This window comes from Tistrella mobilis KA081020-065, assembly GCF_000264455.2.
GTDB classification, from domain to species: Bacteria; Pseudomonadota; Alphaproteobacteria; order Tistrellales; family Tistrellaceae; genus Tistrella; species Tistrella mobilis.
This window is the reverse complement of sequence record NC_017956.1, coordinates 820,059-874,923: the sequence shown is the minus strand read 5'-3', so window position 1 is coordinate 874,923 and position 54,865 is coordinate 820,059. Positions and strand designations below refer to the sequence as shown.

General features: G+C 69.3%; 59 protein-coding genes and 2 tRNA genes (2 of these 61 only partly in view). 22 read left to right on the top strand and 39 right to left on the bottom strand.

All coding sequences use genetic code 11. The features are described 5' to 3' along the window. The 8 genes from TMO_RS03985 to thrS form a co-directional block, all read right to left on the bottom strand. A protein-coding gene (locus TMO_RS03985) for a protein adenylyltransferase SelO (protein WP_014744306.1) crosses the window boundary here: on the bottom strand, nucleotides 1–373 show its beginning. It extends 1,094 nt beyond the left edge of the window; the window shows 373 of its 1,467 coding nt (coding positions 1–373); its start codon is at nucleotides 371–373; its stop codon lies beyond the left edge, outside the window. Nucleotides 374–461: 88 nt separating this feature from the next. Continuing rightward, complete coding sequence (locus TMO_RS03980) at nucleotides 462–1,688, bottom strand: SLC13 family permease (protein WP_014744305.1); 1,227 nt, start codon at nucleotides 1,686–1,688, stop codon at nucleotides 462–464. Nucleotides 1,689–1,806: 118 nt separating this feature from the next. Further along, entirely contained in the window at nucleotides 1,807–2,217 is a 411-nt protein-coding gene (locus TMO_RS03975; protein WP_014744304.1) for a hypothetical protein, read from the bottom strand. 136 nt (nucleotides 2,218–2,353) lie between these two features. Continuing rightward, a complete protein-coding gene (locus TMO_RS03970) occupies nucleotides 2,354–3,715 on the bottom strand; it encodes a hypothetical protein (protein ID WP_014744303.1) in 1,362 nt (453 codons plus the stop codon). A 130-nt stretch (nucleotides 3,716–3,845) separates the two neighbouring features. Beyond that, a complete protein-coding gene (locus TMO_RS03965) occupies nucleotides 3,846–4,112 on the bottom strand; it encodes a hypothetical protein (RefSeq protein ID WP_014744302.1) in 267 nt (88 codons plus the stop codon). A gap of 169 nt (nucleotides 4,113–4,281) precedes the next feature. After that, a complete protein-coding gene (locus TMO_RS03960) occupies nucleotides 4,282–4,869 on the bottom strand; it encodes a YajG family lipoprotein (protein WP_014744301.1) in 588 nt (195 codons plus the stop codon). A 44-nt stretch (nucleotides 4,870–4,913) separates the two neighbouring features. After that, nucleotides 4,914–5,402 carry a hypothetical protein gene (locus TMO_RS03955; RefSeq protein ID WP_051045300.1) on the bottom strand — a complete coding sequence of 163 codons (489 nt, stop codon included), beginning with the start codon at nucleotides 5,400–5,402 and terminating at the stop codon, nucleotides 4,914–4,916. A gap of 219 nt (nucleotides 5,403–5,621) precedes the next feature. Next, a complete protein-coding gene (gene thrS, locus TMO_RS03950) occupies nucleotides 5,622–7,505 on the bottom strand; it encodes a threonine--tRNA ligase (RefSeq protein WP_014744299.1) in 1,884 nt (627 codons plus the stop codon). 318 nt (nucleotides 7,506–7,823) lie between these two features. Between thrS and TMO_RS03945 the strand changes: the two genes are divergently transcribed. From TMO_RS03945 to TMO_RS03935, 3 genes are all read left to right on the top strand, one after another. Continuing rightward, nucleotides 7,824–8,567, top strand: coding sequence for a thermonuclease family protein (locus tag TMO_RS03945; RefSeq protein WP_014744298.1), 744 nt, complete (start codon nucleotides 7,824–7,826; stop codon nucleotides 8,565–8,567). Nucleotides 8,568–8,776: 209 nt separating this feature from the next. After that, complete coding sequence (locus tag TMO_RS03940; RefSeq protein WP_014744297.1) at nucleotides 8,777–9,067, top strand: hypothetical protein; 291 nt, start codon at nucleotides 8,777–8,779, stop codon at nucleotides 9,065–9,067. Then, nucleotides 8,985–9,596, top strand: a complete 612-nt coding sequence (locus TMO_RS03935; RefSeq protein WP_322111257.1) for an anti-virulence regulator CigR family protein — start codon at nucleotides 8,985–8,987, stop codon at nucleotides 9,594–9,596. The genes TMO_RS03940 and TMO_RS03935 overlap by 83 nt, the downstream gene beginning before the upstream one ends. Nucleotides 9,597–9,619: 23 nt before the next feature. On the opposite strand, the gene TMO_RS31530 is transcribed toward TMO_RS03935, so the two are convergent. Further along, nucleotides 9,620–10,048 (bottom strand): DUF6362 family protein, encoded by a 429-nt coding sequence (locus tag TMO_RS31530; protein ID WP_014744295.1) that lies wholly within the window; start codon nucleotides 10,046–10,048, stop codon nucleotides 9,620–9,622. Between the two features lie 93 nt (nucleotides 10,049–10,141). Here TMO_RS31530 and TMO_RS31525 point away from each other — a divergent pair, with 93 nt between their 5' ends. Next, complete coding sequence (locus TMO_RS31525) at nucleotides 10,142–10,960, top strand: XRE family transcriptional regulator (RefSeq protein WP_081598762.1); 819 nt, start codon at nucleotides 10,142–10,144, stop codon at nucleotides 10,958–10,960. On the opposite strand, the gene TMO_RS03915 is transcribed toward TMO_RS31525, so the two are convergent. The 3 genes from TMO_RS03915 to TMO_RS03905 are packed head-to-tail and all read right to left on the bottom strand — an operon-like array spanning nucleotide 10,951 to nucleotide 12,226. Continuing rightward, nucleotides 10,951–11,316: a hypothetical protein gene (locus TMO_RS03915; RefSeq protein ID WP_014744293.1), complete on the bottom strand. Its 366-nt coding sequence runs from the start codon at nucleotides 11,314–11,316 to the stop codon at nucleotides 10,951–10,953. The genes TMO_RS31525 and TMO_RS03915 overlap by 10 nt on opposite strands. Next, nucleotides 11,313–11,891, bottom strand: coding sequence for a glycoside hydrolase family 108 protein (locus tag TMO_RS03910; RefSeq protein WP_014744292.1), 579 nt, complete (start codon nucleotides 11,889–11,891; stop codon nucleotides 11,313–11,315). The genes TMO_RS03915 and TMO_RS03910 overlap by 4 nt, the downstream gene beginning before the upstream one ends. Before the next feature lie 14 nt (nucleotides 11,892–11,905). Beyond that, nucleotides 11,906–12,226, bottom strand: coding sequence for a phage holin family protein (locus TMO_RS03905; protein WP_014744291.1), 321 nt, complete (start codon nucleotides 12,224–12,226; stop codon nucleotides 11,906–11,908). Nucleotides 12,227–12,475: 249 nt separating this feature from the next. On the opposite strand from TMO_RS03905, the gene TMO_RS03900 reads away from it, so the two are divergent. Next, a complete protein-coding gene (locus TMO_RS03900) occupies nucleotides 12,476–13,648 on the top strand; it encodes an iron-containing alcohol dehydrogenase (RefSeq protein ID WP_014744290.1) in 1,173 nt (390 codons plus the stop codon). Between the two features lie 21 nt (nucleotides 13,649–13,669). On the opposite strand, the gene TMO_RS03895 is transcribed toward TMO_RS03900, so the two are convergent. Beyond that, nucleotides 13,670–14,329 carry a TetR/AcrR family transcriptional regulator gene (locus tag TMO_RS03895; RefSeq protein WP_014744289.1) on the bottom strand — a complete coding sequence of 220 codons (660 nt, stop codon included), beginning with the start codon at nucleotides 14,327–14,329 and terminating at the stop codon, nucleotides 13,670–13,672. Nucleotides 14,330–14,512: 183 nt separating this feature from the next. On the opposite strand from TMO_RS03895, the gene TMO_RS03890 reads away from it, so the two are divergent. Then, on the top strand, nucleotides 14,513–15,064 hold the full coding sequence (locus TMO_RS03890; protein ID WP_014744288.1) for a flavin reductase family protein: 552 nt from the start codon (nucleotides 14,513–14,515) through the stop codon (nucleotides 15,062–15,064). A gap of 14 nt (nucleotides 15,065–15,078) precedes the next feature. On the opposite strand, the gene TMO_RS03885 is transcribed toward TMO_RS03890, so the two are convergent. Continuing rightward, entirely contained in the window at nucleotides 15,079–15,534 is a 456-nt protein-coding gene (locus TMO_RS03885; protein ID WP_014744287.1) for an acetyltransferase, read from the bottom strand. 195 nt (nucleotides 15,535–15,729) lie between these two features. Between TMO_RS03885 and TMO_RS03880 the strand changes: the two genes are divergently transcribed. Then, on the top strand, nucleotides 15,730–17,256 hold the full coding sequence (locus TMO_RS03880) for a phospholipase D-like domain-containing protein (RefSeq protein WP_014744286.1): 1,527 nt from the start codon (nucleotides 15,730–15,732) through the stop codon (nucleotides 17,254–17,256). 17 nt (nucleotides 17,257–17,273) lie between these two features. On the opposite strand, the gene TMO_RS03875 is transcribed toward TMO_RS03880, so the two are convergent. The 13 genes from TMO_RS03875 to TMO_RS03825 form a co-directional block, all read right to left on the bottom strand. After that, nucleotides 17,274–17,531, bottom strand: coding sequence for a hypothetical protein (locus tag TMO_RS03875; RefSeq protein ID WP_145978058.1), 258 nt, complete (start codon nucleotides 17,529–17,531; stop codon nucleotides 17,274–17,276). Between the two features lie 104 nt (nucleotides 17,532–17,635). After that, nucleotides 17,636–17,711: transfer RNA gene (locus TMO_RS03870), tRNA-Lys, on the bottom strand. Between the two features lie 105 nt (nucleotides 17,712–17,816). After that, nucleotides 17,817–18,968: a rod shape-determining protein RodA gene (gene rodA / locus TMO_RS03865; protein ID WP_014744284.1), complete on the bottom strand. Its 1,152-nt coding sequence runs from the start codon at nucleotides 18,966–18,968 to the stop codon at nucleotides 17,817–17,819. Further along, a complete protein-coding gene (gene mrdA, locus TMO_RS03860) occupies nucleotides 18,965–20,971 on the bottom strand; it encodes a penicillin-binding protein 2 (protein WP_014744283.1) in 2,007 nt (668 codons plus the stop codon). Before mrdA ends, rodA begins: the two co-directional genes overlap by 4 nt. Before the next feature lie 85 nt (nucleotides 20,972–21,056). Beyond that, nucleotides 21,057–21,572, bottom strand: a complete 516-nt coding sequence (gene mreD, locus TMO_RS03855) for a rod shape-determining protein MreD (RefSeq protein WP_014744282.1) — start codon at nucleotides 21,570–21,572, stop codon at nucleotides 21,057–21,059. 16 nt (nucleotides 21,573–21,588) lie between these two features. Next, nucleotides 21,589–22,494: a rod shape-determining protein MreC gene (gene mreC / locus TMO_RS03850; RefSeq protein WP_014744281.1), complete on the bottom strand. Its 906-nt coding sequence runs from the start codon at nucleotides 22,492–22,494 to the stop codon at nucleotides 21,589–21,591. 199 nt (nucleotides 22,495–22,693) lie between these two features. Beyond that, nucleotides 22,694–23,734, bottom strand: a complete 1,041-nt coding sequence (locus TMO_RS03845; RefSeq protein WP_014744280.1) for a rod shape-determining protein — start codon at nucleotides 23,732–23,734, stop codon at nucleotides 22,694–22,696. Between the two features lie 292 nt (nucleotides 23,735–24,026). Next, entirely contained in the window at nucleotides 24,027–25,649 is a 1,623-nt protein-coding gene (locus TMO_RS03840; protein WP_081598986.1) for a 2-isopropylmalate synthase, read from the bottom strand. 169 nt (nucleotides 25,650–25,818) lie between these two features. Next, a complete protein-coding gene (locus TMO_RS31520; RefSeq protein ID WP_014744278.1) occupies nucleotides 25,819–25,992 on the bottom strand; it encodes a hypothetical protein in 174 nt (57 codons plus the stop codon). Nucleotides 25,993–26,293: 301 nt separating this feature from the next. After that, the gene (locus TMO_RS32535; protein ID WP_014744277.1) at nucleotides 26,294–26,644 is read right to left on the bottom strand and encodes a GGDEF domain-containing protein; all 351 of its coding nucleotides are present in this window, start codon (nucleotides 26,642–26,644) and stop codon (nucleotides 26,294–26,296) included. Between the two features lie 5 nt (nucleotides 26,645–26,649). After that, on the bottom strand, nucleotides 26,650–27,528 hold the full coding sequence (locus TMO_RS32530; RefSeq protein WP_014744276.1) for an adenylate/guanylate cyclase domain-containing protein: 879 nt from the start codon (nucleotides 27,526–27,528) through the stop codon (nucleotides 26,650–26,652). Nucleotides 27,529–27,601: 73 nt separating this feature from the next. Then, the gene (locus tag TMO_RS03830) at nucleotides 27,602–28,363 is read right to left on the bottom strand and encodes a DUF6065 family protein (protein ID WP_014744275.1); all 762 of its coding nucleotides are present in this window, start codon (nucleotides 28,361–28,363) and stop codon (nucleotides 27,602–27,604) included. Between the two features lie 20 nt (nucleotides 28,364–28,383). Continuing rightward, the gene (locus TMO_RS03825) at nucleotides 28,384–29,286 is read right to left on the bottom strand and encodes an EamA family transporter (protein ID WP_014744274.1); all 903 of its coding nucleotides are present in this window, start codon (nucleotides 29,284–29,286) and stop codon (nucleotides 28,384–28,386) included. A gap of 294 nt (nucleotides 29,287–29,580) precedes the next feature. Between TMO_RS03825 and TMO_RS03820 the strand changes: the two genes are divergently transcribed. The 6 genes from TMO_RS03820 (at nucleotide 29,581) to TMO_RS31515 (ending at nucleotide 37,187) form a co-directional block, all read left to right on the top strand. Beyond that, complete coding sequence (locus tag TMO_RS03820; protein ID WP_014744273.1) at nucleotides 29,581–31,080, top strand: MATE family efflux transporter; 1,500 nt, start codon at nucleotides 29,581–29,583, stop codon at nucleotides 31,078–31,080. A gap of 58 nt (nucleotides 31,081–31,138) precedes the next feature. Continuing rightward, nucleotides 31,139–32,113, top strand: coding sequence for an ATP-grasp domain-containing protein (locus TMO_RS03815; RefSeq protein ID WP_041604817.1), 975 nt, complete (start codon nucleotides 31,139–31,141; stop codon nucleotides 32,111–32,113). Further along, the gene (locus TMO_RS29015; protein WP_014744271.1) at nucleotides 32,110–33,291 is read left to right on the top strand and encodes a C45 family autoproteolytic acyltransferase/hydolase; all 1,182 of its coding nucleotides are present in this window, start codon (nucleotides 32,110–32,112) and stop codon (nucleotides 33,289–33,291) included. The genes TMO_RS03815 and TMO_RS29015 overlap by 4 nt, the downstream gene beginning before the upstream one ends. After that, nucleotides 33,279–34,538 (top strand): MFS transporter, encoded by a 1,260-nt coding sequence (locus tag TMO_RS03805; protein ID WP_014744270.1) that lies wholly within the window; start codon nucleotides 33,279–33,281, stop codon nucleotides 34,536–34,538. The genes TMO_RS29015 and TMO_RS03805 overlap by 13 nt, the downstream gene beginning before the upstream one ends. Next, nucleotides 34,535–35,410, top strand: a complete 876-nt coding sequence (locus TMO_RS03800; RefSeq protein WP_081598760.1) for a PhzF family phenazine biosynthesis protein — start codon at nucleotides 34,535–34,537, stop codon at nucleotides 35,408–35,410. The genes TMO_RS03805 and TMO_RS03800 overlap by 4 nt, the downstream gene beginning before the upstream one ends. A gap of 94 nt (nucleotides 35,411–35,504) precedes the next feature. Next, on the top strand, nucleotides 35,505–37,187 hold the full coding sequence (locus tag TMO_RS31515; protein ID WP_014744268.1) for a methyl-accepting chemotaxis protein: 1,683 nt from the start codon (nucleotides 35,505–35,507) through the stop codon (nucleotides 37,185–37,187). Nucleotides 37,188–37,303: 116 nt separating this feature from the next. Here the strand turns inward: TMO_RS31515 and TMO_RS03790 are convergent, their stop codons facing one another. The 3 genes from TMO_RS03790 to TMO_RS03780 form a co-directional block, all read right to left on the bottom strand. Then, nucleotides 37,304–38,890, bottom strand: a complete 1,587-nt coding sequence (locus TMO_RS03790) for a DEAD/DEAH box helicase (protein WP_014744267.1) — start codon at nucleotides 38,888–38,890, stop codon at nucleotides 37,304–37,306. Nucleotides 38,891–39,304: 414 nt separating this feature from the next. Next, nucleotides 39,305–39,397, bottom strand: a tRNA-Ser gene (locus tag TMO_RS03785). A gap of 61 nt (nucleotides 39,398–39,458) precedes the next feature. After that, nucleotides 39,459–40,643 (bottom strand): trans-sulfuration enzyme family protein, encoded by a 1,185-nt coding sequence (locus TMO_RS03780; protein ID WP_014744266.1) that lies wholly within the window; start codon nucleotides 40,641–40,643, stop codon nucleotides 39,459–39,461. A gap of 128 nt (nucleotides 40,644–40,771) precedes the next feature. Between TMO_RS03780 and TMO_RS03775 the strand changes: the two genes are divergently transcribed. Both TMO_RS03775 and TMO_RS03770 read left to right on the top strand, forming a co-directional pair. Then, nucleotides 40,772–41,971: a M14-type cytosolic carboxypeptidase gene (locus tag TMO_RS03775; protein WP_014744265.1), complete on the top strand. Its 1,200-nt coding sequence runs from the start codon at nucleotides 40,772–40,774 to the stop codon at nucleotides 41,969–41,971. Then, a complete protein-coding gene (locus tag TMO_RS03770; protein ID WP_014744264.1) occupies nucleotides 41,971–42,348 on the top strand; it encodes an ArsC/Spx/MgsR family protein in 378 nt (125 codons plus the stop codon). Before TMO_RS03775 ends, TMO_RS03770 begins: the two co-directional genes overlap by 1 nt. 128 nt (nucleotides 42,349–42,476) lie before the next feature. On the opposite strand, the gene TMO_RS03765 is transcribed toward TMO_RS03770, so the two are convergent. Both TMO_RS03765 and TMO_RS03760 read right to left on the bottom strand, forming a co-directional pair. Further along, on the bottom strand, nucleotides 42,477–43,859 hold the full coding sequence (locus tag TMO_RS03765; protein WP_014744263.1) for a hypothetical protein: 1,383 nt from the start codon (nucleotides 43,857–43,859) through the stop codon (nucleotides 42,477–42,479). 122 nt (nucleotides 43,860–43,981) lie between these two features. Beyond that, on the bottom strand, nucleotides 43,982–44,455 hold the full coding sequence (locus TMO_RS03760; RefSeq protein ID WP_014744262.1) for a MarR family winged helix-turn-helix transcriptional regulator: 474 nt from the start codon (nucleotides 44,453–44,455) through the stop codon (nucleotides 43,982–43,984). Nucleotides 44,456–44,558: 103 nt separating this feature from the next. Between TMO_RS03760 and TMO_RS03755 the strand changes: the two genes are divergently transcribed. From TMO_RS03755 to TMO_RS03745, 3 genes are all read left to right on the top strand, one after another. Further along, complete coding sequence (locus tag TMO_RS03755) at nucleotides 44,559–45,041, top strand: DUF1579 domain-containing protein (protein ID WP_014744261.1); 483 nt, start codon at nucleotides 44,559–44,561, stop codon at nucleotides 45,039–45,041. 85 nt (nucleotides 45,042–45,126) lie between these two features. Next, complete coding sequence (locus TMO_RS03750) at nucleotides 45,127–46,080, top strand: ornithine cyclodeaminase family protein (protein WP_014744260.1); 954 nt, start codon at nucleotides 45,127–45,129, stop codon at nucleotides 46,078–46,080. Nucleotides 46,081–46,182: 102 nt separating this feature from the next. After that, entirely contained in the window at nucleotides 46,183–47,136 is a 954-nt protein-coding gene (locus tag TMO_RS03745; protein WP_014744259.1) for a DMT family transporter, read from the top strand. Here the strand turns inward: TMO_RS03745 and TMO_RS03740 are convergent. Further along, complete coding sequence (locus TMO_RS03740) at nucleotides 47,123–48,157, bottom strand: NADP-dependent oxidoreductase (RefSeq protein ID WP_014744258.1); 1,035 nt, start codon at nucleotides 48,155–48,157, stop codon at nucleotides 47,123–47,125. The genes TMO_RS03745 and TMO_RS03740 overlap by 14 nt on opposite strands. Nucleotides 48,158–48,175: 18 nt before the next feature. Next, on the bottom strand, nucleotides 48,176–49,066 hold the full coding sequence (locus tag TMO_RS03735) for an EamA family transporter (protein ID WP_014744257.1): 891 nt from the start codon (nucleotides 49,064–49,066) through the stop codon (nucleotides 48,176–48,178). A gap of 118 nt (nucleotides 49,067–49,184) precedes the next feature. On the opposite strand from TMO_RS03735, the gene TMO_RS03730 reads away from it, so the two are divergent. The 3 genes from TMO_RS03730 to TMO_RS03720 are packed head-to-tail and all read left to right on the top strand — an operon-like array spanning nucleotide 49,185 to nucleotide 50,844. Continuing rightward, nucleotides 49,185–49,676 carry a MarR family winged helix-turn-helix transcriptional regulator gene (locus tag TMO_RS03730; protein ID WP_041605429.1) on the top strand — a complete coding sequence of 164 codons (492 nt, stop codon included), beginning with the start codon at nucleotides 49,185–49,187 and terminating at the stop codon, nucleotides 49,674–49,676. A gap of 42 nt (nucleotides 49,677–49,718) precedes the next feature. Then, a complete protein-coding gene (locus TMO_RS03725; RefSeq protein ID WP_014744255.1) occupies nucleotides 49,719–50,288 on the top strand; it encodes a helix-turn-helix domain-containing protein in 570 nt (189 codons plus the stop codon). Nucleotides 50,289–50,298: 10 nt separating this feature from the next. Further along, entirely contained in the window at nucleotides 50,299–50,844 is a 546-nt protein-coding gene (locus TMO_RS03720; protein ID WP_014744254.1) for a GNAT family N-acetyltransferase, read from the top strand. Here TMO_RS03720 and TMO_RS03715 read toward each other — a convergent pair. The 3 genes from TMO_RS03715 to TMO_RS03705 all read right to left on the bottom strand — a co-directional run bounded on the left by TMO_RS03715 (nucleotide 50,835) and on the right by TMO_RS03705 (nucleotide 52,658). Then, nucleotides 50,835–51,188, bottom strand: a complete 354-nt coding sequence (locus TMO_RS03715) for a DUF1428 domain-containing protein (RefSeq protein ID WP_041605428.1) — start codon at nucleotides 51,186–51,188, stop codon at nucleotides 50,835–50,837. The two genes, TMO_RS03720 and TMO_RS03715, sit on opposite strands and share 10 nt — an antisense overlap. Nucleotides 51,189–51,193: 5 nt before the next feature. Further along, nucleotides 51,194–51,682 (bottom strand): VOC family protein, encoded by a 489-nt coding sequence (locus tag TMO_RS03710; RefSeq protein ID WP_014744252.1) that lies wholly within the window; start codon nucleotides 51,680–51,682, stop codon nucleotides 51,194–51,196. A gap of 76 nt (nucleotides 51,683–51,758) precedes the next feature. After that, the gene (locus tag TMO_RS03705; protein WP_014744251.1) at nucleotides 51,759–52,658 is read right to left on the bottom strand and encodes a LysR family transcriptional regulator; all 900 of its coding nucleotides are present in this window, start codon (nucleotides 52,656–52,658) and stop codon (nucleotides 51,759–51,761) included. 108 nt (nucleotides 52,659–52,766) lie between these two features. Here TMO_RS03705 and TMO_RS03700 point away from each other — a divergent pair, with 108 nt between their 5' ends. After that, complete coding sequence (locus TMO_RS03700; protein ID WP_014744250.1) at nucleotides 52,767–54,032, top strand: MFS transporter; 1,266 nt, start codon at nucleotides 52,767–52,769, stop codon at nucleotides 54,030–54,032. On the opposite strand, the gene TMO_RS03695 is transcribed toward TMO_RS03700, so the two are convergent. Continuing rightward, nucleotides 54,033–54,371: a DUF2218 domain-containing protein gene (locus TMO_RS03695; protein WP_041604816.1), complete on the bottom strand. Its 339-nt coding sequence runs from the start codon at nucleotides 54,369–54,371 to the stop codon at nucleotides 54,033–54,035. Nucleotides 54,372–54,475: 104 nt separating this feature from the next. Beyond that, nucleotides 54,476–54,865 carry the 3' portion of a PadR family transcriptional regulator gene (locus TMO_RS03690; RefSeq protein WP_014744248.1) on the bottom strand. It continues 267 nt past the right edge of the window, so the window shows 390 of its 657 coding nt (coding positions 268–657); the start codon falls outside the window, past its right edge; it ends in the stop codon at nucleotides 54,476–54,478.

The following is a 54,865-nucleotide window of genomic DNA, read 5'->3' as shown; positions in this document are numbered from 1 at the left end:
CCATCCGCGAATAAGGGGTGGGGCCCGATCCCTTGAACTGAATATCGACCCGGTGGCCATCGGGGGTCAGATGCTCCCCCAGCACGATCGCCCGGCCGTCGCCCAGCATGGTGAAACCGCCGAACTGATGGCCGGCATAGGCCTGGGCCAGGGGTTCGGCACCGTCGGGCAGACGGTTGCCGGCGAAGAGCGCCGCAAGCTCCGGAGACCGGTCGTCGATCCCGCCCGGCGGCACCAGCCCCAGCGCATCGGCAAGCCCCTGATTGAAGACCACCATCACCGGCGCCTCCACCGGTGTCGGCCCCTGCCGGGTGTAAAAGGCCCCGGGCAGACGCGCATAGCTGTTGTCGAACCGCCAGGTGAGAGCCGTCATGACGTCGGGTCCTCGCTGAAGATGGCAGCCCCGGGGGGCGCCGACTGTACCCACCCTGCCTGGACTGGCCGGTGCCTGTCCAGGGGCGTCAAACGACGAACCAAAGCAGCGCCAGCCCCATGCCGGCCAGGGTCATCGGCACGCCCGATCGGGCATGGGTCGCGAAATCCACCACCAGCCCCAGGCTGCGGACGCGTTCGACCGCGATGATATTGGCAAGGCTGCCGACCACCAGAAAGTTCCCGGCCAAGGTCGAGAGCACGGCAAGCGCGGTCAGCGCCGCCGGCGACCAGTCGGGCTGGATGGCCAGCAGCAGCATCACCAGCGGCACATTGCCGATGGTGTTGGAACCGGCAAGCGTCAGCGGGGCCATCACCGCCAGCCGGTCCGGCGCGATACCGGCCCCCGCGAGCCAGGCCAGCGCCTGCCCCGGCAGACCGGTGGCGGCGAAGGCGCCGGTCACCACGAACAGACCGGCGAAGAGCAGCAGCAGCGACCAGTCGACCTCGGCCAGCAGGCGGCGGGTTTCGATCCGCCGGCTGATCATCAGCGCGGCAGCGATGGCAACCGCAGCCTCGACATGGGGCACCGGGGTCGAGAAGGCGACCAGCACCGCAACGAGCGCCACCACCGCCTTGATCAGCGCCGGGCGGTCGACGGCCGGCGCCATCCCCATGTCGGGGGCCGTCCCGGACAAGCTGTCCGCCGCCAGATGCCAGCGCCGCCGCCAGACCAGGACGATGGCGAGATGCACGGCCAGAAGGGCCGCGAGCGAGGGCACGGCCGCCGCCGCGGCATAGCTCCAGAAATCGAGCCCGCCCAGCTGGCCGATCAGGATGTTCTGCGGATTGCCGATCAGGGTCAGCGCCGACCCGGCATTGGCCCCGCCCGCCAGCCCCAGCACGAAGGGCCGGGGATCGAGCCCCCGCCCCCACACCCCACGGGCCAGCGGCAGGGCCAGCGCGAAGACCACGACATCGTTCGACAGCACGGCGGAGGTGAGCCCTGAGACCGCCACCACCAGCCCCAGCAGCAGAGCCGGCCTCACCCGTCCCGCCGCCAGCCGCGCCGCCGCCCGGTCGTAGAAGCCGGCGAGCGCGAACTGCGCCGACAGGATCATCAGCGCGAACAGCAGGATCAGCGTCGGCCAGTCGATCGCCGCCAGCGCCGCCTCGGGCGCCACCGCCCCACTGATGACCATGGCCAGCCCGCCGATCACGGCGATCCCCGTCCGGTCCACCGCCAGCCCCGGCCAGCGCCCGGCCGCCATGCCGGCATAGACCGCCAGGAAGATGGCGAGGGTGAGCCAGGTCATGCCGCTACCGCTGACGGCATGAAGCGTTGCGGGCCTGCGGGCGGACGTGATGCATGGCTTCAGAGCCTCGGACGGAATGGCATATGCATCCCGTCAATCGGCCAGTCAGACAGGTAAGTCAAGATGCCGCTTGCCGGGCGCCTGTCAGAAGGGCGGCTGGTGGTAGGGCGCGCTCCGGAAACGCCCCCAGCCCGGCGACGGGCATGAGACGTAGCCCCAGCCATCCGGGATCCCGCAATTTCCACGGCAGCCCACGCACCACGACATCGCGCCGCGGAAGCTCCGGATGGGCTGCGGTCAGGGCTGCAACCGCCGCCAGCCCGCCCGGCACGAAAGGCCCGATGAGCCAGAATCGGCCCTGGCCCTGCCGTCGGCGGCCATGGATGATGTGGAAGCGTTCATCGCCCTGGTGGATCGGGTCTTCCAGCTCGCAGTCATCGATACAGACGATCTCCGACGGTGCCACCTCCGTCACCCTGCCGTTTCTGGTGATCCGCAGGCGGCCGTCGGCATAGTCGACACGCTCCATCGCTCAGTCCCCGGTCGAGCATCTGGTTCCTGGCATCTGGTTCCTGGCATCATGGGCCTGACCCGACAATCATGCCCCTGAAATTCAACTCATGGTGCGACAAGACCGTGACATGCCGGCGGCTGCGGGCCGCCCCTCAGATCCGCTCGAACGTCACGAAGGGGGAGAGCAGCGAGATCAGGAAAGCGGCCGGGTTGAGCAGCGGCGGGGCATCGTGGAGCAGCGGTTCGGCGCGAGCGGCGGCGTCGATATCGACCGCGTCCCCCGTGCCGGGGACCAGGGCATCGGCCAGCGCGCGGGCGATCAGGGCCTGGCCGGCGCCGTTGAGATTGAGGTTGTCGATGCCGTAGAGCCCCGGGGTTTCGGGATCGGTGATCAGATTGCCGAGGGCCAGACGGCGGCCGCCGACATCGACCGGCAGGCCCGCGCCGCCATGCTTCTGGTCGTAAGGGGCCAGCACCGCAGCCGGATCGACCTCGATCACCCGGTCGGCCGCCCGACCAATGGCGCCGCGGAAGGCCTCCACCGCCTTGCGCCAGGTTTCGGCGGCGTGGGCGTCGAACTCCACCACTTCTCGGCCGGTCATGTCGCCGCGCATGGCCAGGAAGCCGACATAGCGCCGCCAGTGGTCGCGCGCCTTGGGGTCGCGGCCGGGATCCTGCTCGTCCGGGTGCAGGGTCTTCGGACGGAGATTGGCGACCAGGCCGGGCCGGGGCAGGCCCAGCAGAACCACGCGCTGCGTCTCTTCCAGGCCCGGCGCCAGGGCCTCGCCCAGCCGGCGCATCGCCTCGGGCAGACGGGCGAGACGGCGGTCGAAGACGTCGATCCGCTTGCCGGCCATGATCGCGCTCACCAGCCCGTCATTCTGGCCGACGCCGATCACCAGCCGCTTGGGCCGGCGCAGATCGACATGGTCGACCTGGGTCAGCCCGTCGAGTTCGGCGAGGCCGCGCGGGTTGAGGGTATGGACGGTTTCCACCCCCATATGGATCTCGACCAGCTCGTCACCCGGCAGGCCCGCGGCGGCCCGGAAGCGCTTCGCGGCTCCCGCCAGCATCCGCCGCGCGCCGCCCGCACTGCCCGAGGCCGCATCGGTGAGGTCGGCCACCGCCGCGCCGGAAATCGCGAGCACGTCGAACCAGGCCGGACCCTCGGCCTTCGGGCCGGCCAGATCCGCCTCCCACAGCGCCAGATCACCCAGGATCCGCTCACGGAAACCGGCGACGTTCAGGGCACCCGCCGCCAGATCGCGGCAGGCCTGCTCCATATCGGCCAGCACCGCCCGGGGCAGCGTCACCGGCCGGATCGGCAGCCCGGCAGCCGCAGCGGCCAGCACCGGCGGTGCCGCCGCCGCGCGGCGGCCGTCGAGGGTGGCGGAACTCATCCCGTTGAGCGCGTTGTCGCCGATCACCATCAGCTCGGGCGACCGGAAGCCGCGCCCGTCGATGGCGTCGATCATCTCTGCCAGCGCAGACCGCGCCGCGGGTTCGAGGGCCATGATCCTTGTCTCCTCCCTGGACGCGGGGCCGGAGCGATCATCCAGGCATGATCTGACTGCATGCCATCAGATGCGCGCATCCCGCGCTTTTCTTATGGTGATAACTATACCATGAAGAGAAACGACACGGCTACGGTCGCGCCGGGGATGCAGGAGCAGAGAGGCGGCAGCGCCTGGCCTGGCTTCGTTCACCGAAGATATCGGCATAGAGGGCCTCCACCGCGGCCGCCTCGGCGTCGGTGAGGGCCTGGAACTCCCCGCGGCGCGGCAGAGGCACGTTCAGCCGGTACGCCTCGATCAACGCGGCATACCCCGCCGGTGTTGCAGGCGCCGGCAGACGCCGATCCCCAAAGACCGTCACACGACCGGGAAACGCGGCATCCGATGCGGCACGCATGACAAATCCTCCGGCTGTCGTGAAAAACGATTCCACGCCGTGAAGAGCGATTCCTCAAGCCCTTTGATCGTGAAAAACGATTCCAAAGACCTTCGCCGTCAGCGCGCCCGACAAAAAACCGCCGGGCAGCGCTGCCCGGCGGTGGGGTGGGTCGGCGGGTGGGGCGACCTTATTTCGCGGCGAGCAGGGCCGCCTGAAGCGCCTTGTCCTGAACGACCTGGCGGACCGCCTCACGCAATGCCTCTTCCAGCGCCGGGGCGGCGTTCTCGGCCGAGGCCATCATGATGTCCTTGTTCATGCCGACCGCGCGATAGGCGCGGCTGTAGACCAGCGTGCCGTCGGGCTTCGTCGCGGTCAGCATGAAGGCGACCTCGGCCACGGCATCGCCGCTCCAGAAGCCGGTCTTGAAGTCGTTGTAGAAGGTCTGGGTCTCGATGACGACGTGGATGCCGCCCTCGCCGAGGGTGAAGCCCAGCGACTGCAACTCGGTGCGCACCGCGTTCGCAACCTCGGCGACCACGTCATTGGCCGCCAGGATGCGGGCGGTCTCCATGCCGTAGCCGTTCTTCTTGCTGGAGATGCGATCGCGGTTGGCGACGCGGCCATCCTGGCCCACCACCTCCAGCGTCACGTCCGACGCCCCCTGCACCAGCTCCAGATTGGCCGGGGCGGTGTAATGGACGGGGATCGAATCCTCGGTGAAGGCGCAGGCGGAGAGCATCAGCAGCCCGAGGGCCACGGTGATGAGCTTCTTCATGGGCGGGTCCGGCTTTCTTCTGGACGTCAGCGGGCCGTCGGGGGTCAGTCGACGATCTTCACTTCCTTGGGGCGCGACACTTCCGATGGCAAGTTGGCGGTGGAGAGCACGCGCTGATAGCTGCCATTGGTCTGGATCATCACCGGGGCGCCGGGTGCGAAGATCTCGTCGCCCTCGTCCTGTTCCTGGACCACGGTGATGGTCTTGCCATTGGCCAGGATCAGCACGTATTCGATGCCGACCCGGTCGGCCGCCGCCTGCTCGATCACGGCACCTGCGACCGCACCGACCAGCGCACCGCCCAGAATAGCGGCGACATTGCCGGTGCCCTGCCCCACATTCGACATGGCAAGCCCGCCGGCGGTGCCGCCGACCACGGCGCCGGCGCCGGTGTTCTGGCCGGTGATGTCCACCTGGCGCGACGACAGCACGGTGCCGAAGGCCACCTCGCTCGCCCGGCCGACGTCCTTATAGCTGTAACGGCTCTGCCCCTGCGTCGCGCAGCCACCGAGTGCCATGGCCAGCCCGGTCATCAGCGCGATCCCGGCGATTCCAATCCTCGTCCGCCTCACGCACGCCTCCTTCAAGAGATGTCAGGTCCCGAAAACGCGCGGAGGTTATGCCAGGGATATGGTTAATGCAACGACGTGTCCGCACCTTGTCGCCAAAGGTTTACCACAGAACGAAAAACCGCCGGGCACCGCTGCCCGGCGGCTTCTGTGCAGATGCGGTTACCGCGCAGACTGCACCGCTCAATGAGCGGTGGCATCTCCGGCGGTCTCGATCACCGGCAGCTCGATGTCGCGGCGGTTGACCACCTCGTCGCGCATGCGGGCGATGACCTCTGCGATCGGCATTGCCCCCAGATCGGTGCCGTTGCGCAGGCGCACGGCCACGGTCCGGTTTTCGGCCTCCTTGTCGCCGACCACCAGGATGTAGGGGATCTTCTCCAGCTGGGCGTTGCGGATCTTCTTCTGCATCCGCTCGGTGCTGGTATCCACCTCCACCCGAAGGCCGCCGGTGCCGGTGGGCACGTCAGCGTCGAACAGCAGGTTGCGCACCTCTTGGGCATAGTCGTTGTGCCGGTCGGCGATCGGCACCACCATGGCCTGCACCGGGGCGAGCCAGGTAGGGAAGTTGCCGGCGTAATGCTCGATCAGGAAGGCCACGAACCGCTCGTGGCTGCCCAGCGGCGCCCGGTGGATGACGTAGACCGGGTGCTCCTTGCCGTCCTCGCCGATATAGGTGAGGTCGAAGGTCTGGGTGGCCAGGAAGTCGAGCTGATTGGTCGAGATGGCGTATTCGGTGCCGATGACCGACTTGATCATGAAGTCGACCTTGGGCCCGTAGAACGCCGCCTCGCCTTCCACCTCGCGGAAGGGATAGCCCGACTCGATCATCGCCTCGCGGATGATCTTCAGCGCCGCCAGCCACTTCTCGGGCTCGTCGACATATTTGTCGAGCTTGTCGAGATCGGGCAGCGACAGGCGCATATAATAGTCCTTGATCCCGAACAGGTCATAATAGCGGGCATGGAGCCGCATGACCTTCAGGAACTCGTCCTTGGCCTGATCGTAGCGGCAATAGATATGGGCGTCGTTCTGGCAGAAGCCGCGCACCCGCATCAGGCCCGACAGCGCGCCGCTCGCCTCGTAGCGATAGACCTGGCCGTATTCCGACAGGCGCACCGGCAGGTCACGATAGCTGTGCTTCTCCGCCAGATAGACCTGGTGGTGATGCGGGCAGTTCATCGGCCGCAGATAGAAGCGCTCGCCGTCGATCTCGAAGGGCTTGTACATGTCCTCGGCATAATAGGGCAGATGCCGGGACCGGTAGTACAGCTCTTCCTTGGTGATCTGCGGGGTGACGACACGCAGATAGCCGTCGCGCCGCTCTTCCTTCTGGGCCAGGAATTCCAGCTCGTCGCGCAGCGCCGTGCCGCGGGGCAGCCAGAGCGGCAGGCCCGCGCCCACCTCGGGCGAGAAGCGGTAGATCTTCAGCTCGCGGCCGATCTTGCGATGATCGCGCAGCTTGGCCTGTTCCATCTGCCACAGGCAGTGCTCCAGCTCCTCCTTGGTGGGGAAGCAGAGACCATAGATGCGCTGCAGCTGCGGGCCGTCGCTGTTGCCGCGCCAATAGGCGCCGGCGATGTTGATCAGCTTGAACTCGCCGCACTGGCCGGTGTTCTCGACATGCGGCCCCCGGCAGAGGTCGACGAAATTGCCCGTGGTGTAGAACGAAACGCTGTCCACGCCCGACTGGTCGCCATCGACGGCGGTGTCGTCGCCGGTCTCCTTGGCGATGGCGGTGGTGCCGCGATCCCGCAGCAGCTGGAGCAGCTCGACCTTGTAATCCTGGTGATGCTCACGCATGAAGCCGATCGCATCCTCGATCGGCAGTTCGCGGCGGTCGAACCGCAGCTTCTTCTTGCGCAGCTTACGCATCATCTGCTCGATCTTCTGCAGATCGTCGAGCTTCAGCGGCTCGGGCAGGTCGATGTCGTAATAGAAACCGGTCGCGGTCGGCGGCCCCACGCCGAATTTGGCTTCGGGATAGAGTTCACGGATCGCCGCTGCCATCAGATGCGCACAGGAATGGCGCATTGCATAGACGTCCGGCGCGATCTCGCTCGCCATGGGTCATGTCCTCATCTGCGAGGCGCGCCACCCGCACCCGCATACGACACGGGTGGGCCATGAACGCGCCTTTCCGAGAAAGGGGTATAGGGCCCGCCAGGGGCCATGGTCAAGGACCGCAGATGTCGCAACACCCCGACATCTTTTCAAGCCAGCCCGATACTTGTGGCGGCAGTGCAGGGCGCGCATACCTGCGCCTGCGCGCTCCGGCTGCATGCCGCCGCGCGTTTTCGCGGGACAGTTACTACCATAAGTTCGAAATCATGATTAAGCTCCCGGTCGAGTTGTTGCCCCCTCCTCCGACCGACCAGGAGCCCGATGTTCCCCCGCCTCGCTTCCGCGGCTGCCGCCCTGCTCGCCCTTCTGGCCCTGCCGGCCCAGATCACACCGGCCCTTGCCGCCGACGTCACCGGTCGTGCCAGCGTGATCGACGGCGACACGCTCGACATCCACGGCACCCGTATCCGCATGTTCGGCATCGATGCGCCGGAAAGTTCGCAGATCTGCGCCGATGCACAGAACCGTGCCTGGCGCTGCGGCCGCGACGCGACACAGCTGCTCGACCGGCTGACCTCGGGACGCACCGTCGCCTGCGAGATCGTCGATCGCGATCGCTATGGCCGGGTGGTGGGGCGTTGTGCGGTGAATGGCGAGGACATCAACCGGCGCATGGTCTCGGAAGGCCTGGCGGTGGCCTATGTCAATTACGGCCGCGACTATGTACCGGCCGAAGCCGAGGCGAAGGCTGCGAAACGGGGGCTGTGGTCGGGCCGCTTCGTGATGCCCTGGGACCATCGCAAGGGGGTGAAACTGAACCCGCCACCGGGAGCACTGGTGCCGGCCAAGCCCGAGCGCGCGCCGGCCACGCCCGCCACCGGCAGCGGCGGCCATCCCAAGGGCTGCGACATCAAAGGCAACATCTCCAAAGACGGCCGGCGGCTGTATCATGTGCCCGGCAGCCGGTCTTATGAGCGCACCCGCATCGACGAAGGCGACGGCGAACGCTGGTTCTGTTCCGAAGCCGATGCCCGCGCCGCCGGCTGGCAGAGGGCCGGCGGCTGAGCCTGCCAAGGGCGAGGTTGGGGCGAGGGCAGGGTTCGGGCGAGGGCAGGGTTCGGGCGAGGGCACGGGCCGCCCCCCGCCGGTCACAGTTCGCACATCGGCTGATCACGCCCGCGCGGCCACAAACTGCGGCATCATCGGATCGATATGGGGCGCGGTCTTGTTCTGTGGACAGGTCCCTGCCTCGACCCGATGGAGCAGATGTCCCGATGCGCAACCGCGCCAGGCCCCACCTCCCCTGCAGAAACCGGCGGATCGTCGTCAGCGTCGCCGCCGGCACCGCCCTTGCCGCGATGCTGGGCACGCCCGCCATGGCCGGCGACGGCGGCAGGCTGGTGATCGCAGCTGTGCCGGGGCTGGAAGTCGCCCTCGAGGTGCCGGCAGCCCCGGGACATCGCCGCGCCATCGGCCGTTACGATGATCGTTATGGTGGCGGTTTCGACAGCCCTCGGGGCGCTGAAGCCGAGCTTTGGTCGGAATGGGACGAAGCCGATGTCTGAGCACCCGTCTGCCCCGCACCGGTCAGTGCGGCGCCATCTGGCCGTTCTGGCCATATCCCTGATCGCCCTGCCCGGCATTGTGGCCGGGCCCGGTGTCTTCAATCCCGCGCTGGCCGACCCGCCCCCGCATGCAAAGGGCGGTGGCGGGCCGAAACATGGGAAGCATGACCGGGACGACCGCCACGATGACCGCGGTCCCGGCCGGCATGATCATCGCCATGACGATCGTGCACCGGCCCTGATCAATGTGAACATCATCACGGGCAACGAGCGCCGGATCATCACCGACTATGTCGGCGACCATCGCGGCCTGTTCACCTACGAGCCGCTGCCGCCGGGCATCGCGCGCAATCTGGCGCGGGGCAAACCGCTGCCGCCGGGCATCGCGAAGCAGCGCCTGCCGGGCCCCCTCTACGATCGTCTCCCCCGGCGCGAGGGATATGAATGGATCCAGGCCGGCCGCGACATCCTGCTGATTGCAGCGGCGACCGGCGTGATCGTCGATATCCTGAACAACGCCGTCGATTGAACCGGCGGCGGACGGCGGCCCGCTTACATGCGTGTCCGGCTGCGGTGTTCCGTAACCAGCAGGGCGTGGATCAGCGCCGCCTGGCCCAGCGCCCGCTGCCAGTGGCGCCAGCAGGTGGTGCGGTCCAGCCCCAGATCGCCGGCGATCACCTTCCACAGCCGGCCTTCCGCCCGCGCCCAGATGATCCGCCGGTGCACCGGTTCCAGCCGGAGGCTGATTTCCAGCGCCAGATCCAGCCGCGAGATCTGCGCCGCATCGGGGGCAAGCCCACGCCCCTGGACCTCACGCTGCCCACCCGCGGGGCGGCCGTTGCCGACCCCCAGATCATCCCAGGAAATCCGTGCCCGCTGCGGCCGCTCGGCCGGCGGCAGCCGGCGCAGCGTCTGCGCCGCCTCGTCGAACAGCGCCTTCACCGGCGCCAGAAGGTCCTGCGCGCGGGGCGCGCCGAACATACCCCCCCTCCATCTCGTCAAGAGAACCCAGGGCTTCAGGGCTGCGTGCCATCGTATTGCCTCCCGTTTTGGTTGCGTCCCCAAAGATTGACCATGGCCACCCCTCTGATCAAGCAAAATATGTCCGTTTTGGCCATTGCACTTTGCGGCCACATCGACCATTTTATGGCCATGCAGAACCGCATCCGCGAGTGGCGCGAACGGCGCGGGCTGACCATGCATGAGCTGGGACAGCGCGTAGGAACCGAGGCGTCACAGATCAACAAGCTGGAAAAGGGCTCCCGCCGGCTGACCGCCGAGTGGATGAGCCGCCTTGCGCGGGCGCTGGACTGCGCGCCGGCCGATCTGCTGGTCCCCGACCATCTGCCGACAGCCGGCGGAGAGCTGGGCGAAACGGCCGGTCTGCCGCCGGTGGCGCCCCATCCCTCCCCGACACTTGCCGGCGCGGCGCTGCCTACAGGCTTCGTCGCCGAGCCCGCCCATGAAACGGCAACGCCGCCCGGCGCCACACCACGTGACCTTCCGGTCTATGGTGCGGCCATGGGCGGCGATGACGGGGCGTTCGATTTCAACGGCACGGTCAACGAATACGTCGCCCGGCCGCCAATTTTGGCCGGAGTGGCCAACGGCTATGCGGTCTACGTGCAGGGGGAGAGTATGGAGCCGCGCTACTTCGCCGGCGAACTGGTCCATGTCAACCCGAACCGGCCGATCACGCCCGGCTGTTTCGTGGTGGTCCAGATCCGCACCGGCGATCCGCATGTGCCGACCCGCGGCCTGATCAAGCAGTTCGTCCGGCGCACCGCGACCCGGCTGCATCTGCGCCAGTTCAACCCGCGCGGCGAGCTGGAACACGAGCTGGGTCAGGTACTGAGCATCCACCGGATCGTCGGCGCCAGCGATTACGGCTGAGCCACGGGCTTCTGCGGTTCCGGTGCAGCATTGCGGGCGGCGAGCCGTGCCTCGACCATGCGGTCGAGCGTCTCGGGGGCGATCGACAGGGTCTTGAGCGCCTGGGGCACGGTCTCGCGCAGATAGGCCGTGGCGGCCGGCACCAGCTCGCCCGCAGGCGCATGGCCGAGTGCCCGGTCGACCGCGCGGTCGAGCGCCGCTTCCAGATAGGCCCGGACCCGGTCGTCACGGGCGACACCCGCCCAGCCGGCGATACGACCCAAAGCCCAGGCGCCGGCGATCATCAACCCGGCCCCGGCCAGTTCGGCCACGGCACCGCCCAGACGGTCGATCAGGATATCGTCGATCCCGGTCATGCGGCTGCTCCTTCTTCGACGGCGAGCGCCACGGCCCGCCCGTGAACATCCAGCACCCGGCGGGTCCAGCCGCGCCCGAAGCGCGGAAAGCCGGGGCGGGTGGCATAGATCTGCAGACGGCCTGCGGCCATGTCGGCCAGGGCCTGGGTCAGGCGCTGCGGCCGCTGGGCGGCGGCCCGGGCGGCATTGACGGTGCGCGGGCCCATGATGCCGTCGACATCGGCGCCCACCGCCTGCTGCAGCAGGCGCACCGCGCGCGGCACGCCCAGATTGACCGCACTGTCGAAGGTGAAGAGGGCGAGCGGCGGCGGCAGCTGGTCGCCGCGGATCGGGCGCCAGAAGTCGCGGGCATAGATCGCCGCCGCCTCGTCGCGGCCGAGAGTCCGGATCTGGTCGGGCCCGGCGCCGGGGTCGATCCGGCGCAGAAAGGCCAGGCTGATCCCCCAGCGGGTGATGCCGCCGGGGTCGAGCGGGTCGTCGGTGACGGTCTCGCCGCCCTCCCAGGCCAGCACGATCTGCAGGCTCGCCTCGAACAGGCGTGAACGGGGGGCGGCGTCGGGCAGAGACATGTCCATGGGATCGGTCTCCCTCAGCTGCGGCGCACGGCGATGAGCCGCACGATGACTTCCTCGAGCCCGCGGGGCCCGAGATAGGCGATGGCCACGATGGCCGCGGTGCGGGGCGGGCCGGCCAGACCCAGCTGATGGGCAATGCCGTCGGCGACGATGCCGATCGCGATCGCCGTCACCAGTTCCCACAGCAGGTGCGTGCTGAAAAAGCGCCGCCGGCCACGCTGCACTTCGCCCACATGGACGAGCAGCCGGCCCAGATAGGCGGCAATCACGGTCAGGCCCAGAAGATCGGCGGTTTCACGCATCGCCGACCACAGGCCCTGGAGAAGGTCGTGCATCGGATCAAAGGTCCTGTCGGATGAGGGGATGACGCATGCCAAAGCAGGCAGAGACGCCGATCCGTCATCCGACAGCATGCAGGTCAGGGGGCGGCGATGCATGGCCGGGGATGCGGCCACTTGCGGCCGCGCGCCCTCTTGTCCGCTTCCTACTCATCAGTATATTCAAATGATGATCAGTATATGATCGTCAACGACGGGACGCGGCCGCAACGAGCCGGCGCCCGCCCAGGGAGGAGAGACCGGGCCATGAAACAGGGGGTGATCGCCTGCGCACCGATGGAGCAGGTGGTGTACGGAACACCTGCCGCCGAGGCGGTGGCTGCGGAAGCGGCGCGGATCGGGGCCAGCCGGGTATTCCTGCTGCATTCGGGCACGCTCGACCGCGAAACCGACGAGATCGCACGCATCCGCGCCGGCCTGGGTGACCGGCTGGTCGGGAGCAGCGCCGACATGCCGCCGCACAGCCCCCGCGCCCGGGTGATCGCCCTTGGCCAGACCCTGCGCGAAAGCGGTGCCGACCTGCTGGTGACGGTGGGCGGCGGTTCGATCACCGATGGCGGCAAGGTCGCCCGGCTGGCGGCGAAGATGGGCTGGACCGATCCGGCGGAGATGGAACCGCACCACATGTATCCGTCGGAAGACGGCGGCATCGTGGTGCCGCCGGTGCCCGATCCCGACATCCCGCAGATCGCCGTGCCGACCTCTCTGTCGGGCGGGGAATTTTATCCGCTGGGCGGCAGCACCGACGAGGTGACCGGGCTGAAGCAGGGCTATCTCAGCCGCGGTATGGGTCCGCGCGTGGTGGTGCTGGATCCGGCCATCACCCGCCATACCCCCGAATGGCTGTGGCTGTCGACCGGGGTGCGGGCGCTGGATCATGCCATGGAGACGCTGGGCTCCCTGCTCTCCAACGATTATTGCGACGGCATCGCCGCCTGCGCGCTGGAGCTGCTGGCCGAAGGCCTGCCGCGGGTGAAGGCCGACCCCGAGGATTTCGAGGCCCGGCTGAAATGCCAGATCGGCGTCTGGCAGAGCATGATCCCGATCGTCGCCGGCGTGCCGATGGGGGCGAGCCACGCCATCGGCCACATGCTGGGCGGCGTGGCCGGCGTGGCCCATGGCCACACCTCCTGCGTGATGGCGCCGGCGGTGCTGCGCTTCAACGCGCCGGTCAATGCCGGCCGCCAGGTCCGGATCGCCCTGAGCCTGGGCGCCGCGGCGGGCGAAACTGCGGCCGATGCGGCCGACCGCTTCATCGCGGCGCTCGGCATGCCGCGCAGCCTGTCGGCGGTGGGCGTGACGGCGGCCGATTTCGACCGCATCGCCGAGGCGACCATGCACGACATCTGGATCCGCACCAATCCGCGCACCGTGGACGGGCCTGCGGTCGTGCGCGGCATTCTGGAAAGCGCCGCCTGACGGGCGGAACCGGCGCCCCGCCTATTCGGGGCGCCGGACCATGCGCAGCACCAGCCCCGCCATGCGCCGGCAGATCTCGGCGGTCGACAGCCGCCCCCGGGGATTGTACCAGGTGAAGGCCCAGGAAATCATGCCGCCGATGGCGAGCGCCGTGAGGCGCACATCCTCGATCTCGAACACGCCGGCCGCCACCCCTTCCTCCAGCAGCGCCGACAGCTTGTGGTCGAAGGCCTTGCGCCGGCGGTTCAGCTCCACCGCGTCATCGGCGGGGTAATTCTTCTCTTCGCGAAAATAGATCGCGGTATAGGCCTGCTGTTCCAGCACGGTGCGGGTGATCGCCTCGATCGCCGCCGCCAGCCGCTGATCGGGGGTGCCCTCGCCCGCCTGCGCCGCATCCAGCGCCGCCACCGCCTCGGTGATCCCGCGGCGGCAGATTTCCGACAGGATCTCGGCCTTGTTGCGGAAATGATAATAGATGAAGGGCTTGGTCACCCCCAGCCGGGTGGCGACCGCCTCCAGCGTGGTGCCCTGATAGCCGTGTTCGTAAAAGGCGGCGGCGGCCTCTTCCAGAATCCGTTCGCGCTTGAAGGCGATCACCTCGTCGCGCATGGCACCACTACGCCGGGACATCCGCCCGCCGCCCGCCGCTGCCCGATCACCGCTTTCGCCCTGCCCTGCCATCCGACTTCTCCCGGCTCGTTACCGGCGACCCTAGCTTGCGGGATATGATGGCGGCAACATCGACAGCGCCGCATCACGACCATATCTTCTGGGCAGCGGATGAGGCATGATCCGCGCGATTGATAGTCACTCGCATATATTGCCTCTGGCATCAGCGATCCCTGGACGGAAAGGTCTCCGGACATGACCGATGGAACCATCACCCTGCCGGCTGCCGGCACTGCCGATGCCGAAGCGCATGTCGTGCCGCCGGCGGCCTTCCGCGCCGGGCTGCGCCGGCTTGCCGGGGGTGTCACCATCGTGGCGACGGGCGATCGCGGCGACCGGGCGGGGCTGACCGCCACGGCGGTGATGTCGCTGACGGCGGAACCGCCGCGGGTGGCCGTGGCGATCAACCGCTCAGCCCAGGCCCATGACCGGATCCTGGCCGAGCGTCGTTTCTCGATCAATCTGCTTGCCGCCGATCACGGGCCGCTTGCCCGGCTGTTCGCCGGTGGCGACCCGGCGCGCGCCGGCGAGGCCCGGTTCGAGGATGCCCTCTGGACCACCGGCATCACCGGCGCGCCGCTGCTGGCGCCTGCCGCCGCCAGCCTGGATTGCCGACTGGCCGATACGGTGACCTTCGAAAGCCACACGCTGATCATCGGCCGGGTGGCCGAGGTCCGCGCCCGCGATGCCGCGACCGCCCTGGTCTATCACGACGGCTGCTTCGCGGGCCTCGCGCCCATCGACTGAGCGCCTCTCCCCTCTCAGCTCCGCCTCAGATGGATCAGCGGAAAGGCCCGTCCCTGTCCGTCCAGGGGCGATCGGCCGGTTTCGATGAAGCCCAGTGCCGCATAAAACCCCCGCGCCCCGGGGTTCTGTTCATTGACGTCGAGGTCGAGCCGCGGCCCCGCCAGAGCCGCGGCTGCCTCGATCAGGGCCCGTCCGACCCCGCATCCGAAATGATCGGGGTCGACGAACAGCATCTCCACCCTGTTGCCGTCGAGGCCCAGAAAACCCGCGATCCGGCCATCGGCATCCGCTGCAATCAGCAGACGGACGGACGGCAACGCCTGGTCACGCACCACGGGCACCAGATCACGGATATCCGCCCCGGTCAGGAAATCATGGGTCGCCCGTACCGATCGCTCCCAGATGCTCAGCAGGACCGGCAGATCGTCACCCCGCCCGTCACGCACCCGTCCGTCGAATTCCGTGGCCATATCGTCCGATGTCTCCGTCGCACCAGCGCGCCGGGCAGATGCCAGGCACAAAGCCGCACAGAATGGCGCGGGCAGAGCAGCAGGTCCAGGATCACCAACCGGACACCGTCTGATCACTTGGCCGCGCCCGCGGGATCTGGTGCGATACCGGCATCGCAATCGTGATCGCCGCAACCAGGAGCCCGCAGCCCGCCCATGACCCAGACCCTTCCGGAGCATCGTCCGTCGGCGGCGCTGCTTGCGCATGGCCGGAACTGCTGGCGGACCGCCCGGGCGGAGCGGTTCTCGCTGATCATCGATGCCGATGCCTATTTCAACGCCGCCCGGGCGGCGATGCTGAAGGCGCGCCACAGCATCCTGCTGATCGGCTGGGATTTCGATGCCCGCATCCGCTTCGGTCGCCCGGCCGGCCCGCAGGAGGGGCCGGAGAAGCTGGGCGATTTCATTCTGTGGCTGGCGCGGCGCACGCCCTCGCTGGAAATCCGGCTGCTGCGCTGGGATACCGGCGCCTTCAAAGCCCTGTTCCGCGGCGACACGCTGTGGAGCGTGTTGCGCTGGAAGGCCCATCCGCGGATCACGCTCCGGCTCGACGGCGCCCATCCCTTCATGAGTTCGCACCATCAGAAGATCGTGGTCATCGACGACGGGCTCGCCTTCTGCGGCGGCATCGACATGACCGGCCAGCGCTGGGACCGCCGCGCCCATGCTGATGACGATCCCGAGCGCACACTGCCCGACGGCCGGCCCTCGCCCCCCTGGCATGATGCGACCAGCGCCTTCGACGGCGCGGCCGCCCGGGCGATCGCCGATCTGGCCCGGGCGCGCTGGTTTGCCGCCTCGGGCGAGACGCTGCCGGCGGTGACCGGCGCCGGCGACTGCTGGCCCGCGATCCTGGATCCCTGGCTGCGGGATGTGGAGATCGCCATCGCCCGCACCCAGCCGCGCATGGACGGGGTGGAGCCGATCCACGAGATCGAGGCGCTCTATCTGGATCTGATTGCCGGCGCCCGGCGGCTGATCTATGCCGAAAGCCAGTATTTCGCCTCGCGCCGGGTGGCCCGCGCCATCGCCGCCCGCCTGCTGGAAGAGGACGGGCCCGAGGTGGTGGTGATCAACCCGGTGATCGCCGACGGCTGGCTGGAGCCGATCGCCATGGACACCGCCCGCGCCCGGCTGTTCGAGGCGCTGCGCCGCCTGGACCGCCATGGCCGCTTCCGGATCTATCATCCGCTGACGGCGAAAGGCACGCCGATCTATGTCCACGCCAAGGTGACGGTGATCGACGATCGCTGGCTCAGGGTCGGCTCGTCGAATTTCAACAACCGCTCGATGCGGCTGGATACGGAATGCGACGTGGTGATCGACACCAGCCTGCCGGCCAATGCCGCCCTCGGGCCGCGCATCGCCCATATCCGCGACGATCTGCTGGCCGAACATCTGGACACCACGCCCGAAGACATCGCCGATCGCTACGCCGCCTGTGGCTCGATGATCAAGGTGATCGAGGATCTGCGCGGCCAGGGCCGCACGCTGGTGCCCTATGAACTGCCCGAACTCAGCCCCACCGAAAAATGGCTGGCCGACAACGAAATCCTGGACCCCGACGGCCCCGAGGCGATCTTCGAACCACTGAGCCGCCGCGGCCTGTTCCGCAACTGGCATTTCCCGAAAAAGCTGATGCGCAAGGGGCGCAGGCTGTTGCCGCGGTCGCCGCAGCGGTAATCACGGCCGGTCTGTTTTCAACGGCGCGGCCTGGCGCTCCGACCGATGATCTCCGCACCGTCAGGCATATCGGCTGAAGCTGCGAGATCGGCGCGGAACCGGTCCATATCGACAACATAGCCGGCAAGGCGGAGCTCTGCCCGCGTGATTTCCTCGGCGGCGTCATGGTCCGCCGACGAGCCATCTGCCGCCATGAAATGCATGGTCTGGTTGCCGCCCGGCTTCCTTACCTGATTCATAGCCATGTCCTTTCCTGATGCCCGCCGGGTGATCATGGCAGGCTTCGATGCATGTAGACCAGCCCGCATACCCGCTGAAGATAATCAGACAAAAAAGAAAACCCTCCGATGCAATCTCTGCACCGGAGGGTTTTCGAATTTGGTGGGCGCACAAGGACTCGAACCTTGGACCCGCTGATTAAGAGTCAGCTGCTCTACCAACTGAGCTATGCGCCCGCATCGTGCGGTGCGCGGCTTATAACAAGGGAAAGCAGGGTCTGCCAAGAGGGTTTTTCGATGTCCCGTGAATTTTTTCCGACGCCCTGAATTTCCCCGCTGTTTTCAATAGCCCTCCAGCCCGGGCTGGCGGCGCAGCTGGACGTCGCGGTGGGTGTTCACGCAGGCGAGCAGGCCGAAGGCGATCATCAGGGTCATCATCTGCGTACCGCCGTATGACACCATCGGCAGCGGCACGCCCACCACCGGGATCAGCCCCATCACCATCGCGATGTTGATGAAGTAGTAGAAGAAGAAGGTCGTCCCCACCCCCGCCGCGACCAGCCGCCCGAACACCGTGCGGGCCCTGAGCGAGACCGAGAGCGCATAGAGCACCACCGACACGAACAGCAGCAGCAGCAGGATGCCCCCGATCAGGCCGAATTCCTCGGCATACATGGTGAAGATGAAGTCGGTCTGCTTTTCGGGCAGGAAGCTCAGATGGCTCTGGGTGCCCTGCATGAAGCCCTTGCCGGTGACGCCCCCGGAACCCAGCGCAATCTTGGACTGGGTGATGTGATAGCCGGCACCCAGCGGATCACGCGACGGGTCCATGAAGGTCAGCACCCGCTGACGCTGATATTCGTGCAGCATCGACCAGCCGACCGGCAGCGAGGCGCCGAACAGGGCCAGCACCACCAGGAACTTCCAGGCCCGCACCCCTGCCACGAAGAAGGTCGCGCCCGCCCCCAGGATCAGCATGCCGGTGGTGCCGAGATCGGGCTGGCGCAGCACCAGCAGGGATGGTGCCGCCACCATCGCCAGCGGCAGCAGCAGGGTGACCGGCCGACGGATGTCCTCGGCCGTGCAGCCGTGGAAATAGCGGGCCAGCGCCAGCACGATGGCGATCTTCATCACCTCCGACGGCTGAAGCTGGAAGAAACCGAGATCGATCCAGCGCTGGGCGCCCATGCCGATATCGCCCATGATCTCCACCGCCACCAGCAGCAGCAGGGCCACGCCATAGAGCGGATAGGCGAGCCGTAACCACAGCTTCAGATTGGTCAGCCCGATCACCACCATCAGCACCACGCCGATGGCGAACCGGATCATCTGCGCATTGGCCCAGGGATCGAAACTGCCATTCGCGGCGGAATAGAGCACCAGAAAGCCGGTGCCGGCGACCAGGGTCAGCAGGGCCAGAAGCCCCCAGCCGAACGACCGGATGCGCTGGGCCAGGCCCAGGCTGGCCGGGGCGGAATGATCGTGCAGGCTCATGTCGCCTCCCCTTGGCCCGGGCGGCCGGGGCCCTGGACGATCCGATCGGGACGCCCGGGCCCTGCCGGCTGCGGCTGCGGCGCCGGCGGCCGGTTGCCGCGGCGCTCGCGCTCGGCCCCGAGCGCAATCGTCGCCCGCAGGATATCGGCCACCACCGGGGCCGCAACGCCGCTGCCGCTGCCGCCATGTTCGATGATGCAGGAACAGGCATAGCGCGGGGCACCGAGGGGTGCATAGCCCACGAACAGCGCGTGGTCGCGTTCAAGCCAGGGCACGTCCGCCGCCTTGTAGCGGCCGCTGTCGCGCTCGGCCCGGGTGATGCGGCGAACCTGGGCGGTGCCGGTCTTGCCGGCATAGGCATAGGCCGGATCCTCGATCGCCGCCTTGTGCGCGGTGCCACGGCGGTTGTTCACCACCCGGCGCATGCCCTCCAGCACCAGTTCCATATGGCTGCGGTCGATGCCCATGGTATCGGCCAGCTGAATGCCGCTTTCGGGCAGCGGCACGGCCGGATCCAGCCCGGTGCCGGCAGCGGGGGCCGCCACGTTCCAGAGCTGCGCACCGGCGGCACGGGCATCGTCGATCTCGCGATAGAGCCGCGGCACGACAGCCCGGCCGCCATTCGCCAGCCGCGCCGTCATCACCGCCAGCTGAAGCGGGGTCGTGAGGACATAGCCCTGGCCGATGCCGGCGATCAGGGTCTCGCCCTGGGTCCAGCCACGGCCGCGGGCGGCCATCTTCCAGTCCTTGGTCGGCATCAGTCCCGGGCGTTCCCCCGGCAGGCCGATCTGCAGCCGGTGGCCCAGGCCGAAGCGCTGGCCCATGGCGGCGATGGCATCGATGCCCACCCGGCGGGCGATGTCGTAGAAGAACACGTCGCAGGACTGGGCGATGGCTTCCACCACGCCGACCTCGCCATGGCCGCCGCGCCGCCAGCAATGGAAGCGGTTGTCGCCCATGTCCAGATGGCCGGGGCAGAAGACGGTGTGGTCGCGCGGGATCACGCCCGCTTCCAGCGCCGCCAGCGCCACCACCATCTTGAAGGTGGAGCCGGGCGGGTACTGGCCGCCCAGCGCCTTGTTGATCAGCGGCGCCCGCGGATTGGAAGTCAGCTCCGTCCACTCGGCCATCGAGATGCCGCGGTCGAAGAGCATCGGGTCGAAGGTCGGCACCGAGGCCGCGGCCAGAATGTCGCCCGAATGAATGTCCATCACCACCGCGGCCGCGCTGTCGAAGGCGAGCCGCGCGGTGGTGAAGGTCTGCAGGTCGGCATCGATGGTCAACTGGACGTCGTCGCCCGGCACGCCTTCGGCGCGGTCCAGCTCGCGGATTTCGCGGCCATAGGCATTCACCTCCACCCGGATGGTGCCGGCGCGGCCGCGCAGCCGCGGCTCCGCCGCCCGCTCGATCCCCGATTTGCCGATCCGGAAATCGGGCAGTTCCAGCAGCGGGTCGCCATCCAGATCCTTCTCGGCCGGGGCGCCGACATAGCCGATGATATGGGCCATGGTGGCCCCCATCGGATATTCGCGGGCAAGGCCGACATCGATCATCACCCCGGCCAGATCGGGGCCGTTGACCTCGACCTTGGCGACCTCGTCCCAGGTGAGGTTGTCGCGCACCGGCAGGGCCGAGAACCGCCGTCGCCGCTCCGCCTCGCGCACCACCCGGGCCTGGACGTCCTCGGGCAGTTCCACCAGCTGAGCGAGCTGCGAGAGAACCTGTTCCAGATCGGCGGCCTGTTCGGGCACCACCAGCAGGCGGTAATTCTCGCGGTTCAGCGCCAGCGGCCGGCCGTCACGATCGAAGATCCGGCCGCGCGGCGGCGCCAGCAGGCGCAGGCTGATCCGGTTGTCGTCGGCCAGCGTCTTGTAGCGGTCGGCCTCTGCCACCTGCAGATACCACATGCGCGCACCCAGCACGCCGGTCAGCGCCAGTTGGGCGCCGCCCAGCAGCAGGGTGCGGCGAGTGATGAGCCGGTGGCGGTTCTGTTCGTCACGCATGGAGCAGGACACCGAAGGTCGACGCGCAGGGGACGGGCGCTGCGCCGCCGGGGCCGGCCGGGGCCGGACCCTTGGGAAGATAGGATCACTGCCGGCGCAGCGCCAGCGCGTGGATCTGGCCCAGCAGCCATGCAGCCGGCGGATAGGCCGCAACGCTCGCCATCCACTGCGCCACCGCCGGGGCCGGCGACAGCGCCGACCAGGCATAGATCATGGTGGTGATCCAGACCAGGCCGCAGGCGACCAGCGCCACCGCCGCAAAAGCCGCCCAGATCAGCAGGAACGACTTGCCGCGAAACACCTTGCGCTGGCTGACCAGGATCGCCCGGACCACCAGAAGCACCAGCGCGGTCTGGCCGAACGGCCCCCAGCCGATCGCATCCTCCACCAGCCCCAGGATGAAGACCGACCAGTAGGGCAGCCGGTCCGGGCGGTAGATGCTCCAATAGGTCACCGCGATCAGCACCGGCCAGGGCACCATGGCGGTGCCGCCCAGGCGCGACCAGGGGGCTGCGGCGACCAGCACGAAGGCGAGGCTCACCAGGAAGGGCACCGAAGCCCGCACCTGACGGTCGAGCTTCTGCAACAGGGTGTCGTTCATGCCCCTCCGCCGGCCGTCACTGGCTGCGGGCCGGCGCCGGTGCCACCGGCAGGGCCGGCGACACCTCGGGCGCCCCTTCCGGATGCAGCTCGATGCCGAGCAGGATGCGCACGAAATCCAGCCGCCGCCAGTCGACGAAGGGCTCGACCCGGATCTGGCCCTCTTCGACCGAGATCACCCGGCCGACGGCCAGACCGGGCGGGAAAATGCCGCCCTCGCCCGATGTCACCACCCGCGCGCCCACCTCGGGCATCACATGGGGCGGCAGATAGGCGAGCGCCGGACGCGGCGAATTGTCGCCGGCCAGAATGGCCCGCTGGGCCGCCCCGTCCGGGGTTTCCACCGTCACCGGCACACGGCTGTTCAGATCCGACAGCAGCAGCAGGCGCGACGAGGTCTCGCCCACCTGGATCACCCGACCGACCAGGCCGGCCGAGGTGACGGCGATTCCGTCGCGGGCCATGCCGTCGCGGGCGCCGGCCGAAATCAGCAGGGTGCGCACGAAGGGCCCGCCGGTGTCGGCCAGGATCCGCGCCGACAGGAAGCGCTGTTCGGGATCGGGCACCACGCCCAGCTGCCGGCGCAGCGCCGTGTTTTCTGCCGCAAGCCTGAGCGCCACCTGCTCCCAATGGCGCAGGCGCTCGTTCTGTTCGGTCAGACGGGCATTCTCGGCGGCAAGATCGGTCAGCGTGCCGATCCGGTCGGTCAGCCCGGTCAGGCTGGAGACCGGACGCGAGAACAGTTCCAGCGCCGGCGTGGAAGCGTCGGCGATGGCGGTGCGCAGATCGGTGACGGGCACGACGTCGAAGCGCGTCGCGATCATCAGGCCGACGGAGCCCACCACCAGCGCTCCGAAGGCGAAGCGATGGGCGAGCTGTCTGAGTGGCTGAGCCACGGCGCGGCCGTATCCGAGCGGCTTCACCGGAGCGTTCTCCCCGAGGCTGAGGGGCTCGACTGATCTTCAAGCATGACATGACGACGGCCACAAGACCATGGTCCGGACATCATCGCGCCTGCAGGGCTGGTCTTCCCGGAGTGCGGGCATCGACAGCCCGTTTCCTGGAAGACCTTAAGGATTTCTTTACCGGCGATCCGATCGCCGGCCAGCACTGCTTGCAGAGTCAGTACTGTTCGTAGAGGACGTGCTTCAGCTTCTTCATCTCTTCCAGCGCCCGGCCGGTGCCCAGCGCCACGCAGGAGAGCGGATCATCGGCGATCGAGACCGGCAGGCCGGTCGCATTGCGCAGCACCAGATCCAGATTGCCCAGCAGCGCCCCGCCGCCGGTCAGCACGATGCCCTTGTCGACGATGTCGGCGGCGAGTTCGGGGGCGGTGTGCTCCAGTGCGACCTTCACCGACTCGACGATCTGCCCCACCGGTTCGGCCAGGCTTTCGGCGATCTGGCGTTCGGTGATCACGATCTCGCGCGGCACGCCGTGCATCAGGTCGCGGCCCTTGATCTGCAGCACCTTGCCGTCGCCATCGGCGGGCGGACAGGCGGAGCCGACCTCGGTCTTGATCCGCTCGGCGCTCGACTCGCCGATCAGCAGGTTATGATTGCGGCGGATATAGGCGATGATCGCCTCGTCCATCTTGTCGCCGCCCACGCGCACCGAGCGCGAATAGACGATGCCGCCCAGCGACAGCACCGCCACCTCGGTGGTGCCGCCGCCGATATCGACCACCATCGAACCGGTGGGCTCGGTGACCGGCAGGCCGGCACCGATCGCGGCGGCCATCGGCTCCTCGATCAGGAACACCCGGCGCGCGCCGGCGCTTTCGGCCGATTCCTGGATGGCCCGGCGTTCCACCGCGGTCGAGCCCGAGGGCACGCAGACGATGATCTGCGGGCTCGCAAAGGTGCGCCGGTTGTGCACCTTGCGGATGAAATGCTTGATCATCTCTTCGGCGACTTCGAAATCCGCGATGACCCCGTCACGCAGCGGGCGGATCGCCTCGATATTGCCGGGTGTGCGGCCGAGCATCAGCTTGGCCTCTTCGCCCACGGCGAGGACCTGCTTCTTGCCCTTGACGTTCATGATCGCAACCACCGACGGCTCGTTGAGCACGATACCCCGGCCCTTCACGTAGACGAGCGTGTTGGCGGTGCCGAGGTCGATGGCCATGTCGGCCGAGAGAATGCCGAGGAGGCTCGAGAACATGTAGCTGGCTTTGCTCGCTGGATCTGACTGTCAGTGCCCGGACCGGGGGTGCGCCGGCGGCGTCGAAGCCTGCGCCCCGGTTACCGTCCGGGCTGCGCGCAAGGGTCTGCGCGCTCTGGGACGGTCGGGGGCGAACGCGGCGAGATTACGCCACAAACCGCACCGCATTGAAACTGTCAATTCGGTGTCAGCGCATCGAACGCGACGACGCCCGCGCGGGGAACGGGCGGGGGCCGTTCCCGGGCGGGCGTCGTGTCCGGCGGGGGCGCCGAAACAGGCAAGCCGGGCGTGATCAGATGGCGGCGCTGCGGATCGACGGATCGGCCGCCTCTTCCGGTGCGTCCGCCGCCTTTTCCAGCAGCTTGGCGAGGGCATTCACATAGGCGCTGGCCGAGGCGACCACGGTGTCGGGATCGGCGCCGATGCCGCCATGGCTGCGGCCGCGGGCGCCCAGACGTACGGTCACCCGCGCCTGGGCATCGGTGCCCTCGGTCACGGACTGGACCTGATAGAGCTGCAGCACCGCCTCGTGCGGGATCGCCTGGCCGATGGCGTTGAAAGCGGCGTCCACCGGGCCGTTGCCGCCGGCGCTGGCCGAATGGGCAACGCCTTCGCGCTCGATGGTGACGGTGGCGACATGGTCGACGCCGATGCCGCAGGCAACCGCGAGCGCGGTCAGCTTCAGGCTTTCACCCTCGTGGCCGGCACCATCCGACACCAGGGCGACCAGATCGTCGTCGAACACGGTCTTCTTGCGGTCGGCCAGATCCTTGAAACGGCGGAAGGCGTCTTCCAGGGCGTTGTCGCCCAGCTCGAAGCCCAGCTCCTTCAGCTTGGTCTTGAAGGCATGGCGGCCGGAATGCTTGCCCATCACCAGCGACGACTTGTTCACGCCCACCGATTCCGGGGTCATGATCTCGTAGGTCTGGGCATTCTTCAGCATGCCGTCCTGATGGATGCCGCTTTCATGCGCGAAGGCGTTCCGGCCCACGATCGACTTGTTGTACTGGATCGGGAAGCCGGTGACCGACGAGACCAGCTGCGAGGCCTGGGTGATCAGGGTGGTGTCGATGCCGGTGCCCACGCCCATCAGATCGGCGCGGGTGCGCATCGCCATCACGATCTCTTCCAGCGCCGCATTGCCCGCGCGCTCGCCGATGCCGTTGATGGTGCATTCCACCTGGCGCGCACCGGCCGAGACCGCGGCCAGAGAGTTCGCCACCGCCAGACCCAGATCGTTGTGGCAATGCGCCGACAGGATCGCCTTGTCGATGTTCGGCACATTGTTCCGGATCGCCCGGATCAGGCCGATATATTCCTCGGGCATGGTGTAGCCGACGGTGTCGGGCACGTTGATGGTGGTGGCACCATTGGCGATCGCCATCTCGATGGCCCGGTACAGGAACTCCGGCTCGGTGCGGGTGCCGTCCTCGCAGGACCATTCGACGTCGTCGGTGAAGCGGCGGGCGAAGGAGACGCTGTCGGCGATCGCCTCCAGCACCTGCGCCTCGTCCATGTTCAGCTTGAACTTGCGATGCAGCGGGCTGGTGGAGATGAAGGTGTGGATGCGGCGGCGGCGGGCAGGCTTCAGCGCCTCGGCCGCGCGCTCGATATCGGCATGCTTCGCACGCGCCAGACTGCAGATCACTGCCTCACGCGACCGCTCGGCGATCTTGTAGACCGATTCGAAATCGCCGTTGGAGGCGATGGCGAAGCCGGCCTCGATCACGTCGACGCCCAGGCGCTCCAGCATCTCGGCGACACGCAGCTTCTCGTCCAGCGTCATCGAGGCGCCGGGGCACTGCTCGCCGTCACGCAGCGTGGTGTCGAAGATCACGACGCGGTCGCCGGCATTAACCTCGGCGGCACGGGTGGTGTCGACCGGCTGACGGGCGGGATTGGTCTCGGTGGTCATCTGAAACTGCCTTGCTTCGAAGAGAGACGGGCCGGGGCCGCGGGCGATGCGGTTGGGAAGGGCCCGGACGGGGTCGGCACGCACCGGCATCCTGCGCCGGGCATGCGGGTCTGTCTCTTGTCCCCTGAGCGTGTGTCACCCGTGGTTTACGCAGGTGACCGTGCGGCGCTCAGGGGCCGATAAGTCGAAGCGAGAGGGCAAGGCCAAGGAGGATGACGATCACGCCACCGGAGGCCATCAGGAACAGTTCCGCGCGCCGCGCCTCGGCACGTGCAATCACCGCGGCCTGCGCGGAAGCGCGGCGGCGTGCGGCAATGGCGGTGTGGCGCGGATCGTCGTACATCTGCTTCCGGGTTCCCGGGTCTCTGGTCCTGGTGGGTGTCTGGTCCCGACGGTGTGTCACCGCCGTCGTGTAAGGCTCATACGGCTGGTGGCGTCTTATGGACCACGTCTGACCGCATGATGGCCGACATCGCGACGCTTGTCGACCGGGTATTCCGGCTGTCACGTCATCGTCCGGCAGATCACCGTATCGATAACACTGTCATGGACCTTATGCGGATGCCATGTCGGCTGTCCAGCGGCAAATGTGCAAAATCGAACGTTTATGTCGGATTCGCCACAACTATGGCAACTTTCTTGTCCTACTTATTCCGGGAGACGAAACCCCGGGCCGCCCCGTCATGCAGCCGGACATGGCCGCGCCCGCCGCGCTTGACCGCGTAGAGGGCGGCGTCCGCCAGCTCCAGCACCTCGCGCGGATCGGCATGATCCGCCGGCCAGAGGGCGACGCCCGCACTGCCGCCGACGGTGACGGCGGCCCCCTCGCCCAGCGGCACCGGCAGCCCGACCAGGGCGATCAGCCGTTCGGCGGTCCGCCTGGCCTGGCCCGCCGGATCCTCGCCTTCCAGATCCAGCAGCACGACGAATTCGTCACCGCCCAGACGGATGGCGACGTCACGCTCGCGCACCGCATGCGCCAGCCGGCCGGCCACCGTGATCAGCAGCTGATCGCCCGCCGCATGGCCGTGAACGTCGTTGACATCCTTGAACCCCCGTCCAGATCCATGAAGATCACGCCCAGCGTGCCGTTATGGGCCGCGATCCGGTCGGTCAGCAGATGCAGCACCTCGTCGAAGAAGCGGCGGTTGGGCAGGCCGGTCAGCGCGTCGCGCCCGGCCGCCGACAGAGCCTGGTCCAGTTCACTGCGGCTGTGGGTCAGCCGGTCGATCAGCGCACGCAGCGACCGCGACAGCAGTTCCACCTCGGTCGCGCCGCCGACCTCGGAGATTTCCACCCCGTCGTCACCCGACCTGATCCGGTCGGCCGCCTGGGCGATACGCCGCAGCGGCCGGGCGATCCAGCCGGCGGCCCCCCAGCCGTTGCGGCCGTCCGCCGCCGGCATCGCCGAGCTGCGGGGCACCGGTTGCCCGATTGCAGCTTCCGGGCCGATGATCACCTGCCCGGCCGCGTCGGCGACCAGGATCTCCAGCGGCCGGTCGCGACGCAGCGCCCGGCCCAGATCGCGCTGAATGTCGCGGCCCCAATCCCAGCCCAGCCACGCGATCAGCGTGCCGTGACGGGCGCCATCAGGCGTCACCGCGGGCGCTGCAACGTTCAGCAGATGCGGCCCGGGGGTGCCATCGACACCCATGGCCCGGCGGTGGGTGTCGATCACCACCGGCCGGTCGGTGGCGGACAGCAGGCTCTCGTTGGACCGGCTCCAGATCTCGCGGTCGAAACGGTCGGCGACCTGCTGCGCCACCTCTGCCAGCCCGGCACCGATCTCGGCCGCCATCTGGTCGGCGGCGCGCCGGCCGATCAGGGTCTGCAGGCCGATCACCAGCACGGCGATCAGCACCAGGGCAAGCAGGGCCACGCGGCTGCGCAGGTCATTCAGACGAAGCGGCCGTGCATCGATCTCCCGGAACGGGTGGAGCGGAACCGCGTCATCATCCGTCGCGGCGGATGAAGGGCGCGAGTTTCAGCTTCGTGCGATGGGGGCCCCCGGCGGCATTGCCGTCCGGCGTGCGGCCGCGGAAATAATCCTTCTGCCAGCCGGCCCGGCGCTCCAGGCTTCCCTCGTCACCCAGGGCCTCGATGAAGGCGGACCGGCCGGCAACGAAGGCGGCGTGGGCGCGCTCGGTCTCGGGCTCGCTCGCGATCGGGCGGATCTCGGGCCGCATCGCCTCCACCAGGGCCGGCAGCACCGGCACGATCGCGGCGAAAGGCTCCCCCGCCTCGAACCGCACCGGCGTGTCCGTGCGGGTGAAGCGCCAGTTCATGGTGAAGCCGAAGGGCGACCAGCCGGTTTCCACCAGCCCCTGCAGACCGGCGATCGCATCCTTGGGCCGGTTGACCGGCCCCTGCACCATCAGCGCCACCTCGGGCGCGGTGCGGAACAGCCAGGGGACATGGAAGGTCAGGATGCCCGATCCGAAATGCCCGACCGCGGGCACCGCCGCCGCGGGGTCGTCGGGTGTCACCACCACCCCCGCCGGCGCCTCGTCCCCCGTCCAGACCGCGGTGAAGCCGGCCGGGTTCAGCAGTTCCCATCCCCAGGCATTGGCGATGGCGAGCGGCAGGCAGCGATAGGCGAAGCCCTGGGGGGTGGCATCCATCCATGCCCGCTCCACCGGCGCCGGCCGGATGGCCGGGCCGTCGGCGCCCAGGGAAAAGGCGGTCAGCCGGGTGATGTCGTCCGCATCGCTCATGGGCCCAAAGACTAGCGCCTTCAGGCGAGCAGCACCAGCAGCACACCCAGGATCACCGCCAGGCTTCCGGGGATGTCGGCGGCCTTGGGCGTCTCGCCCAGCAGCAGCCGGCCCATGATCACGGTGAAGACCAGTTCCACCTGGCCGAAGGCGCGCACCAGCGCCGCGGTCTCCAGCGTCATGGCCCAGGCCCAGCCGGCCGAGCCGGTGACGCTGAGCAGGCCCACCAGCGAGGAACTGCGCCAGGTGCGGAACACGGCAGTGAAGGTTGCGGGCTCGCGGGCCAGCAGCCAGACGCCCATCAGCACCGCCTGGATGGAGTTCATCACCGCCAGCGTCGCGATCGCCCGCGGAAAGGCGTCGCCCTGCCCCAGCTCCAGCGCACCCGCCCGGATGCAGACCGAGGCGACGGCGAACATCGCCCCGGCCCCCAGCCCGTAAAGCGCCGCCCGGTCGCCGGCGCCGCGCGCCAGAGCCTTCAGTCCTTCGCGGTTGCCGCGGGTGGCCAGCGCCACCACGCCGGCCATACACACCAGAATGCCGGCCCAGGCCGTTGCAGCCAGGGCCTCTCCCAGCACCGCCCAACCGACCAGGGCCACGATCACGGTCTCCGCCTTGGAATAGACCGTGCCCACCGCGAAGCCGCGGGCACCGAAGGACATGATCAGCAGATTGGTCCCCAGGATCTGGGCGATGCCGGCCAGCGCGCACCAGCCGGCATGGGCGAGCGTCAGATCCGGCACACCGGCGGGAGAGGCAGCAACGACCGCCAGCGCCGCCAGCGACACCGGCGCCCCATAGGCATAGCGCACGAAACCTGCGCCCTGAACGCTCAGCAGCCCGCGCAGCCGCTGCTGAAGCGCCGTGCGCGACGCCTGCAGCGCGGCCGCGGCCGCCGTGACCACCACCCAGGTTTCGACCATGCCCTTGCCCCGCCCTCATCCGGTTGTTATGGGCATTGGTATACCATTATGCCGGATATTGGTATACCATGCGAATCCTGCGAGCCAGACCCGCAATTCCCGCGCGGGTGTCACGTCACGATCTGCGCGTATTCTGTACGGCTCGGGCGCCGGATGGCGACAACAGCCCAGGCTGCCATCGCAGCCCCGCCATCCTCGGACCGTCAGACGGCCATGACCATGGCAGGCCGCATCCCCCTTCCGGGGCAGGTGCAAGGCCCCCCGCCGGTCAGCCAGCCGCCGTCGCCGGATTCCGTGCGCGCATTCACCATTTCGGCACCAGAGATCATGACCGGCATCGCTCCCCCCGCGGCCGGCGCACAGACCCCGTTCGTGCGCGAGGCCCCGTTCATGCGCGAGGTAAGGGCGACCTTCGCCCTCGCCTGGCCAATCGTGCTGACCAACCTCGCCCAGATGGCGATCACCACCACGGACGTGCTGGTGATCGGCCGGCTGGGCCCCGAGGCACTGGCAGCCGCCACCCTCGGCGCCAATCTCTATTTCGCGCTGTTCATCTACGGTATGGGCCTTGCCATGGCCACCGCCCCGATGCTCGCCCAGGCGGTGGGCGCCAGGCTGGGCATGGTCCGCGATCTCAGGCGCACCGTGCGTCAGGGGCTGTGGCTCTGCCTTGCCGTCTCGACCGCCTGGATCCTGGTGCTGGGCCAGACGGAGACCATCCTGCGGGCCATGGGCCAGGCGCCCGATCTGGCCGCCGCCGCCGCGGTCTATGTCGACACGCTGCGCTGGGGCATCCTGCCGGCGCTGTGGTTCGTGGTGCTCCGCAACTTCATCTCGGCCCTCGGCCGGCCGCGGCCTGCGATGGTGATCACCATCGCGGCGGTCGCGGTCAACGCCGTGCTCGATCTGGGCCTGGTGCTGGGGCATTTCGGCCTGCCGGCGCTGGGGCTGGAGGGAGCCGGCATCGCCAGCACGCTCGCCAACATCTTCCTGTTCGGCGCGCTGGCGCTGGTCACCCTGGCCGACCGCCGCTTCAACCGCTTCGCGCTCTATGGCCGCTGGTGGCGGACGGACTGGCCGCGGCTTCGCGAGATGCTGAAGATCGGTCTGCCGATCAGCCTGACCATGGGCTTCGAGGTAACCGTCTTCAACGCCGCCGCCTTCCTGATGGGGCTGATCGGCACCAACCAGCTCGCCGCCCACGCCATCGCGCTGCAGCTGGCCGCCGTCACCTTCATGGTGCCGATGGGGGTGGCCCAGGCGGGCACCGTGCGGGTCGGCATCGCCGCCGGCCGGGGCGATGCCGGACGGATCCGCGAAGCGGGCCGTGCCGCCATCCTGCTCGGCATCGGCTTCATGGCGCTCTCGGCCATCGTGATGCTGACCATGCCCCGCACGCTGATCGGCTTCTTCCTGGACGGCAACGATCCGGCGGTGGCCGAGACCACGGCGATCGCGGTCGGCTTCCTGGGCATCGCGGCCATCTTCCAGCTGGCCGACGGCGCCCAGGCGGTGGGGGCGGGCCTGCTCCGCGGGCTCAAGGACACCGCCGTTCCCATGATCTATGCCGGCCTCGGCTATTGGGGCGTTGGGCTGGGGGTGGGCTCTGGCCTCGCCTTCGGGCTGGACATGGGCGGCACCGGGCTCTGGATCGGCCTGGCCTCAGGCCTCGCCACCGTGGCGGTGCTGATGCTGACGCGCTGGACCCGGCGGCACCGGCTGGGGCTCGTCCCCGCCGGTGCCGCCGGGATGCGGACCCCGCCCGCGCCCGGCGCACTTCCCGAGGTCGCTTGATCCCGTCATAGTTAAGGGCGTATAAATCGCCGGTCACTCAACCACGGAGAGATCGGCGATGCCCTCCCCCGCTCCGCACTCCGGCGCCGGCAGTCGCCCGCGCCCGGCCGTGCTGGTCCTGGCGCGCGAGACCACGGCCGACGTCACTGCCATCGACGGCGCATTGCGGGCACGCGGCGCCCGCCCGATCATCCGCCGCCCGGAAGCCCTCACCATCCGCATCGACGGCCGGCGGCCGGTGATCCTCGAGGCGGATGGCAGCCCGCTCACCCCCGATGCCTGCCTGGGCTGGACATCGCTTGCCGCACGCGATGCCGGGCTCTGGCTGCTCAAGGCGCTGGAAATGGCCGGGGTGCCGGTGATGAACCGGGCGGCCGTGCTCGATCCCGGCCAGTTGAAGCCCACCCTGTCGCTCCGCCTCGCCGCCGCCGGCCTGCCCCATGCCCGCACCCTGATCGCGGGCGCCGATGCCGATCCCGACGTGCTGATCGCCGGGCTTGGCCTGCCGATGGTGGTGAAACCCTGCCTGGGCACCAAGGGCGGCGGGGTCGGCCCGCTCGGCCACCGCGCCGAGCTGATCGCCCGTCTGGCCGAGGCCGGGGCCGCGCGGCTGCCGCTCTATCTTCAGGAATTCCTGCCCAATGACGGCAGCGATCTGCGCATTCAATGCGTCGATCACCGGCCGGTCTATGCCTTCCGCCGCCACGCCGCCCCGGGGGCCTTCGTCGCCAATCTGCATGCCGGCGGCAGGGCCGAAGCGCTGACCAGCATCCCGCCCGCCCTCGCCCGCCTTGCCACGGCGGCGGCGCGTGCGGTCGATGCGCCGCTCGCCGGTGTCGACCTGATCGAGGTGCCGGGCCGCGGCCCGGTGATCCTGGAGGTCAACATGACGCCCGGCATCTACACCGCCGCGACCCTTGCCGGGCCGAACCGCCCGGTACTGGAGCCGCTGGCACGTCAGGCGGTCGACCTGCTGGCCCAGAGCCTGATCCGCCTGGCCGGCGACGGCCTCAGGCGGAGGCAGGCGGCATGAGCCTGGTTCAGCCCACCCGCCGCGCGACCGCGGCAGAGCTGCTTTCGGGCCTGGCCTGGCCGATCCGCGCCCGGGGGCCGGCGCGGGCGCGGGGCCGCAGCATCGGCCAGGCCCTCGGCCCGGCGATCCGCGCTTTTCTGGACGAGGACGTCGCCCATCTGGACCGGCTGCGGCCGGAACCGCTGGGCCGCGAGGCCGCGCGACGGCTGGCGCTCACCTTCGCAGCCCCGATCGCCGATCTGCTGCCCGAGGTGATGGCAGAGATCGAGGGCCTGGCCGAGGGCGCCGGTATCCCGCTTGCCGATGCGCTGATCCTGCAGTTGAGGCGCGAGCTTGCCGCCCCCGGCACCGGGCCGGTGGTTGCAGGGGCCGCACAGCCCGAAGACCGGTCGGGCGGGCTCGAAGGCTGCACCACGCTTGCTTTCACCGGCGCGGACGGCCGCTCGCTGATCGCCCAGACCGCCGATCTGCCGGGCGATATGGACGGGCTCGGCACCGTGCTCGACCTGGATGGCGACGGGCCGGGCGGGCGGTCGCTGGCCTGGGCGCCGCTCGGCCAGCTGGGCTTCCTCGGCCTCAACCGGGCCGGGCTCGCCATCGGCATCAACATGGTGGTCGCCCCCGGCTGGCAGGTGGCACCGCCGCCCTATCTGATCGTCCGTCATCTGCTGGGCCTGGCCGATGCCGATGCGGCCGAAGCCGCCATCGCCCGCCTGCCGCGCGCCACCTCGCGCTGCTACACCCTGGCCGACGGCACCGGCCACCGGATGATCGAGACCACCATCGACAGCTGCCGGCGGCTCGATCCCGGTCCGGGCCTGCCCCAGGCGCGGCTTACCCATTGCAATCATTACCTGCATCCCGATCTGGCGCCGCTCGACCGGGTGCCGGCCTGGTCGTCCACCCGTCTGCGGACGGCGCGGCTGGACGAGATCTTCGCCGAAAGCCCTTGGGCGGAGGGTGCTGCCGGAGCCGGAGATGCACGGGCCGTGCTCGCCGACCATGCCAATGCGCCGTTGTCGATCTGCGCCCATGGCCGCAACAGCCCGCGGCTGGGCCGCACGGTTGCGAGTGTGATCCTGGACCCGGCCGCCCGGCGGATGGATGTCGCCCTCGGCACCGCCTGCGATACCCCCTTCACCACCTGGCGGCTGGAGGACGCGTCATGGAACGGGTGATCCGGCTCCGCCTGGCGGTGCTCTTCCTCGAAAAATTCGCCGAGGCCGCCATCTTCCCCTTCATGGCGCTGCTGTTCGCCGAACGCCTCGGCACCGGCACGGCCGGGCTGCTGATCTTCGCGGCCTTCGCGGGCGCGACGGTGGCGGGCATCTGGGCCGGACATCTGGCCGATACCCGCGGCCGGCGCCGGGTGCTGGTACCGGCCGAAGCCGGCCGGGCGCTGGCTGCCGCCGCACTCGCACTCGCGGTGCTGCCCGAAACCCGCGCCGCCGACCCGGTGCTCGCCGCCTGGATCGCCGCCCTGCCTTTCCTCGCCCTCGCCATCGCCGCCGGCATCTCCACCCCCACCGCCGAGGCGACGGTGATCGACCTCGCAACGCCCGAACGGCGGCGGCAGATCTATGGCGCGGTCTACTGGGTGACCAATGTCGCGCGCGCCAGCGGGACGCTGGCCGGGGCGGCCGCCTATGGCTTGTGGTTCGGCTGGCTGCTCGCCGGCATCGCCGGGCTCGCGGCGGCCGTGACGCTCGCGCTGGCGCTCGCCCTGGTCGAAACCCGGCCGGTGGAGCGGCCGGCCCCCTTCCGACCGGCCGAGATGCTGGCCGGTTATGCCGAGGTGCTGCGCGACCGGCTGTTCCTGCGCTATGCCGCAGGCGTGGCGCTCTCGCTGGCGGTGGCGGCCCAGCTCGCCCATTACGTGGCGGTGCGGCTGGGCAGTCTGCCCGGAACGATCAAGCTGATCGACTGGTCGGGCCTGCATCTGGCGCTCGACGGCCCGGGCCTGTTCGGCCTGCTCCGGATCGAAAACGGGCTGATGGTGGTGGCCCTGGCGCCGCTGGTTCAGATCCTGGCGCGGAACATGTCGGATACCGGCCGCCTCACCATCGGTTTCGCGCTCTTCGCCGCCGGGTTCTGGGTGCTGGGCTGGTCGACCGATGCCTGGCTGCTGATCGGCTTCACCGCCCTGTTCACGGTGGGCGAATTGCTCTATGCCCCGCCCAAGCTGGCGCTGATGGCCGCACTCGCGCCCGAAGCCGGCCGCAGCCGGGCGGCGGCGGTGATGAATCTGGGCTTCCGCCTGGCGCTGATGACCGGGGCCGCTGGTGTCGCCGCGGTCGGCCATGTCCCGCCCCAGGTGATGGCGGCGCTGTTTCTGGCCGGCGGCCTGCTGGCCGGCTGGCTGCTGGTCGATGTCGCCCGCAGGGTAGAGGGCGCCGCGGTCCCCGGCCGGGCGGCGCGCAGATGACGCCCGCCCCCACCTCCGAACGGCCGGCATCGGAACGGCCGGCCATGGCCTTCTGCCGCGCCGACGGCAGCGGCGGCAACCCGGCCCTGGTGCAGCTGGGCGGCACCGAAGCCCGGGCACGCGCGCTGGCCCAGCGACACGGCGCCGAAGTCACCTGGCTTCAGCCCGATCCGGACACCGGCTGGCGGGCGCGGTTTTTCCTGCCGGCGTCTGAGATCACGCTCTGCCTGCACGGGCTGCTGGCAGGTGCGGTCCGGCTCTGGCAGCACGGGCAGGCGCGTGACCGGGCGCTGGTCATCGCCACCGCCGCCGGGCCGCAGACGGTCAGCCCGGTGCCGGCCGATCATCGCCCGCCGGGGGCGGCGATCCGGCTTGCCGGCAATCACCACCGGCCGATCGCGGACGGCGCAGCGCTCCGCGCCGATATCGCCGCCGCAACCGGGCTCTGCGCGGGGCTCGACGCCTTCCCGCCGGCGCTTGCCGGCGCCGCCCGGCCCAAGCTCGTCCTCAGGCTGGAAGATCCGGCACTGGTGGGCCGGGCGGTGCCCGATCCCGCCACGGTCGCCCGGCTGGCCGGACGGACCGGCGCCACCGGCCTCTACCTCTATGCCCTCGCCGGTCAGGCGGAGAACGGCTGCCTCTGCATCCGCGCCCGCCATTTCCCCGCAGGGCTCGGCATCGCCGAGGATCCGGCGACCGGCGGCGCGGCCGCCGCCCCCCTGCTCGATCTGGAACATCAGGGAACGGGCCGGATTGAGGCGGCCGTCATCGATCAGGGGCCAGGCATTCTGACCGGGACCACATCGATCGGCGTGCAGCGGCTCGATCCGGCAGGGACGGACTGGCTCGTATCAGGGCGCGTCACCATCTAAAGTCTTTCTAAACACTTTCTTAAATTGCAGACAGTTACGATCGTGACACGAGGGTGCCGCCGGCATCCTGCCCCCGTACGTGAAAGGAGGGGAGATGTCACGATCCTCGTCAATCCGGGCCCGGCTCACCTGGTCGAGCCTTGTGTCCGTCGTGCTGATTGCCGCCGCGGGCGGCGCCGGCATTCTGGGGCTGATCCGCTCCGACGACGGGCTCTCGGCCGTGACCCGGGTGACCGCGGCGGTGCGCCAGCAGATGCAGGGCGACATGATGCATGATGCCCTGCGCGCCGATGTGCTGATGGCCCTGCGCCTGGCCCCCGATGCCCCGGCGGCGGATCGGGCCGCGGTGTCGGCCGATCTGGTGGAGCATGCCCAGGAGTTTCGCGCCGCGATGGCCAGCCTGCGCGATCTGAACGTCTCGCCCGGGATCGCGGCCCAGCTTCCGGCGGTCACCGCCGCGGTGGATGCCTATGTGCGGGCCGCAGAGGCCATCGTGACGGCGGCGGCCCGGGATCGCGCCCGGGCCGAGGCCGGCTTCCCCGCCTTCATCGACGCTTTCGACGCGCTCGAGACCCGCATGGGCACGCTCGGCGACGAGATTGAGGCGGTGAGCGGCACCGTCGCCGCCGAGGCCCAGGCCGACAATGCCCGGCTGATGACCATTCTGCTGGTCACCGCCGGCTTCGCCACCCTGCTGGTGCTGTCGGTCAGCCTGATCATCGGCCGCGATGCCGGCCGGTCGATCGACCGCATGGCGCAGCGCATGACGGCGCTGGCGGCGGGCGATACCGCCGCCGAGGTGCCCGGCACCGGCCGGCGCGACGAGATCGGCCGCATGGCCCAGGCGGTGGAGGTCTTCCGCAACACCGCACTCAGCAACGACCGGCTCACCGCCGAACGCGCCGAAGAGACCGCGCGTCGCGAACGCCGCACGGCCGAGATCGAGGCCGCCTGCCGGCGCTTCGACCACGAAGTGTCCGAGGCGCTGCGCCAGGTGATCGCGGCGGTCGCCGGCATGGAAGGAACGGCGCGCGAGATGCGCGGTCTGGCCGATGCCGCCACCGGCGATGCGGGCGAGGTCGGCCGCGTGTCCGAGGTATCGGCGGCAAATGTGAAGGCGGTCGCCGAAGCGGCCGAGGCGCTGGCGGCCTCGATCGCCGATATCGGGCGCGAGACCGCGCGCAGCGGCGGGCTTGCTGCCGATGCCGCCCGTCAGGCCCGCGAGGCCAATGCCCAGATCACCACACTCGCCGACGCCGCCAGCCGGATCGGCCAGGTGGTGGGCCTGATTTCAGAGATTGCCGAACAGACCAATCTTCTGGCGCTCAACGCCACGATCGAGGCGGCGCGTGCAGGCGACGCCGGCAAGGGCTTCGCGGTCGTCGCCTCGGAAGTGAAGCAGCTTGCCGACCAGACCGCCCGCGCCACCGCCGAAATCGCCGAGCGGATCGGCGGCATCCAGAGCGAGACCGGCCGGGTGGTGACGGTGATCGGCCGGATCGGCACCACCATCGGCGAGATCGACGGCATCACCGCCACCGTCGCGGCCGCGGTGGAGCGTCAGGGCGCCGCCACCCGCGAAATCGCCGGCCGGGTGGATCAGGCGGCCGCCGGCAGCCGCGATGTCTCGGCCGGTCTCGGTCGTGTCACCGGCGCCGTGCGCCGCACCGGCGATCAGGCCGCCGAATTGCAGCAGGTGACCGACGATCTCGGCGCCCGCGCCCGGGGGTTGAAGGGCCAGATCGACGGCTTCCTCGGCACCGTCCGGAGCGCGTGAGTCAGCCCAAAAACAGATGAAAGGCGCGGTCCCGTTTCCGGAACCGCGCCTTTCATTTTCGTTCTGATGCCCGAGGCCGGGATCAGCCGGCGTACCGGCTCACCCGGCACAACGTCTCAGCCGGCATACTGACCCTGCCGGCGCGGACGGCCTTCACCGCCACGGCCCTGCTGGCCCTGGGGCCGGTCGCCGCGCGGCGGGCGCGCGCGCTGGGGCCGGTCGCGCTGGGGGCGATCGCCATGCGGCCGATCCCCACGGAAGCCGTCGCCCCGGAAGCCGTCGCCCTGCGACCGCTCACCGAAGGAGCGCTCACCCTGGGCCCGATCGCTATGGGCCCGATCGCTGTGGGGCCGATCGCTGTGGGGCCGATCGCCATGAGCGCGCTGGCCCTGGCGCTGCGGACGCTGCGGCCGGGGCGCACCCTCGCCGCGCTCGCTGCGCTCGCCCGGGCGGCCATGGCCGCGGCCGGCAGGCCGGCCGACGCCGCCGCCGGGGCGCGCCTTGGAGGCAGGGCGGCCATTGCGCATCGGCTGACGCTGGGGCAGGCGCTCGGGTGCCGAGGCGATCGATTCGGCCGTGCGACGCTCGTCGATCGGCAGGGTCTGACGGGTCAGACGCTCGATGTCACGCAGCAGGCCCAGCTCGTCATCGGCGCAGAGCGTGATGGCGATACCTTCGGCGCCGGCACGCGCGGTGCGGCCGATGCGGTGGACATAGCTCTCGGGCACGTCGGGCAGTTCGTAGTTGAACACATGGCTGACGCCCGAGACGTCGATGCCGCGCGCCGCGATGTCGGTGGCGACCAGGATCCGCACCCGGCCGTCACGGAAACCGCCGAGGGCCCGCTCGCGCTGGCTCTGGCTCTTATTGCCATGGATGGCGGCCGCCGGCAGGCCGGCGACTTCAAGGTCATGTGCAACACGGTCGGCACCGCGCTTGGTGCGGGTGAAGACCAGGGCGCGGTGAACGCCTTCGGACTCCAGCAGCTCGATCAGCACACCGCGCTTGCGGGCGGGCTCGATGCGCACCACGCGCTGCTCGACCCGCTCGGCCGTGGTGGCGACCGGGGTCACCGACACTTCGATCGGATCACGCAGCATCTCACCGGCCAGCGCACCGATCTCCTTCGGCATGGTCGCCGAGAAGAACAGGCTCTGCCGACGGGTCGGCAGCTTGGCCAGGATCCGGCGGATCGGGATGATGAAGCCGAGGTCGAGCATGTGGTCGGCCTCGTCCAGCACCACCACCTCGGTGCGGTCCAGCTTCAGCACGCCGCTGTCCAGATGGTCGACCAGACGGCCCGGCGTCGCCACCAGGATGTCGAGGCCGCGGGCAATGGCGCGGATCTGCGGGCCGGCGCTGACGCCGCCCACCACCACGGCCACATGCACGCGCATATGGCGGGCATAGGTCTTGATGTTGTCGGCGATCTGGGCGGCCAGTTCGCGGGTCGGAGCCAGGATCAGGCAGCGCGTGCGGCCCGGCATGTTGGCGCGGTTCCGGTCGGCGGCGATCCGGTTCAGGATCGGCAGCGCGAAGGCGGCGGTCTTGCCGGTGCCGGTCTGGGCGATGCCCAACAGGTCACGACCCGCCACCAGATGCGGGATGGCCTGTTCCTGGATGGGGGTCGGCGTCACGTAGCCCGCCTGGTCCAGGGCGCGAAGCAGCGTCTCGGACAGGCCAAGCTCGGAGAAATTGGTCAAGGGTCGGTCTTTCGAACGGGTGGCGCCGCCGCGACCGGCGGGCAAAAAGCCACGCCGGCTGCGGACATACCGGCAGCCGGATAAGTAAGGGACGTGCCCCGCGTGCCTGGGCCAGTCATGGGCGTCCGCCGCAGATCGGCGCCAGGACGGCGAACCCGGTGTCCCACGGGGAGACCGTTTGCGGTTCGTCACGCGGCCGGGGCGCCCGGCGGGTGGCAGGTCGCGGAGCAGTAAAGCCCGAACATGCCCGTTTGAGGTTTTATGGGTGGCGGGCGGGACCGCCACCGATCGGATTGCCTGAGTAACACCCGCGGGTACCTGCCGCAAGTGCGAAATGCCCGGGCCTGCCCTGCGTGGAGATGCCGGATGCGCGAAGGCCCCGGTCGAGCAGCGCTCGGCCGGGGCCTTCGGAACTGGCGGAGGAGAAGGGATTCGAACCCTCGATAGGGCTTTAGACCCTATAACGGTTTAGCAAACCGCCGCCTTCAGCCACTCGGCCACCCCTCCACGGCAGGTCGTGCGTCTAGATAACCGTGCGTCATCGGCTTGTCAACGACAAGCGGGACGATCACTGCGCATCGCCTGCGGGCGCCTTGCCCAGCGCCTGGTCCAGGTCGGCGATCAGATCCGCCGCCGCCTCGATCCCGACCGAAATCCTGAGCAGATCGTCGGGTACGGGACTGTCCTTGCCCTCCACGCTCGCCCGGTGTTCGACCAGGCTTTCGACCCCGCCGAGCGAGGTTGCACGGGCGAAGAGGCGCAGCCGCGCCGCAACATCGATCGCGCGGTCGCGGCCCCCCGCCACCCGGATCGACAGCATGCCGCCGAAGCCGCCGGTCATCTGGCGTTGGGCGATCTCGTGGCCGGGGAAATCGGGCAGGCCCGGATAGAGCACGGCATCGAGCCGCGGGTCGCGCGCGAAATGCTGCGCGATGGCCAGCGCATTGGCCGAGGCGCGCTCCACCCGCAGCGCCAGGGTGCGCATGCCGCGCAGCAGCAGCCAGGCCTCGAACGGCCCCGGAATATTGCCCGACATCGACCGGAGCTGCCGCACCCGGGCCCAGAGCGGATCGCCGGCCAGCCCCGGTGCCACCGTCAGCGTGCCGGCAAGCACGTCGGAATGGCCGTTCAGATACTTGGTCGCCGAATGCATCACGATATCGGCGCCGTGTTCGATCGGCCGGGTCAGGATCGGGGTGGCGGCGGTCGAATCCACCGCCAGCACGGCCCCGGCACGATGGGCGAGCCGGGCTGCCGCCGCGATGTCGGTAATTCCCCAGAGCGGGTTGGCCGGGCTTTCCACCCAGACCAGATCCGCCCCTTCATCCAGCGCCGCCGCCAGCGCCTGCTGATCGGTCATGTCGACGAAGGCGACGCCCAGCCCCGCGGGGCGGCCCACCTCGATCAGCCATTTGCGCAGGCCCCAATACATGATCTCGGGCGCCACCACCCGCGCGCCCTGGGGCAGGGCCTGGAACAGGGTCACGGCGGCCGCCACGCCCGAGGCGAAGACCAGGCTTTCCGCCCCGCCTTCCAGCTCGGTCAGCACCGCTTCAGGCGCGTCGTAATTGGGGTTGTCGGCCCGGGTGTAGACACGCCCCCTTGGATAGGACAGATCCGCCGCCCGTTCATAGGTCGTGGCGGGGTGGATCGGCGGCACGACGGCACCGGTCGCGGGATCGACCCGCCCGGTGGCCCGGGCGGCAACGGTCGCGGGCGCGAGCGGGCGCGCAGCGTCGGTCTTGTCGGTCACGGCCACTCCTTTCACAATGCGCGTCCGGTCTGGGCAGAGACCTGACGACACATCATATGTCGCCCCGATCCCGCGCCGGACAAGACCTGCGTCCCGCCACAAGGCACCTTCTCAGGAGCGCCAGCCCCATGACCGCCACCGGATTCCCCGCCCCATCCGGCATCGCCGTCGACAGCCGCTTCGACGGCGGCAATGGCGATCTGATCGCCATTGGCACGGCCGGCGGCCGGACGGTGGTCGACCTCGCCATCCGCACCGATGCCGGTTGCAGCTTCCGCCAGTGGTTCGACGTCAGGCTGTCGGGCATCACCGGCCGGCCGGTGACAGTGCGGCTGCTGAATGCCGGCAGCTGCACCTATCCCAAGGGCTTCGACGGCTATCGCCCGGTCGTCTCCACCGATCGCAGCCGCTGGACCCGGGTGCCGGGCCGCTACGACGGCCGGGTGCTGAGCCTGGATCTGGACATTGATGCCGATCAGATCGAAGCCGATCAGGTCGAACTGGCCTATTTCGCGCCCTACGACCTGTCGGCCCATGCCGATCTGGTGGCGCGGGCCGGCAGCCGGCCCGGGGTGCGGCGGATCCGCCTGGGCAGCACCGTCGATGGCCGGCCGCTCGATGCGCTGGCGATGGGCGCCTTCGACGGCAGCCGGCCGGTCTGCTGGATCATCGGCCGCCAGCATCCGGGGGAGACCATGGCCAGCTGGTGGATGGAGGGCGCGCTCGACCGGCTGACCGATGCCGCCGACCCGGTGGCCGCGGGCTTGCGTGCCGCGGCAGATCTGGTGGTGGTGCCGAACATGAACCCCGATGGCAGCTTCCGCGGCCATCTGCGGGCCAATGCCGCCGGCGCCAATCTGAACCGGGAATGGGCGGCCCCCACCCTGGCCCGCAGCCCCGAGGTGGCGGTGGTGCGCGCGGCCATGCTCCAGACCGGCGTCGCCTTCTGCCTGGACGTCCATGGCGACGAGGCGCTGCCGCATAATTTCATCGCCGGCTTCGAGGGCATCCCCGATCTGCGCCCGGGGCAGCTGGACCTGCTGACGTGCTATCGCGGCCGGCTGGACGAGGTCTCGCCCGATTTCCAGACCCGGATCGGCTATCCGGCCGCCCGGCCGCAGACCGGCGATCTGTCGATGTGCACCAACTGGGTGGCCAACACCTTCGGCGCGCTGGCGATGACGCTGGAACAGCCGTTCAAGGATTGCGTCGAGGCACCGGATGCGGAAGAAGGCTGGTCGCCCGCGGGCTGCCGGCGGCTGGCCCGCGCCTGCCTCGACGTCCTGGCCGAGATGGCCCCCACCCTCAAGACGGGACACGCCCGCTGATGCTCCCCACGCTGAACGGCATCAAGACCTGCGACACCTGCCGCAAGGCGGCGAAGGCGCTGGAAGCCGCAGACCGCGCCCACCGGATCCGCGACCTGCGCGACGACGCGCTCAAGGCCGAAGAGGCCGGCGCCTGGCTGGACCAGATCGGCGCCGACCGGCTGGTCAACCGCCGCTCCACCACCTGGCGCAATCTGGGTGACGCCGATCGGGCCGTGGTCGAGGCGGCGATCGCGGGCACCGGCGACCGCGCTGCCCTGGCCGCCCTGCTCGCCCGCGAACCCACCCTGGTCAAGCGCCCGGTCTTCACCGACGAGGACGGCCGTGTCATCGCCCTGGGCTTCGACACCGCCGCCAAAGCCGCCCTCGGCATCTGACGCAGCCCCCTGCCAACGCACCGCGCCGGCCACCAGACGGTGGCCGGTGCAAGCCGCCATTGCGGCGGCGGCCAAGGGCGTGGAACGCCCGCTTGGGCCGAGGGACTAAAAGACTCCCCTCCCCTCCCTCAATCAAACACCTGATCCGCCATGCTCCACGAGAAGTCGGTCTTCATGGCATTGCCGAACAGCGCCGGATCGTCGAAGGCCACCGGCTGGTCGTAACTGGCGGGGTAGCTCGGCGTCTGGCTCTGGGATCCGGCCGGATAGACCGCCGCCATGCCATGGCAGGTCATGCAGTTCGAGGTGATGCCCGAGGGAATGCCCGGATTGGTCTCAAGATAGGGGTTGTAGCAGACCAGCATCTGGCCGTTGACCTGCTGAGAATAGGCCGTGCACATGGCATAGGCGTTCCAGGGTGCCGCAAGTTCCGCGGGCTGACCGGTCATGGAGCCGGGGCCTTCCGAGGTCTGGAATTCGGACATGCCCTGCCAGTAGAAGGTCTGCCAGGTCCAGGGATCCTGCTCTTTGGTGCTGACATGCATGGCGACCAGCACCGCCATGTCGCCGGCGGCGACGTTGGCATTGGCGAAGCCCTGCGCCTGGGCCGCCGTCATCGCGAAGGCATAGAACATGCCGATCGGCGCCGTGTAATAACTGCTGCAGCTGAGCTGCGGATCCTGGAAGAAGCTGCCCGGGGTCGGCGCCGCCGAAAGCTTCGTCATGCCCGTGGTCGCCGTGTTCGACGGGTCGACGATCACGCAGTCGTTCCAGTTCTGGACGTAATAGCCCAGGGCCGGGTCGTTGTCGGTGTTGACCGCGCCGGTGCCCTGCCAGTAGGGCACGGCGGTGGGCGTCGTGGCCTTCACATAGCCGAAGACCGGTTTGGTCTCCATCCCGGTTTCGGGGAAGTCGCGCACGGCCCGGGCCCCGGTCGAGGTATTGGCCGGGAAGGCGGCGGCATAGGCCTGAAGGCTGCTGCCGTTGTTCACCTTGAAGGTACCGTAAGGGGTGACCTGCGGCGTGGAGACGAAGATGGCCGTGGCGTCGTTGAAGCGCTCGGTCTCGACGATCACCGATCCCTGCGACGCGGTCGCCGCCAGCGCGTTACGGCCATGCGGGGTGTGAGAGAACTGGCGCGGAATCCTGAGCGGCCTGAGCTGCGGCAGGGCGACGCCGCGCTCCAGCTGGCCCTGAACGGCGCCAAGCGCATCGGTCTCCGCTGCGGCCTTGGTACCGGTTTTGCTCGTCTGGCCGAAAATCTGGGCCTCCGACACCCAGGTGTCCCAGACCGGCAGGTTGTTCTGGCCGGTGGGCTGGGTCATCGCCTGCCAGATCTCCCAGCCATGTCCGGTGATGGCCGTCTGGTCGTTTGCATCGCCCCACTGCCCGATCACGTAACCCGGGGTGGGGAAGTTGAAACCGCCCGGCATCGGCTGCGGGATCACCAGGCCGTCGGCCGCTGCCGCAGGGAGGGATGCGGCTGCCAGGCCGCAGAACGCAAGGGCCATGCACAGCGCACGGCTCGGATGGACACCAGCTTTCATGACTCGCCCCGTCTACAGGTGTTTTTATGGTTTGATAGTCACCTGATGATAAGGTCGAACGGCCCATTATGCGAGGGATAAAATACTTATGGTTGATAATCATCTGGTGATGATGTCGAAAGAGCCATCAGATCGCTGCGCAACCGCCCGGCCTCGCCCCCGGCCAGCAGCGCCTCGGTGGCGGCATGGGCACGCTCCCAGATCGGGACGGCCCGCGCCAGCACGGCCATACCTTCGGGCGTCAGCCGCAACAGCCGGCCACGACGGTCCTCGGGGTCGATCTCGCTTTCGATCAGGCCGCGGCGTTCCAGCGGCTTCAGATTGGCGGTGAGCGTGCTGTGATCCATCGCCAGCAGGCTGGCCACATCCCCCTTGCGCGGCGGCACCGGCCGGTTCAGCGACATCATCAGCGAAAACTGGCCATTCGTCAGCCCGACCGGACGGAGCGCATCGTCGAAGCGCCGGGCCAGTGCCCGCGCCGCCCGCTGCACATGCAGGCAAAGGCAGGCGTCGCGGACCAGAAGTGTGGTTTCGAAGGGAACGATCGCAGGTTTTGACATGGTCCATCAAGGTTGATATCAAGGTAAAAAGACCACACCCAGAGTGCAGCCCTGGCATCGCAGCAGGCGCCCCCGCCCGCATTTCCTGACGAGGATACCACGCATGCACACCGATCCGGCACCGGAACACGCCTGGCTCCGCCATCTCATCGGCCGGTGGCGCTATACCGCCGACTGTCTCATGGGCCCCGACCAGCCCCGTCGGACCTTCACGGGCATCGAGACCGCCCGCATGCTGGGCGATTTCTGGCTGATCGCCGAGGGAGAAGGCGAGATGCCCGACGGCGACACCGGTCGGAGCCTGCTGACCATCGGTTTCGATCCCGCCCGCGGCGGCTATACCGGCACCTGGGTCGGATCGATGATGACCCGGCTCTGGGTCTATGAAGGCCGCATGGACGAAAGCGGTCGTGAACTGACGCTCGCTGCCGAGGGGCCGGATTTCTCCGGCACCGGCATGGCTCTCTATCACGACATCCACCGGATCGAAAGCGAGGACCGGCGGCTCGTCGTCTCGAAGGTCCGCATGCCCGATGGCAGCTGGCAGGAATTCATGACGGCGGTCTACACCCGGATCTCGGCCTGACCCGTCGATCCCGACCTGTCCGGCCGCCGCCGAAACCCGTATCATCCCCGCCTCTGATCATCCGAAGACATGCGGGGGAGATATGGTGACGCCGGATCTGCTGACCTACGAGGCCTGTGCAGGCGCCCTTGACTGGGCGGGAGCCGTCGAGGCGTTGCAGCGCGGCCATCTGCGCCCCCGGGCCGAGATTGCGGATATTTTCCTCGGCCCCCGCACCGCCACCCTGCTCAACCGTGCGGCCTTCATTCCCGGTCTCGGTTATGGCGTGAAGGCGGTGACGGTGATGGACGGCAATGCCGCGCGCGGCCTGCCCACGGTCCAGGGCGCGATGATGGTCTATGATGCGGAGACCGGCAGCCTGCGCGCGGTGATCGACAGCCGCCTGGTCACCGAGTTCAAGACCGCGGCGGATTCGGTGCTGGGCGCGCGCCTGCTCGCCCGGCCCGACAGCCGGCATCTGGTGATTGTGGGTGCGGGCGTGGTCGCCACCAGCCTGATCCGGGCCTATGGCGCGATCTTCCCCGATCTGAAGCGGATCTCGGTCTGGGCGCGGCGGCCGGAACAGGCCCGGGCGCTGGTCGATGCCGCCCGCGGCACCGCCGAAGCCGCGGGCATTACCGCCCGGCTGGAGGCCGCCCCCGATCTGGAGGCGGCGCTGGCCGAGGCCGACATCATCTCCAGCGCCACCATGGCGCGCAGCCCGGTCATCCATGGCGCCCGGGTCCGCCCCGGCACCCATGTCGACCTGATCGGCGCCTTCAAGGCCGATATGCGCGAGGCCGACGATACCCTGATCGGCGGCAGCCGGCTGTTCGTGGATTCGCGTGCCACCACGCTGCACCATATCGGCGAGCTGACGATGCCGATTGCAGCCGGCGTGATCACCGAGGCGGATGTCCTGGGCGATCTCTACGACCTGGTGCCGGCGACTGCACCGGCGCGGCGCTCGGCCGACGAGATCACCGTCTACAAGAATGGCGGCGGCGCCCATCTCGACCTGATGATCGCGGATTACATCGCCGCCAGCGCCGCCGGCTGAGGCTTAGGCAGACTTGGCCTTCCGGCTTGAAAACCTCGGTTGCGGCGGCGGCGCATGGCGGGTTTCATGGCCGGCGACAGTCAGGCAATCCGGAGGTGCGGCATGGCCGCGGGACGCAGCATGACACTGCGGGAATGGGGGCTGCTGGTGCTGCTCTCCATTCCCTGGGGCGGCTCGTTCTTTTTCATCGGCGTCGCGGTCAAGGAGCTGCCGCCCTTCACCATCGTGGCGGCACGGGTGCTGCTGGCGGCACTCGCCCTGCACGTCGTGCTGCGCCTGCGCGGGCTGGCCATGCCCCGCTCGCCCCAGGTCTGGGCGGCGTTCTTCGGCATGGGGCTGCTCAACAGCCTGATCCCGTTCAGCCTGATCGTCTGGGGCCAGACCCAGATCGCGAGCGGGCTTGCCGCCATCCTGAACGCCACCACACCGCTGTTCGGGGTGCTGGTGGCGCATCTGGCGACCAGCGACGAGAAGGCGAGCCCCAACCGCATCGCCGGGGTGCTGGCCGGGTTTGCCGGCGTCGCGGCGATGATCGGTCCGGCGGCGCTGAACGGCCTGGGCGGCAATGTCGCAGGCCAGCTCGCTATTCTGGGCGCCGCCTTCTCCTATGCCCTGGCCGGCGTCTTCGGCCGCCGCTTCGCCCGACTGGGGGTGGCGCCCATGGCGACCGCCACCGGCCAGATGACCACGGCGGCGATGATGCTGGTGCCGCTCGCCCTGATCGTCGATCAGCCCTGGACGCTGCCCGCCCCGGGTTGGGGGACGGTCGCCGCGATCCTGGCCATCGCCTTTATCTCCACCGCCTTCGCCTATGTGCTGTTCTTCCGCCTGCTGGCGACGGCGGGGGCCACCAATCTGATGCTGGTCACCTTCCTGGTGCCGGTCAGCGCCATCCTGCTGGGAACCGCCTTTCTGGGTGAGCGGCTGGAGCCGAAACATCTGGTCGGCATGGCGATGATCGCGGTCGGCCTCGCCCTGATCGACGGGCGGCTGCCGGGCCTGCTGCGCGGCGCCCTCCGCCGCAGGCCCGGCAGGGCGCCGGTCAGGCGACCCTGACCACCTGCTTGCCGAAATTGTCGCCGGCCATCATCCGCAGGAAGGCTTCGGGCATGCGCTCGAAACCGTCCAGCACGTCGTGGCGGAAGCGGAACCGGCCGTCGCGGTGCCAGGCGGCGATGCGGGCCATGGCCTCGTCGCGCAGATGCCACCAGTCGAAGACCACCAGCCCCTGGATCATCGACCGGGTGACGATCAGCCGGGCACTGGCGCGCAGGCCGATATCGTCTTCCGGTGCCTGATCGACCACCGCGATCCGGCCGCAGATCACCACCCGGGCATGGGTTGCCAGATTGGCCAGCGCCGCATCGTGGATCGGGCCGCCGGTGTTGTCGAAGAAGACGTTGACGCCGCCGGGGCAGGCCCCGGCGATCGCCGCCTTCATGTCGCCGGCGGTGCGGTAATTGATGCCGGCATCGAAGCCCAGCTCCCGGCACCAGGCGAGCTTGTCGTCGGAGCCGGCGATCGCCACCGCCCGCGCACCCTGCAGCTTCGCGATCTGGCCGACCATCTGCCCCACGGCGCCCGATGCGGCCGAGACCAGCACCGTATCGCCCGGCTTCGGCCGCGCGATCTCGATCATGCCGACATAGGCGGTCAGGCCCGGCATGCCCAGCCAGGACAGCGCCGCCTCGGGCGGGGCGATGTCGGGGTTCACCCGGTTGGCGCGGGCGGCACCCGGCAGGTCGGGGCTCAACACCGCATATTCCTGCCAGCCGAAGGTCATGCTTTCGACCAGATCGCCCGGCGTCCAGGCGGGATGGTTGGAGAGGATCACCTCGCCCACGCCGCCGCCCTGCATCAGCTCTCCCGGCGCCACGCCTTTGGTGTAATTGCCGGCCGCCGCGATCCGCCCCCGCATATAGGGGTCGACCGACAGCCAGAGCGTGCGGACCAGGATCTGCCCGGGGCCCGGCTCGGGCATCGGGCTGTCGATCATCCGCCAGGTGTCGGCAGTGGCCTTGCCGTCGGGATGGGCGGCAAGCACCCACTGCCTGTTCTTTGATGCAGTCCCGGTCATCTGTCCTCCCTTGAGGGCTCAGCCGGTGGCCAGGGGGGCCTTCACCGGACGTGGCCGTTGCACCCATTGTGCCGCGAGCACGCTGCCCAACACCAGAGCGATGCCCAGGGCCTGGACCATCGACAGATGCTCGCCTGCGATCGACAGCCCCAGGATCACCGCGGTCACCGGGCTGAGCAGCGCCAGCGGCGCCACCGAACCCGGCCCCAGCCGGCCAAGGCCGCGGAACCAGAGCATGTAGCTGACCGCGGCACCGAACACCCCCAGATGCACGAAACCGATCAGGTGATGCAGGGTCGGCACCGGCAGCGCTGGCTCGAAGATCAGCGCCACCGGCAGCAGCAGCAGCCCGCCCGCGGTCAGCTGCCAGGCGGTGACCGTCAGGGCCGAGACCGGCGGCTGCCAGTGGCGGCTGAACACGGTGCCCGCCGCCATCGCCGCCGCCCCGCCGAGGCCGGCGGCGATGCCGATCGGATCCAGCGCCGCATCGGGCGAGAGCACCATCAGCGCCACGCCCAGAATGCCGGCCAGCGCCGCCGCCACCGCGGCCGCCTTCACCGGCGTGCCGATCACCAGGCGGGCCAGCAGCAGCACGATCAGCGGCTGGATGGCGCCCACCGTCGCCGCCACCCCGCCCGGCAGGCGATAGGCCGAAACGAAAAGCAGTGCCCAGAAGATCGAGAAATTGAGCGCGCCCAGCACGAAGGACCGCCACCACCAGCCGCCCGTCGGCAGGCGCCGGACCAGCAGCAGCAGGATCAGCCCGGCCGGCAGGGCGCGCAGCATGGCCACCGTCAGCGGATAGCCCTGGGGCAGCAGCCCCGTCGTCACCAGATAGGTGCTGCCCCAGATCGCCGGGGCGATCGCGGTCAGCAGCACATCGCCGTTGCGGCTGGTCTCGGGGTGCATGGAACCTCCCTGGCACTGTCCTTTCAGGCTATGCCGATATCTCTCGACGTCAAGATAATTATCTCGATGTCGAGAGACCTTCTTGACCGCAAGACGGCCGGGCTCCATGATCCCGGCCATGGATCACGTGGACCGCATTCTCGATCAATGGCACCGCGAACGGCCCGATCTCGATCTCGGGCCGATGGGGCTGATCGGCCGTCTCACCCGCCTGGTGACCCATCTGATGCGGGAGATGGAGAAGACCTTCGCCGCCCACGGCCTCGCCTATCCCAGCTTCGACGTGCTGGCGACCCTGCGCCGCTCAGGCCCCCCTTACGCGCTCAGCCCCGGCGACCTGATGGCGACCACCATGGTCGCCTCGGGCACCATGACCAACCGCATCGATCAGCTGGAAAAATCCGGGCTGGTGCAGCGCCGGCCCAATCCGCAGGATGGGCGCAGCGTGCTCATCGCCCTCACCGATCAGGGCCGACGGGTCATCGATGCCGCGGTCGCCGATCATGTCGCGACCCAGAAGCGGCTGGTCGGCCATCTGTCGGCGGCGGAACAGACAGCACTCGATACCCTGCTGCGTGACTTTCTGGCCGGGCTCGATCCGGCCCCCTGAGGTGGCTTGCCGACTTCTCATATTCGGAATATTCTCCCGAATATGGAAAAATCCCCCACCATCCCCGACATCGATGATCGTCTGGCCCGCCGGCTCAAAGGGCTGCGGCTGGCGGCCGGCTGGTCGCTGGATGATCTGGCGGCCCGCGCCGGGGTCAGCCGGGCCAGCCTGTCGCGGATCGAGAATGCCGAGGTCAGCGCCACCGCCGCGGTTCTGGGCCGGCTCGCCGCCGCCCATGGGCTCCCCATGTCGCGGCTGATCGCGCTCGCCGAGGAGGATTTCGCCGCCCGGCTGCGGCCGGCCGACCAGCCGGTCTGGACCGACCCCGCCACCGGCTTCCGCCGCCGCCAGCTCTCACCGCCCGCGGCGACGCTCGGCGGCGAGGTGCTGGACTGCGAACTGCCGCCGGCGACGCGGATCGATTACCACCAGCCGCCGCGCCCGGGGCTGGAGCATCACCTCGTGCTGATGACGGGCCGGCTCCGGGTCACGGTCGAGGGCACGCCCCATGACCTTGAACCCGGCGACTGCCTGCGCTACCGCCTGCACGGCGCCAGCCGCTTCGAGACGACACCGGCCGAGGGCGCCCGCTATCACCTCTTCATCCTCTGAGGCCCTTGAGATGACCGTCGCGATCACTGCGCTTTCCGCCGAAGAGACCCGGGACCGGCTCGACGAACTGGCCGATCTGCTCCGCGCCTGCGTCGAGGACGGGGCCAGCGTCAACTTCCTGCTGCCCTTCACGGCCGAGGCGGCGCGGCGCTTCTGGGAGGCGAAGGTGTTGCCGCCGCTCATGGCCGGCGGGCTGATCCTGCTGGTCGCAGAGGTGGGCGGCCGGATCGCCGGCACGGTCCAGCTCGACCACGACACCCCGCCCAACCAGCCGCATCGGGCCGAGGTGCGCAAGCTGCTGGTCCATCCGGATTTTCGCCGGCAGGGCATCGCCCGGGCGCTGATGCTCGATCTTGAAGCCCGCGCCGGTGCGATGGGCCGGCATCTGCTCACCCTCGACACGCTCACCGGTGACAAGGCCGAGCCGCTCTATGCGGCACTCGGCTATGTCACCGTCGGCACCATCCCCGACTACTGCATCCGCACCGACGGCAGCGGAATGGGCGCCACGACCTTCATGTACAAGCAGCTGGACGCATCGGCCCCTCAGGCCTGAACAATGGGTACGAATCCGCCGAAGATCATCCGCTTGCCGTCGAAGGGCATCGGCATCACGTCGGGCTGAAGGCGCGGATCGGCCATGACCTTCGCCATGGCCGCATCGCGCACCTCTTTCGACGGCCACAGGATCCACGAGAACACCACCGTCTCGTCCGGCCGCCGCTGCACGGCCATGGGGAACGAGGTCACCTCGCCCTCGGGCACGTCGTCGCCCCAGCATTCGGTCACGCCCAGCGCGCCGTTCTCGCGGAACACCACCGCTGCCGCTTCGGCATGGGCACGAAACGCCTCGCGGGCAGTGGTCGGCACCGCCGCGACGAACCCGTCGACATAGCCGATCGTCATCACACACCCCCCATGGCCGCTGCGGCCGCTTCTGCGAGCTCTTCGGGCGATTTCGGCGCGCCCGGCGTCGCCAGCGACCATTGATGACCGAAGGGATCGGCGATCACACCATAGCGATCCCCCCAGAACTGGTCGGCGACCGGCATCACCACCACCGCCCCGGCGACGATCGCGCGATCGACCGCCGCATCGACGTCGTCGACCACCAGATGCAGGGTGACGGCGGTGCCGCCCAGCGCCTTGGGCCCGGAAAGGCCGCAGCCGCGGTTTTCGTCGACCAGCATCACCGACGACCCGTTGACCCGGATGCAGGCATGCAGGATCGATCCGTCCGGGGCCGGCAGCCGCATCAGCTCTTCGGCCCCGAAGGCGGCCTTGTAGAAGTCGATCGCCGCAGCCGCACCGGCGCAGACCAGATGGGGGGTCAGCGAATGGAGCCCGAAGGCCGCGGCACGTTCGGCCGCCGATGGTTGCGCGGTCGTGGTCATGGGCAGGTCCCTCCTGAATATTGTTGATATCAACCTATATGGATATCGACCGCCTCGTCAAGCGAGGGGACGGAGGTCAGGGTGCCGCCCGCGCCACCTGCCGGATCAGCCGGTCGAAATTCAGCACGACCTGGGGTGGTCGGTGGCGGGGATAGGCCACCGCCAGCCCCACGGTCGGTTCCGGATCGCGAAGCCTGCGATAGACTACGCCGCGCATGCCCAGCTGGCACATCGACACCGGCACCAGCGACACGCCGAGTTCGGCCGAAACCAGCGACAGGATCGAGGCGATCTGCGGCGCCGGCTGGCCGAGCACCGGCTCGAACCCCGCCGCCCTGAAGGCTGCGACCGCCACGTCGTGCAGGCTGGTGCCGATCGCCCGCGGGGTCAGGATCAGCGGATCGGCGGCAAGCTGCGCCAGATCGATCGGCCCCGGCAGCGCCGCCGCGGCATGGGTGGCCGGAAGTGCCGCCACCAGGGGTTCGTCGGCCAGGTTGTGGACCGCCAGTTCGGCCGGGTCCGTCGCGGCCGGACGCAGGATCGCGACCTGCAGGCGCCCCTCCAGCAGCCCTTCGACCAGGGCCACCGAATTGGCCTCGGTCAGGGTCAGCACCACCTCGGGACAGGCCCGCCGGAAGGCGCGAATGGCTTCGGGAATCAGCGGGTTGAGGGCGGCCGTGCCGGTGAAGCCCAGGCTGAGCCGGCCGGTTTCGCCCCGGGCTGCGCGCTGCGCCAGTTTCACCGCCCCCGCCGCCTGGCCCGGGATCGCCGCCACCGCCGCCAGAAAGGCGGCCCCCGCTTCCGTCAGCTCGGCGCCATGGGGAACGCGGTGGAACAGCGCCGTGCCGATCTCCGCCTCCAGATCCCGGATCTGCAGGCTCAGCGGCGGCTGGCCGATGCCCAGCCGGGCGGCCGCCCGGGTGAAGTTGCGTTCCTCGGCCACCGCCAGGAAGTACCGGATGTGCCGCAATTCCATCAGCCATACACCAAAGATATGAAGATTGCTGCTTCCATATATTGGACGCATGGAAAGGGCCAGCGCTATATCCGAAAGACCAGACCCGGCCCCGAAAGCGCCTGCTCCATGACCCTTCAATCGACCATGGCTCCCGCCCGCCACCGGCACCACCCGGCTCCGACCGCCGTCAGAATCGACGGCCCGGTCTGGATCACCCGCGGCACCACGACCTGGCGGCGGACCGGCATCGCGCTGTTCCTGGCGGGCTTCGCCAGTTTTTCCCTGATCTATTGCGTGCAGCCGCTGCTGCCGGCCTTCGCCACCAGTTTCGGCCTGGGGGCGGCCTCGGCCTCGCTCGCGCTGTCGGTCACCACCAGCCTGCTCGCGCTCTCCATCCTGCTGGCCGGCGCCTTCTCTCAGGCGCTGGGCAGGCGCGGGCTGATGTTCGGCTCGATGGCGGCGGCGGCGGCACTCAACCTCGCCGCCGCCCTCAGCCCCGACTGGCACGGGCTGCTGATCGCCCGGGCGCTCGAAGGCCTGGCGCTGGGCGGCGTGCCGGCCGTGGCCATGGCCTATCTGGCCGAAGAAATCGAGCCGCGCCATCTGGGCAAGGCCATGGGGCTTTATGTTGCCGGGACCGGTTTCGGCGCGATGATGGGCCGGGTCGGCATGGGGCTGCTGACGGAATTCACCTCGTGGCGCATGGCGATGGCGGTGATGGGCGGCCTCGGCCTGGTGGCCGCGATCGGCTTCCTGATCCTGCTGCCGCGCTCGCGCAATTTCGTGCCGGCACGGGGCGTCTCACCCGGCTTCCATCTGCGGGCCTGGGCCGGGCATCTGCGCAATCCGGGGCTGCTCCGGCTCTATGCCACCGGCTTCGCGCTGACCAGCATCTTCGTGACCCTGTTCAACTACACCACCTTCCGGCTGACCGCGGCCCCCTTCGATCTCAGCCAGACCCGGGTCGCGATGATCTTCCTCGCCTTCGGCTTCGGCATCGTCTCGTCCTCGATCGCAGGTGGCCTCGGCGACCGCTTCGGCCGCCGGCCGCTGCTGATCGCGGGTTTCCTGCTGACCCTGGCCGGGGTGGCGGTCACCCTGGTGCCGGCCCTGCCCGCGATCATCGCCGGCATCGTGCTGGTCACCACCGGCTTCTTCGTCTGCCATTCGGTGGTCAGCGGCTCGGTCGGCCCCCTTGCCGGTGCCACCAAGGGCCATGCCGCGTCGCTCTATCTGCTGTTCTACTATCTGGGCTCCAGCATCACCGGTTCGGTCGGCGGCTGGTTCTGGCAGCACGGCGGCTGGACGGCGATCGCGGCCCTCACCGGCAGCTTCGCCCTGCTCGGCCTCATCCTTTCGGCCACGGCACCGCGCCGGGCCGGCGCCACCTGATCAGACGCCGTCCCGCCAGTCGACATGCAGCGGCGCCTCGCGGAAGGCGAAACGGTCCAGATGCCGCACCACCGCGCCCTTCAGCGCCTCCAGCTGCCCGTCGGAGCTGGCCTCGATCCGGCAGGTCAGGGTGTCGTCGCCGGCATCCAGCAGCAGCCGGCCATCGCCCGGCCATGCGGCACCGCGGGCATCGTGGGGGAAGATCACCGAGCCCTGCTCGCGGCTGAACTCAACCGTCAGGTTGTGGCTCCAATGCTTGCACAGCTGCTGCAGATAGCGGCTGCCATGCGCCGTCGGCACCACGGCGGTGCTGGTAACGGTGGTCGTGGTCGTCGTCATGGATTGCTTCTCCATCAGGGTGTCGTTCGGAAGATCGGGAACGGATCGGAGCGGCGGCTCAAGACCATGGCGCCGCCTGAGGACCGCAAGCCTCGAATTCTTCGTCATGACCGCTCGATCTTCTGCGTCGCCTCGTCCAGGATCCGGGCGATCTCCAGCGCCAGCTTGCGATCGGCATCAGGTGCCGTCAGCCGGCCGCGCAGGGCCATCTTCAGATTGCCGATCGCGCGTTCGACCGGGGTGGTGTCCACCCGCTCGCGCATCTCGGCCATCGCCGCCAGCCGGGCCATCAGCTCGGTCACCATCGCCGCATTGGCGGCGAGTTCCGCCTCGCCATCGGCGGTGATCGCGAAGACCTTGCGGCCGCCCTCGGCCTCGGTGCCCGCCACCTGGTTCATGTCTTCCAGCATCGACAGCGCCGGATAGACCACGCCCGGGCTCGGCACATACGCCCCGCCCGTCAGCTCTTCCACCGCGCGGATCAGGTCGTAGCC

Coding starts and splice junctions, on each gene's coding strand:
- TMO_RS03700 (WP_014744250.1), top strand. CDS start 52,767: ATGACCCTTCAATCGACCATGGCTCCCGCCCGCCACCGGCACCACCCG.
- TMO_RS03955 (WP_051045300.1), bottom strand. CDS start 5,402: ATGACCGGGCTGGCCATGGCACTCGGTGGCTGCGCGACGCAGGGGCAG.
- TMO_RS03815 (WP_041604817.1), top strand. CDS start 31,139: ATGCCCTCCCCCGCTCCGCACTCCGGCGCCGGCAGTCGCCCGCGCCCG.
- TMO_RS03960 (WP_014744301.1), bottom strand. CDS start 4,869: ATGAAGAAGCTCATCACCGTGGCCCTCGGGCTGCTGATGCTCTCCGCC.
- TMO_RS03720 (WP_014744254.1), top strand. CDS start 50,299: ATGACCGTCGCGATCACTGCGCTTTCCGCCGAAGAGACCCGGGACCGG.
- TMO_RS03970 (WP_014744303.1), bottom strand. CDS start 3,715: ATGGCCCTCGAACCCGCGGCGCGGTCTGCGCTGGCAGAGATGATCGAC.
- TMO_RS03735 (WP_014744257.1), bottom strand. CDS start 49,066: ATGCACCCCGAGACCAGCCGCAACGGCGATGTGCTGCTGACCGCGATC.
- TMO_RS03755 (WP_014744261.1), top strand. CDS start 44,559: ATGCACACCGATCCGGCACCGGAACACGCCTGGCTCCGCCATCTCATC.
- thrS (WP_014744299.1), bottom strand. CDS start 7,505: ATGGCGAGCGAGATCGCGCCGGACGTCTATGCAATGCGCCATTCCTGT.
- TMO_RS03730 (WP_041605429.1), top strand. CDS start 49,185: ATGGATCACGTGGACCGCATTCTCGATCAATGGCACCGCGAACGGCCC.
- TMO_RS03945 (WP_014744298.1), top strand. CDS start 7,824: ATGTTCCCCCGCCTCGCTTCCGCGGCTGCCGCCCTGCTCGCCCTTCTG.
- TMO_RS31515 (WP_014744268.1), top strand. CDS start 35,505: ATGTCACGATCCTCGTCAATCCGGGCCCGGCTCACCTGGTCGAGCCTT.
- TMO_RS03890 (WP_014744288.1), top strand. CDS start 14,513: ATGACCGATGGAACCATCACCCTGCCGGCTGCCGGCACTGCCGATGCC.
- TMO_RS03940 (WP_014744297.1), top strand. CDS start 8,777: ATGCGCAACCGCGCCAGGCCCCACCTCCCCTGCAGAAACCGGCGGATC.
- TMO_RS31520 (WP_014744278.1), bottom strand. CDS start 25,992: ATGTACGACGATCCGCGCCACACCGCCATTGCCGCACGCCGCCGCGCT.
- TMO_RS03935 (WP_322111257.1), top strand. CDS start 8,985: ATGATCGTTATGGTGGCGGTTTCGACAGCCCTCGGGGCGCTGAAGCCG.
- TMO_RS03770 (WP_014744264.1), top strand. CDS start 41,971: ATGCTCCCCACGCTGAACGGCATCAAGACCTGCGACACCTGCCGCAAG.
- TMO_RS03885 (WP_014744287.1), bottom strand. CDS start 15,534: ATGGCCACGGAATTCGACGGACGGGTGCGTGACGGGCGGGGTGACGAT.
- TMO_RS03840 (WP_081598986.1), bottom strand. CDS start 25,649: ATGACCACCGAGACCAATCCCGCCCGTCAGCCGGTCGACACCACCCGT.
- TMO_RS03765 (WP_014744263.1), bottom strand. CDS start 43,859: ATGGCCCTTGCGTTCTGCGGCCTGGCAGCCGCATCCCTCCCTGCGGCA.
- TMO_RS03710 (WP_014744252.1), bottom strand. CDS start 51,682: ATGACCACGACCGCGCAACCATCGGCGGCCGAACGTGCCGCGGCCTTC.
- rodA (WP_014744284.1), bottom strand. CDS start 18,968: ATGAGCCTGCACGATCATTCCGCCCCGGCCAGCCTGGGCCTGGCCCAG.
- TMO_RS03745 (WP_014744259.1), top strand. CDS start 46,183: ATGGCCGCGGGACGCAGCATGACACTGCGGGAATGGGGGCTGCTGGTG.
- TMO_RS03740 (WP_014744258.1), bottom strand. CDS start 48,157: ATGACCGGGACTGCATCAAAGAACAGGCAGTGGGTGCTTGCCGCCCAT.
- TMO_RS03875 (WP_145978058.1), bottom strand. CDS start 17,531: ATGATCACCCGGCGGGCATCAGGAAAGGACATGGCTATGAATCAGGTA.
- TMO_RS03800 (WP_081598760.1), top strand. CDS start 34,535: ATGACGCCCGCCCCCACCTCCGAACGGCCGGCATCGGAACGGCCGGCC.
- TMO_RS03825 (WP_014744274.1), bottom strand. CDS start 29,286: ATGGTCGAAACCTGGGTGGTGGTCACGGCGGCCGCGGCCGCGCTGCAG.
- TMO_RS03965 (WP_014744302.1), bottom strand. CDS start 4,112: ATGCGTGCCGCATCGGATGCCGCGTTTCCCGGTCGTGTGACGGTCTTT.
- TMO_RS03845 (WP_014744280.1), bottom strand. CDS start 23,734: ATGTTCTCGAGCCTCCTCGGCATTCTCTCGGCCGACATGGCCATCGAC.
- mreD (WP_014744282.1), bottom strand. CDS start 21,572: ATGAACGACACCCTGTTGCAGAAGCTCGACCGTCAGGTGCGGGCTTCG.
- TMO_RS03705 (WP_014744251.1), bottom strand. CDS start 52,658: ATGGAATTGCGGCACATCCGGTACTTCCTGGCGGTGGCCGAGGAACGC.
- TMO_RS03830 (WP_014744275.1), bottom strand. CDS start 28,363: ATGAGCGATGCGGACGACATCACCCGGCTGACCGCCTTTTCCCTGGGC.
- TMO_RS03880 (WP_014744286.1), top strand. CDS start 15,730: ATGACCCAGACCCTTCCGGAGCATCGTCCGTCGGCGGCGCTGCTTGCG.
- TMO_RS03910 (WP_014744292.1), bottom strand. CDS start 11,891: ATGGACATGTCTCTGCCCGACGCCGCCCCCCGTTCACGCCTGTTCGAG.
- TMO_RS03980 (WP_014744305.1), bottom strand. CDS start 1,688: ATGACCTGGCTCACCCTCGCCATCTTCCTGGCGGTCTATGCCGGCATG.
- TMO_RS03805 (WP_014744270.1), top strand. CDS start 33,279: ATGGAACGGGTGATCCGGCTCCGCCTGGCGGTGCTCTTCCTCGAAAAA.
- TMO_RS03695 (WP_041604816.1), bottom strand. CDS start 54,371: ATGACGACGACCACGACCACCGTTACCAGCACCGCCGTGGTGCCGACG.
- TMO_RS31530 (WP_014744295.1), bottom strand. CDS start 10,048: ATGTTCGGCGCGCCCCGCGCGCAGGACCTTCTGGCGCCGGTGAAGGCG.
- TMO_RS31525 (WP_081598762.1), top strand. CDS start 10,142: ATGGCCACCCCTCTGATCAAGCAAAATATGTCCGTTTTGGCCATTGCA.
- TMO_RS03900 (WP_014744290.1), top strand. CDS start 12,476: ATGAAACAGGGGGTGATCGCCTGCGCACCGATGGAGCAGGTGGTGTAC.
- TMO_RS03895 (WP_014744289.1), bottom strand. CDS start 14,329: ATGGCAGGGCAGGGCGAAAGCGGTGATCGGGCAGCGGCGGGCGGCGGG.
- TMO_RS29015 (WP_014744271.1), top strand. CDS start 32,110: ATGAGCCTGGTTCAGCCCACCCGCCGCGCGACCGCGGCAGAGCTGCTT.
- TMO_RS03975 (WP_014744304.1), bottom strand. CDS start 2,217: ATGGAGCGTGTCGACTATGCCGACGGCCGCCTGCGGATCACCAGAAAC.
- TMO_RS03775 (WP_014744265.1), top strand. CDS start 40,772: ATGACCGCCACCGGATTCCCCGCCCCATCCGGCATCGCCGTCGACAGC.
- TMO_RS03725 (WP_014744255.1), top strand. CDS start 49,719: ATGGAAAAATCCCCCACCATCCCCGACATCGATGATCGTCTGGCCCGC.
- TMO_RS03760 (WP_014744262.1), bottom strand. CDS start 44,455: ATGTCAAAACCTGCGATCGTTCCCTTCGAAACCACACTTCTGGTCCGC.
- mrdA (WP_014744283.1), bottom strand. CDS start 20,971: ATGCGTGACGAACAGAACCGCCACCGGCTCATCACTCGCCGCACCCTG.
- TMO_RS03905 (WP_014744291.1), bottom strand. CDS start 12,226: ATGCACGACCTTCTCCAGGGCCTGTGGTCGGCGATGCGTGAAACCGCC.
- TMO_RS03915 (WP_014744293.1), bottom strand. CDS start 11,316: ATGACCGGGATCGACGATATCCTGATCGACCGTCTGGGCGGTGCCGTG.